This window comes from Streptomyces lusitanus (assembly GCF_042647945.1).
GTDB classification, from domain to species: Bacteria; Actinomycetota; Actinomycetes; order Streptomycetales; family Streptomycetaceae; genus Streptomyces; species Streptomyces pseudogriseolus.
Genome location: NZ_JBHRWL010000033.1, coordinates 133908 through 190948, shown reverse-complemented (window position 1 = coordinate 190948; position 57041 = coordinate 133908). Strand labels below are relative to the sequence as shown.

General features: G+C 72.8%; 45 protein-coding genes (1 of these 45 only partly in view). 27 read left to right on the top strand and 18 right to left on the bottom strand.

Going from position 1 to position 57041, the window contains the following annotated elements; genetic code table 11:
- Positions 1-472, top strand: the 3' portion of a protein-coding gene (locus tag ACFOSY_RS32730) for a bacterial proteasome activator family protein (protein WP_394314021.1). The gene continues 68 nt to the left of window position 1, outside the view; 472 of the gene's 540 nt are visible here — the last part of the coding sequence; its start codon lies beyond the left edge, outside the window; the stop codon is at positions 470-472.
- A gap of 82 nt (positions 473-554) precedes the next feature.
- Here the strand turns inward: ACFOSY_RS32730 and ACFOSY_RS32725 are convergent, their stop codons facing one another.
- Entirely contained in the window at positions 555-2201 is a 1647-nt protein-coding gene (locus ACFOSY_RS32725; RefSeq protein ID WP_394314018.1) for a protein kinase domain-containing protein, read from the bottom strand.
- Positions 2202-2569: 368 nt separating this feature from the next.
- Here ACFOSY_RS32725 and ACFOSY_RS32720 point away from each other — a divergent pair, with 368 nt between their 5' ends.
- The 4 genes from ACFOSY_RS32720 to ACFOSY_RS32705 all read left to right on the top strand — a co-directional run bounded on the left by ACFOSY_RS32720 (position 2570) and on the right by ACFOSY_RS32705 (position 8257).
- Positions 2570-4159 carry a protein kinase domain-containing protein gene (locus ACFOSY_RS32720; RefSeq protein WP_394314015.1) on the top strand — a complete coding sequence of 530 codons (1590 nt, stop codon included), beginning with the start codon at positions 2570-2572 and terminating at the stop codon, positions 4157-4159.
- 433 nt (positions 4160-4592) lie between these two features.
- Complete coding sequence (gene pdhA, locus ACFOSY_RS32715; protein WP_394314013.1) at positions 4593-5798, top strand: pyruvate dehydrogenase (acetyl-transferring) E1 component subunit alpha; 1206 nt, start codon at positions 4593-4595, stop codon at positions 5796-5798.
- 1 nt (position 5799) lies between these two features.
- Positions 5800-6777 (top strand): alpha-ketoacid dehydrogenase subunit beta, encoded by a 978-nt coding sequence (locus ACFOSY_RS32710; RefSeq protein WP_394314011.1) that lies wholly within the window; start codon positions 5800-5802, stop codon positions 6775-6777.
- Positions 6778-6796: 19 nt separating this feature from the next.
- The gene (locus ACFOSY_RS32705; protein ID WP_394314487.1) at positions 6797-8257 is read left to right on the top strand and encodes a dihydrolipoamide acetyltransferase family protein; all 1461 of its coding nucleotides are present in this window, start codon (positions 6797-6799) and stop codon (positions 8255-8257) included.
- A 113-nt stretch (positions 8258-8370) separates the two neighbouring features.
- On the opposite strand, the gene ACFOSY_RS32700 is transcribed toward ACFOSY_RS32705, so the two are convergent.
- Complete coding sequence (locus ACFOSY_RS32700; protein WP_394314009.1) at positions 8371-9273, bottom strand: D-alanyl-D-alanine carboxypeptidase family protein; 903 nt, start codon at positions 9271-9273, stop codon at positions 8371-8373.
- 205 nt (positions 9274-9478) lie between these two features.
- On the opposite strand from ACFOSY_RS32700, the gene ACFOSY_RS32695 reads away from it, so the two are divergent.
- Positions 9479-10129 (top strand): GntR family transcriptional regulator, encoded by a 651-nt coding sequence (locus tag ACFOSY_RS32695; protein WP_225653156.1) that lies wholly within the window; start codon positions 9479-9481, stop codon positions 10127-10129.
- A complete protein-coding gene (locus ACFOSY_RS32690; RefSeq protein WP_394314006.1) occupies positions 10126-11439 on the top strand; it encodes an MFS transporter in 1314 nt (437 codons plus the stop codon). Before ACFOSY_RS32695 ends, ACFOSY_RS32690 begins: the two co-directional genes overlap by 4 nt.
- Positions 11440-11658: 219 nt before the next feature.
- Here the strand turns inward: ACFOSY_RS32690 and ACFOSY_RS32685 are convergent, their stop codons facing one another.
- Positions 11659-12483, bottom strand: coding sequence for a maleylpyruvate isomerase family mycothiol-dependent enzyme (locus tag ACFOSY_RS32685; protein WP_394314003.1), 825 nt, complete (start codon positions 12481-12483; stop codon positions 11659-11661).
- A gap of 219 nt (positions 12484-12702) precedes the next feature.
- Here ACFOSY_RS32685 and ACFOSY_RS32680 point away from each other — a divergent pair, with 219 nt between their 5' ends.
- Entirely contained in the window at positions 12703-13497 is a 795-nt protein-coding gene (locus tag ACFOSY_RS32680; RefSeq protein WP_394314001.1) for a carbon-nitrogen family hydrolase, read from the top strand.
- Positions 13498-13525: 28 nt separating this feature from the next.
- Here ACFOSY_RS32680 and ACFOSY_RS32675 read toward each other — a convergent pair whose 3' ends face one another.
- A complete protein-coding gene (locus ACFOSY_RS32675; RefSeq protein ID WP_394313998.1) occupies positions 13526-14020 on the bottom strand; it encodes an LURP-one-related/scramblase family protein in 495 nt (164 codons plus the stop codon).
- Between the two features lie 128 nt (positions 14021-14148).
- On the opposite strand from ACFOSY_RS32675, the gene ACFOSY_RS32670 reads away from it, so the two are divergent.
- On the top strand, positions 14149-16029 hold the full coding sequence (locus ACFOSY_RS32670) for an NHL domain-containing thioredoxin family protein (protein WP_394313996.1): 1881 nt from the start codon (positions 14149-14151) through the stop codon (positions 16027-16029).
- Here ACFOSY_RS32670 and ACFOSY_RS32665 read toward each other — a convergent pair.
- The 3 genes from ACFOSY_RS32665 to ACFOSY_RS32655 all read right to left on the bottom strand — a co-directional run bounded on the left by ACFOSY_RS32665 (position 16005) and on the right by ACFOSY_RS32655 (position 19681).
- Positions 16005-16262 (bottom strand): DUF6458 family protein, encoded by a 258-nt coding sequence (locus tag ACFOSY_RS32665; RefSeq protein ID WP_006134925.1) that lies wholly within the window; start codon positions 16260-16262, stop codon positions 16005-16007. The two genes, ACFOSY_RS32670 and ACFOSY_RS32665, sit on opposite strands and share 25 nt — an antisense overlap.
- A 142-nt stretch (positions 16263-16404) precedes the next feature.
- Positions 16405-17703, bottom strand: coding sequence for a M18 family aminopeptidase (locus tag ACFOSY_RS32660; RefSeq protein WP_394313993.1), 1299 nt, complete (start codon positions 17701-17703; stop codon positions 16405-16407).
- A 151-nt stretch (positions 17704-17854) separates the two neighbouring features.
- The gene (locus ACFOSY_RS32655) at positions 17855-19681 is read right to left on the bottom strand and encodes an acyl-CoA dehydrogenase (protein ID WP_394313991.1); all 1827 of its coding nucleotides are present in this window, start codon (positions 19679-19681) and stop codon (positions 17855-17857) included.
- Positions 19682-19844: 163 nt separating this feature from the next.
- Between ACFOSY_RS32655 and ACFOSY_RS32650 the strand changes: the two genes are divergently transcribed.
- Entirely contained in the window at positions 19845-20312 is a 468-nt protein-coding gene (locus ACFOSY_RS32650; RefSeq protein WP_006134929.1) for an SseB family protein, read from the top strand.
- 114 nt (positions 20313-20426) lie between these two features.
- Complete coding sequence (locus ACFOSY_RS32645) at positions 20427-21407, top strand: pirin family protein (RefSeq protein ID WP_225657402.1); 981 nt, start codon at positions 20427-20429, stop codon at positions 21405-21407.
- A 533-nt stretch (positions 21408-21940) separates the two neighbouring features.
- Here ACFOSY_RS32645 and ACFOSY_RS32640 read toward each other — a convergent pair.
- Entirely contained in the window at positions 21941-24094 is a 2154-nt protein-coding gene (locus ACFOSY_RS32640; protein ID WP_394313987.1) for an ATP-binding SpoIIE family protein phosphatase, read from the bottom strand.
- A 189-nt stretch (positions 24095-24283) separates the two neighbouring features.
- On the opposite strand from ACFOSY_RS32640, the gene aspS reads away from it, so the two are divergent.
- Positions 24284-26047, top strand: coding sequence for an aspartate--tRNA ligase (aspS, locus tag ACFOSY_RS32635; protein ID WP_394313986.1), 1764 nt, complete (start codon positions 24284-24286; stop codon positions 26045-26047).
- A gap of 73 nt (positions 26048-26120) precedes the next feature.
- On the opposite strand, the gene ACFOSY_RS32630 is transcribed toward aspS, so the two are convergent.
- A complete protein-coding gene (locus tag ACFOSY_RS32630; RefSeq protein WP_394313984.1) occupies positions 26121-26654 on the bottom strand; it encodes a hypothetical protein in 534 nt (177 codons plus the stop codon).
- A 111-nt stretch (positions 26655-26765) separates the two neighbouring features.
- Positions 26766-27023 (bottom strand): hypothetical protein, encoded by a 258-nt coding sequence (locus ACFOSY_RS32625; RefSeq protein WP_394313982.1) that lies wholly within the window; start codon positions 27021-27023, stop codon positions 26766-26768.
- Positions 27024-27407: 384 nt separating this feature from the next.
- Here ACFOSY_RS32625 and ACFOSY_RS32620 point away from each other — a divergent pair, with 384 nt between their 5' ends.
- On the top strand, positions 27408-29462 hold the full coding sequence (locus tag ACFOSY_RS32620; protein WP_394314484.1) for an NACHT domain-containing protein: 2055 nt from the start codon (positions 27408-27410) through the stop codon (positions 29460-29462).
- Positions 29463-29903: 441 nt separating this feature from the next.
- Here ACFOSY_RS32620 and ACFOSY_RS32615 read toward each other — a convergent pair whose 3' ends face one another.
- The 3 genes from ACFOSY_RS32615 to ACFOSY_RS32605 all read right to left on the bottom strand — a co-directional run bounded on the left by ACFOSY_RS32615 (position 29904) and on the right by ACFOSY_RS32605 (position 33664).
- Positions 29904-30269 carry a PH domain-containing protein gene (locus ACFOSY_RS32615; RefSeq protein WP_006134933.1) on the bottom strand — a complete coding sequence of 122 codons (366 nt, stop codon included), beginning with the start codon at positions 30267-30269 and terminating at the stop codon, positions 29904-29906.
- Positions 30270-30390: 121 nt separating this feature from the next.
- On the bottom strand, positions 30391-32007 hold the full coding sequence (metG, locus tag ACFOSY_RS32610) for a methionine--tRNA ligase (protein ID WP_394313978.1): 1617 nt from the start codon (positions 32005-32007) through the stop codon (positions 30391-30393).
- Between the two features lie 100 nt (positions 32008-32107).
- A complete protein-coding gene (locus ACFOSY_RS32605) occupies positions 32108-33664 on the bottom strand; it encodes a VWA domain-containing protein (RefSeq protein ID WP_394313976.1) in 1557 nt (518 codons plus the stop codon).
- 273 nt (positions 33665-33937) lie between these two features.
- On the opposite strand from ACFOSY_RS32605, the gene ACFOSY_RS32600 reads away from it, so the two are divergent.
- Positions 33938-36028: a PhoX family protein gene (locus tag ACFOSY_RS32600; RefSeq protein ID WP_394313974.1), complete on the top strand. Its 2091-nt coding sequence runs from the start codon at positions 33938-33940 to the stop codon at positions 36026-36028.
- A gap of 45 nt (positions 36029-36073) precedes the next feature.
- Here ACFOSY_RS32600 and ACFOSY_RS32595 read toward each other — a convergent pair whose 3' ends face one another.
- The gene (locus ACFOSY_RS32595; RefSeq protein WP_006134937.1) at positions 36074-36997 is read right to left on the bottom strand and encodes a LysR family transcriptional regulator; all 924 of its coding nucleotides are present in this window, start codon (positions 36995-36997) and stop codon (positions 36074-36076) included.
- Between the two features lie 246 nt (positions 36998-37243).
- On the opposite strand from ACFOSY_RS32595, the gene snpA reads away from it, so the two are divergent.
- Positions 37244-37924 carry a snapalysin gene (gene snpA / locus ACFOSY_RS32590; RefSeq protein WP_394313972.1) on the top strand — a complete coding sequence of 227 codons (681 nt, stop codon included), beginning with the start codon at positions 37244-37246 and terminating at the stop codon, positions 37922-37924.
- Between the two features lie 63 nt (positions 37925-37987).
- On the opposite strand, the gene ACFOSY_RS32585 is transcribed toward snpA, so the two are convergent.
- Both ACFOSY_RS32585 and ACFOSY_RS32580 read right to left on the bottom strand, forming a co-directional pair.
- The gene (locus ACFOSY_RS32585) at positions 37988-38923 is read right to left on the bottom strand and encodes a hypothetical protein (protein WP_394313970.1); all 936 of its coding nucleotides are present in this window, start codon (positions 38921-38923) and stop codon (positions 37988-37990) included.
- Positions 38924-39635: 712 nt separating this feature from the next.
- Positions 39636-40076, bottom strand: coding sequence for a hypothetical protein (locus ACFOSY_RS32580; protein ID WP_394313968.1), 441 nt, complete (start codon positions 40074-40076; stop codon positions 39636-39638).
- 132 nt (positions 40077-40208) lie between these two features.
- On the opposite strand from ACFOSY_RS32580, the gene ACFOSY_RS32575 reads away from it, so the two are divergent.
- From ACFOSY_RS32575 to ACFOSY_RS32555, 5 genes are all read left to right on the top strand, one after another.
- The gene (locus ACFOSY_RS32575) at positions 40209-41420 is read left to right on the top strand and encodes a PP2C family protein-serine/threonine phosphatase (protein WP_394313966.1); all 1212 of its coding nucleotides are present in this window, start codon (positions 40209-40211) and stop codon (positions 41418-41420) included.
- 64 nt (positions 41421-41484) lie between these two features.
- The gene (locus tag ACFOSY_RS32570; protein ID WP_394313964.1) at positions 41485-42624 is read left to right on the top strand and encodes a hypothetical protein; all 1140 of its coding nucleotides are present in this window, start codon (positions 41485-41487) and stop codon (positions 42622-42624) included.
- Between the two features lie 9 nt (positions 42625-42633).
- Positions 42634-42996 (top strand): hypothetical protein, encoded by a 363-nt coding sequence (locus tag ACFOSY_RS32565; protein WP_394313962.1) that lies wholly within the window; start codon positions 42634-42636, stop codon positions 42994-42996.
- A 4-nt stretch (positions 42997-43000) separates the two neighbouring features.
- Positions 43001-45628 (top strand): vWA domain-containing protein, encoded by a 2628-nt coding sequence (locus ACFOSY_RS32560; RefSeq protein ID WP_394313960.1) that lies wholly within the window; start codon positions 43001-43003, stop codon positions 45626-45628.
- Complete coding sequence (locus tag ACFOSY_RS32555) at positions 45628-47007, top strand: extracellular solute-binding protein (protein ID WP_394313957.1); 1380 nt, start codon at positions 45628-45630, stop codon at positions 47005-47007. The genes ACFOSY_RS32560 and ACFOSY_RS32555 overlap by 1 nt, the downstream gene beginning before the upstream one ends.
- A 23-nt stretch (positions 47008-47030) precedes the next feature.
- Here the strand turns inward: ACFOSY_RS32555 and ACFOSY_RS32550 are convergent, their stop codons facing one another.
- On the bottom strand, positions 47031-47204 hold the full coding sequence (locus ACFOSY_RS32550; RefSeq protein ID WP_394313955.1) for a hypothetical protein: 174 nt from the start codon (positions 47202-47204) through the stop codon (positions 47031-47033).
- Between the two features lie 97 nt (positions 47205-47301).
- Between ACFOSY_RS32550 and ACFOSY_RS32545 the strand changes: the two genes are divergently transcribed.
- The 3 genes from ACFOSY_RS32545 (at position 47302) to ACFOSY_RS32535 (ending at position 50645) form a co-directional block, all read left to right on the top strand.
- A complete protein-coding gene (locus ACFOSY_RS32545) occupies positions 47302-48645 on the top strand; it encodes a tetratricopeptide repeat protein (RefSeq protein ID WP_394313952.1) in 1344 nt (447 codons plus the stop codon).
- 945 nt (positions 48646-49590) lie between these two features.
- Positions 49591-50319 (top strand): GAF and ANTAR domain-containing protein, encoded by a 729-nt coding sequence (locus tag ACFOSY_RS32540; protein ID WP_394313950.1) that lies wholly within the window; start codon positions 49591-49593, stop codon positions 50317-50319.
- 50 nt (positions 50320-50369) lie between these two features.
- Positions 50370-50645, top strand: a complete 276-nt coding sequence (locus ACFOSY_RS32535; protein WP_394313948.1) for a hypothetical protein — start codon at positions 50370-50372, stop codon at positions 50643-50645.
- Positions 50646-50666: 21 nt separating this feature from the next.
- Here the strand turns inward: ACFOSY_RS32535 and ACFOSY_RS32530 are convergent, their stop codons facing one another.
- Entirely contained in the window at positions 50667-51491 is an 825-nt protein-coding gene (locus ACFOSY_RS32530; RefSeq protein ID WP_394313947.1) for a hypothetical protein, read from the bottom strand.
- 321 nt (positions 51492-51812) lie between these two features.
- Here ACFOSY_RS32530 and thrS point away from each other — a divergent pair, with 321 nt between their 5' ends.
- From thrS to ACFOSY_RS32510, 4 genes are all read left to right on the top strand, one after another.
- Entirely contained in the window at positions 51813-53033 is a 1221-nt protein-coding gene (gene thrS, locus ACFOSY_RS32525) for a threonine--tRNA ligase (protein WP_394313945.1), read from the top strand.
- A gap of 37 nt (positions 53034-53070) precedes the next feature.
- On the top strand, positions 53071-54054 hold the full coding sequence (locus tag ACFOSY_RS32520; RefSeq protein ID WP_394313943.1) for a nucleoside hydrolase: 984 nt from the start codon (positions 53071-53073) through the stop codon (positions 54052-54054).
- 147 nt (positions 54055-54201) lie between these two features.
- Positions 54202-55911, top strand: a complete 1710-nt coding sequence (locus tag ACFOSY_RS32515; protein ID WP_394313940.1) for a glycoside hydrolase family 13 protein — start codon at positions 54202-54204, stop codon at positions 55909-55911.
- A gap of 135 nt (positions 55912-56046) precedes the next feature.
- Positions 56047-56832, top strand: a complete 786-nt coding sequence (locus ACFOSY_RS32510) for a carboxypeptidase regulatory-like domain-containing protein (protein WP_394313937.1) — start codon at positions 56047-56049, stop codon at positions 56830-56832.
- The last annotated feature ends 209 nt before the right edge of the window (positions 56833-57041 follow it).

The window sequence follows — 57041 nt, the reverse complement described above, 5'->3', positions numbered from 1 at the left end:
GGCGCTCAGTGGCGGCAAGGGCGACGAGGACTCCCGTGAGATTCCGGTGACGGAGCAGGTGGAGCAGCCGGCGAAGGTCATGCGGATCGGCAGCATGATCAAGCAGCTGCTGGAGGAGGTGCGGGCCGCTCCTCTCGACGAGGCCAGCCGCAACCGCCTCAAGGAGATCCACGCCAGTTCGGTGAAGGAGCTCGAGGACGGCCTGGCGCCGGAGCTGGTCGAGGAGCTGGAGCGGCTCTCCCTGCCCTTCACGGACGAGGCCACCCCCAGCGACGCGGAGCTGCGTATCGCGCAGGCCCAGCTGGTGGGCTGGCTCGAGGGGCTGTTCCACGGGATCCAGACGACGCTCTTCGCGCAGCAGATGGCGGCGCGGGCCCAGCTGGAGCAGATGCGCCGCGCCCTGCCGCCCGGCGCCGCCGAGGGCCCCGAGGACTCCCAGACGGGTGGTCGCTCCGGCGGTCCCTACCTGTAAGAACAACAGACGGAAGGGGCCCGGCATCCGTGCCGGGCCCCTTCCCTGTGCGCGTTCCGGCCTGCCCCCGCCGGCGGAGCCGTCAGCTCGTCGGCGGGTTGCCCGTCGAGACCTTGAGGGTGATCTCCGGCATGTCCTCCGGGTCGACGTCGGTGCCGGCCGGCGGGAACTGCTCGCGGACCGAGCCCTCGCCGTACGTGTTCTCGTCCACCGTGACGACCTTGAGGCTGCCGCCCCAGCCGGCGGCCTGGAAGCACGCCTTCACCGAGGCGATGTGCTTGAACTTGAAGTCGGGGAGCCGGATCAGCTCGGGGTCGTTGTACGACTCCTGCGGCTCCTCGCACTCCTCCGGGTCGATCGTCTTGGACGTGTCCGGGCCGCGGTAGCCCTCCGGCTTCACCGAGGCGGACGCGGTGCCGCCGCCCGCCTTCGGGTCCTTGCCGTCGTCGTTGTTCAGCGCCAGCGCGGTGACCAGACCGCCGACCGCCAGCACGGCGACGATCACGGAGGTGACGATCACCGGGGTGTTCCGGCCGCGCCGCTGACCGCCGCCGGAGCCCTGCGGCGAGATCGCGTACGGCGGGGGCGTCGACGGCCCCTGCTGGGCGTACGGCGAGGGCGTCGGCGTCGGGTAGCCGCCCTGCTGCGGGTAGCCGTACGACGGGGCGGGCGTGGCGGGGGCCGGTGCCGGGGTGCCGTACGGGTTCGGCGGGGGCGTCGGCTGGTACGGCGTCTGGACGTGGGCGGCGGGCGTCGGGCCGGACTGGTCGACCGGCGGGAACACCGCGGAGCCGACGCCGGCGCCGCTGGGCGTCTGGCTGCCGGGCACGATGCTCGGCGGGGCCGCCTGGAAGGACTGCGCCACCCGCAGGCACTCCCCGCGCATGGACTCCGCGCTGGGGAAACGCTCGTTCGGGTTCTTCTTCAGGGCGCGGGTGATCAGCGCGTCCACGGCCGGCGGCAGCGAGCGGTTGATGGAGGAGGCGACCGGCGGCTCCTCCTGCACGTGCGCGTAGGCGATGGCCAGCGGCGAGTCCGCGTCGAACGGCAGCCTGCCGGTGACCAGCTGGAACAGCATGATGCCGACCGAGTACAGGTCGGAGCGCGCGTCGACGCCCCGGCCGAGCGCCTGCTCCGGGGAGAGGTACTGCGGGGTGCCGACGACCATGCCGGTCTGCGTCATCGACGTGACGCCGGACTGCATGGCGCGGGCGATGCCGAAGTCCATGACCTTGACCACGCCGCGCTTGGTCATCATCACGTTGCCCGGCTTGATGTCGCGGTGGACCAGCCCCATCTCGTGGCTGATCTCCAGCGCCGCCAGCACGTCCGCGGTGATCTTCAGCGCCTTGTCGGCGGGCATCGCGCCGTGCTGCCGTACGTCCTCGTCGAGCACGGAGCCGAGCGGGCGGCCCTCGACGTACTCCATGACGATGTACGGCGTCGTCATCCCGTCGACGTCGTCCTCGCCGGTGTCGAACACCGAGACGATGTTGGTGTGCGTGAGCTTCGCCACGGACTGCGCCTCGCGGCGGAAGCGCTCACGGAAGGCCTGCTCCCGGCCGAGTTCCGTGTGCAACGTCTTGATGGCGACCTGACGGTCCAGCACCGTGTCGTAGGCGAGATGCACCGACGCCATGCCACCCTGGCCGAGCAGGTCCCGCAGTTGGTAGCGTCCGCCCGCGAGCGCCCGCCCCGTGTGCCGGCCCTGTGCGCCGTCCTGGCTCATGTTCCGCGTCCCCCGTAGCCTCTCCGGCGTCCGGCGCCGCCGTCGGTGACTTGTCGTCGTGACTTGTCGTTGTCGTAGATCGAAAGTGCTATTCCCGGCCAAGTCTGCCCCAGGGCACCGACACGTCAAGCGCGGTGCCCGTTCCGTGACCGTACGCGAAAGAAGCGTCGCGGAAGCGTTACAGCGGTCGTACGGCCGGTACACGGAATTTGCACGACAGTACGGGGTGCGGGTTTGATGACCGGTCCGTCGCGTGCCCACTCCGGCAGCCCGACCCGGACCGGAGGCCCCGGCAAAGGCTGTAGCGTGGCCGACGGAGACCGTGACAACACCGCGCGCACCGCGGGCAGAAACGACGGCGAGGACTGATGGCACAGCAGCAGCGCGCTCAGGGCCCGTCCGACCCCGAGGCGACTGGCGGCGGCATCTCGGACGCGCCGGACAACTGGGGCAACGGCGGGCTGGTCGGCGACGGCCGGTACCGGCTCACGCACCGGCTCGGCCGGGGCGGCATGGCCGAGGTGTTCGCCGCGGAGGACGTACGCCTCGGGCGTACCGTCGCCGTGAAGCTGCTGCGCTCCGACCTGGCCGAGGACCCGGTGTCCAAGGCGCGCTTCACGCGCGAGGCCCAGTCCGTGGCCGGCCTCAACCATCACGCGATCGTCGCCGTGTACGACTCCGGCGAGGACATGATCGGCGGCCAGTCCGTGCCGTACATCGTGATGGAGCTGGTCGAGGGCCGCACCATCCGCGACCTGCTGATGAACGCGGAGGCGCCGGGCCCGGAGCAGGCGCTGATCATCGTCTCGGGCGTCCTGGAGGCCCTGGCCTACTCGCACCAGCACAACATCGTGCACCGCGACATCAAGCCGGCCAACGTCATCATCACCAACAACGGCGCCGTGAAGGTGATGGACTTCGGCATCGCCCGCGCCATGCACGGCGCGTCCACGACGATGACGCAGACCGGCATGGTCATGGGCACCCCGCAGTACCTCTCCCCGGAGCAGGCGCTCGGCAAGGCCGTCGACCACCGCTCCGACCTGTACGCCACCGGCTGCCTGATGTACGAACTGCTGGCGCTGCGCCCGCCGTTCACCGGCGAGACGCCGCTGTCGGTGGTCTACCAGCACGTCCAGGACATCCCCACGCCCCCCTCCGAGGCCTCGGACGCCTGCCCGCCCGAGCTGGACGGGATGGTGATGCGCTCCCTCGCCAAGGACCCGGACGACCGGTTCCAGACGGCCGAGGAGATGCGCGGCCTGGTCCAGTACGCGCTCCAGATGCTCTACGAGCAGGGCGGCCACACCGGCACCTGGAACACCGGCCCGGTCGACATGCACGAGGGTCCGCGTACGCCCGCGGCCGGGTACGCCGGCACCGCGGCCATGCCGCACCCGGAGCACTCCGGCACCACGGCCATCCCGCAGCCGATCCTGCCCCACGGGTACGGCGGCGGTGACGACGGCGGCTTCGAGGGCCACGGCAACCAGGGCAGCGGCCGGGGCAAGCTGTGGATCCTCGCGGTGCTCGCGGTGATCGCCGTCGCGGCGGGCGTCGCCCTCGCGCTGAACAACGGCGGCGGCGGGGGCGAGGGCGGCAAGACCGACACCTCGCCGTCCGTCACGCAGAGCACGAAGGAAGAGACGGCGAGCGAGTCGCCGAGCGACGAGGAGACCGAGGAGACGACGGACCCGGGCACCGAGCCGGGCTCCGGCTCCGGCGGCAACGGCGACTGGACCCCGTCGTACGAGCCGTCGTGGACGCCCACCGAGGAGGAGCCGGAGGAGCCGACCGGCGACCCGACGGGTGAACCGACCGACGGACAGACGACTCCCACGGACCCCGAGACCGAGGAGCCGCCGCCGAGCGACACGGCGCCGCCGCCCACGGGCGGCGGGACCGAGGGCAACGGTGGTGGCGGCAACGGCGACGACCCGCCGGACGGCGGGGAGTAACCAGCACCGGGACGGGGGTGCGAAGCGCGTGCTTCGCACCCCCGTCCCGTTTGTCCGGCCCAGGACCACTGGGCCGGACCCGGCACCCTGTGACTTCCCCGGCGGCACCCCGTGCCGCCGGGGAAGTCTGCTCTTCCCGTGCCCGCCCCGGCCGGGATAACGTGCCGTTGCTCCGGCCTCCTGCAAGGCTGTGACCAGCGCGCCTTCCGGGCCTTCCCCGATTTACTTGGATATCCAAGCAAAATCGCAGGTCAGAGGGGGTTTCACAGAAATGTGGAGCACTGGGTAACGTGCGTTGTGCAGGGCGCTCGCCGGGGCACCTGTCACGCCTGTTCCCGGCCGAGTGGCACCCACCCCGTGCCCGGTGGTCGAAACAGGTGAGCCGCACTGGCCTACCGGCAACCCCGGGGGCCGGACCGACGGAGGAGCACACGTGACCGTGGAGAGCACTGCCGCGCGCACACCGCGACGCAGCGCCGGAAACAAGGCCGGCACCACCGGCACCAAGCGCACCACCAGCACCACCAAGAAGGCCGCCGGCGCAGGCAAGAGCGCCGAGCCCGCCCTCGTCCAGCTGCTGACGCCCGAGGGCAAGCGCGTCAAGAACGCCGAGTTCGACAAGTACGTCGCCGACATCACGGCCGAGGACCTGCGCGGGCTGTACCGCGACATGGTGCTCACCCGTCGCTTCGACGCCGAGGCCACCGCGCTCCAGCGCCAGGGCGAGCTGGGCCTGTGGGCCTCGCTGCTCGGGCAGGAGGCGGCGCAGATCGGCTCCGGCCGGGCGCTGCGCGACGACGACTACGTCTTCCCCACCTACCGCGAGCACGGCGTCGCCTGGTGCCGCGGGGTGGATCCGACGAACCTGCTCGGCATGTTCCGCGGCGTCAACAACGGCGGCTGGGACCCGAACAGCAACAACTTCCACCTGTACACGATCGTCATCGGCTCCCAGACGCTGCACGCCACGGGCTACGCGATGGGCATCACCAAGGACGGCGCCGACAGCGCGGTCATCGCGTACTTCGGCGACGGCGCCTCCAGCCAGGGCGACGTGGCCGAGGCCTTCACCTTCTCCGCGGTCTACAACGCGCCCGTGGTGTTCTTCTGCCAGAACAACCAGTGGGCGATCTCCGAGCCGACCGAGAAGCAGTCCCGCGTGCCGCTGTACCAGCGCGCGCAGGGCTTCGGCTTCCCGGGCGTGCGCGTGGACGGCAACGACGTGCTGGCGAACCTGGCCGTCACCAAGTGGGCCCTGGAGCGGGCCCGCGCCGGCGAGGGGCCCACGCTGGTCGAGGCGTTCACGTACCGCATGGGCGCGCACACCACCTCCGACGACCCGACCCGCTACCGCGGCGACGAGGAGCGCCTGGCCTGGGAGGCCAAGGACCCGATCCTGCGCCTGCGCCGCCATCTCGAGGCCGCAAACCACGCGGACGAGGGATTCTTCGCGGAACTGGAGACCGAGTCCGAGGCGTTGGGCAAACGGGTGCGCGAAGCGGTCCGTGCCATGCCGGACCCGGACCACTTCGCCATCTTCGAGAACGTGTACGCGGACGGCCACGCGCTGGTGGACGAGGAGCGGGCGCAGTTCGCCGCCTACCAGGACTCGTTCGCGGACGAAGACGGGGGTAAGTGACATGGCTGAGAAGATGGCTCTGGCCAAGGCGATCAACGAGTCGCTGCGGCGTGCCCTGGACGCGGACCCGAAGGTCGTCGTCATGGGCGAGGACGTCGGCAAGCTCGGCGGCGTGTTCCGGGTGACGGACGGCCTGCAGAAGGACTTCGGCGAGAGCCGCGTCATCGACACCCCGCTCGCCGAGTCGGGCATCGTCGGCACGGCGATCGGCCTGGCCCTGCGCGGCTACCGCCCGGTGGTGGAGATCCAGTTCGACGGCTTCGTCTTCCCGGCGTACGACCAGATCGTCACGCAGCTCGCGAAGATGCACGCCCGCGCGCTGGGCAAGGTCAAGATGCCCGTCGTCGTGCGCATCCCCTACGGCGGCGGCATCGGCGCGGTGGAGCACCACTCCGAGTCCCCCGAGGCGCTGTTCGCGCACGTGGCCGGTCTGAAGATCGTGTCGCCGTCGAACGCCTCCGACGCGTACTGGATGATGCAGCAGGCCGTCCAGAGCGACGACCCGGTGATCTTCTTCGAGCCGAAGCGGCGCTACTGGGACAAGGGCGAGGTCGACACCGAGGCGATCCCCGGCCCGCTGCACAAGGCGCGCGTGGTGCGCGAGGGCACGGACCTGACCCTCGCCGCGTACGGCCCGATGGTGAAACTCTGCCAGGAGGTCGCGGACGCGGCCGCCGAGGAGGGGCGCAACCTGGAGGTCCTCGACCTGCGCTCGGTCTCCCCGATCGACTTCGACGCGATCCAGGCGTCGGTGGAGAAGACCCGCCGTCTGGTCGTCGTCCACGAGGCGCCGGTGTTCTTCGGCTCCGGCGCGGAGATCGCCGCCCGGATCACGGAGCGCAGCTTCTACCACCTGGAGGCCCCGGTGCTGCGGGTGGGCGGCTACCACGCCCCGTACCCGCCGGCCCGTCTGGAGGAGTCCTACCTCCCGGACCTGGACCGGGTGCTCGATGCCGTCGACCGCTCGCTGGCGTACTGAGGAGAGGGTCGTGACGACGATGACGAACGCGTCCGTACGCGAGTTCAAGATGCCGGACGTGGGCGAGGGCCTCACCGAGGCCGAGATCCTCAAGTGGTACGTCCAGCCCGGTGACACCGTCACCGACGGGCAGGTGGTCTGCGAGGTGGAGACGGCGAAGGCCGCCGTCGAGCTGCCCATCCCCTACGACGGCGTGGTCCGTGCCCTGCACTTCCCCGAGGGCACCACGGTCGACGTGGGCACGTCCATCATCGCGGTGGAGGTGGCGGGCGGCGCGGCCCCGGCGCAGGAGGAGGCCCCCGCGGCCCCCGCCCCCGCCGCGGAGCCGGAGCGGCCCGCCGAGCAGCCGGCGGCCCGTCAGCCGGTGCTGGTCGGCTACGGCGTCGCCACGTCCTCCACGCGCCGCCGCCCGCGCAAGCAGGCGCAGGACCCGGCGGCACAGCAGGCCGCCTCCGCGGTCCAGTCCGAGCTGAACGGCCACGGGGCGGCTCCGGCGGCTCCCCCGGCTCCGGCGGCCCCCGTGGCACCGGCCGCCCCCGCTTCCTCCGCGGCTCCCGCGCAGCGTCCGCTGGCGAAGCCGCCGGTGCGCAAGCTGGCCAAGGACCTGGGCGTCGACCTGGCGACGATCACCCCGACCGGCCCGGACGGCGTCATCACCCGCGACGACGTCCACGCGGCCGTCGCCGCGGCCCAGGCCCCGCAGCAGGCGGCTCCCGCGGCCCAGCCGGCCGCACCGGCCGCCCCCGCCCCGTCGGCGGCCCCGGCGTCGTACGACTCCGTGCGCGAGACGCGCATCCCGGTCAAGGGCGTCCGCAAGGCCACGGCGGCGGCGATGGTCGGCTCGGCGTTCACCGCGCCGCACGTCACGGAGTTCGTGACGGTCGACGTGACCCGGACGATGAAGCTGGTCGAGGAGCTCAAGCAGGACAAGGAGTTCGCGGGCCTGCGCGTGAACCCCCTGCTGCTGATCGCGAAGGCGCTGCTGGTCGCGATCCGGCGGAACCCCGACATCAACGCCTCCTGGGACGAGGCGGCGCAGGAGATCGTGGTCAAGCACTATGTGAACCTGGGCATCGCGGCGGCCACCCCGCGCGGCCTGATCGTGCCGAACATCAAGGACGCCCACGCCAAGACGCTGCCCGAACTGGCCGCGTCCCTGGGTGAACTGGTGTCCACGGCCCGGGAGGGCAGGACCTCCCCGTCCGCCATGCAGGGCGGCACGGTCACGATCACCAACGTCGGCGTCTTCGGCGTCGACACGGGCACGCCCATCCTCAACCCGGGCGAGTCCGCGATCCTCGCGGTCGGCGCGATCAAGCTCCAGCCGTGGGTCCACAAGGGCAAGGTGAAGCCCCGTCAGGTCACCACCCTGGCGCTGTCCTTCGACCACCGCCTGGTCGACGGCGAGCTCGGCTCCAAGGTCCTCGCCGACGTGGCGGCGGTCCTGGAACAGCCGAAGCGGCTGATCACCTGGGCCTGACGGCCGGCAGGACGGCACGAGAGCACGACAGGAGGGGCGCCGCACACCGGGTGTGCGGCGCCCCTCCGCGCGTCCGGGGGACCCCGGGGGACCCCCCGGGAGATCCGGGCGGATCAGATCTTGCTGAACGCGTAGTTCATGAGGGCCTTCGCGTCCTTCTCGCGCTGGGCCGCGGAGGAGGAGGCGAGGACGGTGCCGACGACCGTCCTGCCGTTCCGGGTCGCGGCGAAGACCAGGCAGTACTTGGCCGTCGGGCCCGAGCCGGTCTTCACGCCGAGGGTGCCGCTGTAGCTGTTCAGCAGGGTGTTGGTGTTGACCCACGGCGCCATCGTGCGGGTGCCGCCCGTCTTCGTCTTCGTCTTCGCCGTGTACTTCTTCGTCTTCACGATCGCGCGGAACGTGGCGTTCTTCATCGCGCTGCTGGCGATCTTCGTCAGGTCGCGCGGCGTGGACCAGTTGCTGCCGTTGCCGATGCCGTCGAACGAGTCGAAGTGGGTGTTCTTCAGGCCCAGCTTCTTCGCGTCGGCGTTCATCTTGCCGATGAACGACTTCACGCGGGCCGAGCGGGTGGAGCCGGTGCCGAACTTGTCGGCCAGCGCGTACGCGGCGTCGCAGCCGGACGGCAGCATCAGCCCGTACAGCAGCTGGCGGACGGTGACCTTGTCGCCGACGATCAGCCGCGCGGACGAGGCGTTCTTCGACACGATGTAGTCGCTGTACGCCTTCTGGATCGTGACCGTGGAGTTCAGGTTCAGGTTCTTCTGGGCGAGCACGACCTTCGCGGTCATGATCTTGGTGGTGGAGCCGGTGGCGCGGCGGGTGTCCCCGAGCTTCGTGTAGAGGGTCCGGCCGTTCGCGTTGTTGATCACGAAGCCGCCCTTGGCGACGACGGACGGAACGGGGGCGGCGGCCTGCGCCGGCGCCGCGTAGAGGGCTCCGGAGGCCAGCACGGCGCCGGTGGTGACGACGACGCCGGCGGCTCTGCGGAAGCGGATGCCCTGAATGCCGATATTCAAGTCAGATACCCCGATTTGCCTGAATGGCCGTTCTGTTCGGCCTGTTGAGGAACGGTCGCGCGGCGGACATGGCCGCACGTGTCTGACGCCTGCGCCGAAGAGATGGTTGTACGGGAGAAGGGCGCATTTTCCCGGCGCGCGCCGTTCCGCATCGTGGACGCGCCCCTCCATGCGTACGTGTTGTATCTATGCTGTCCGCATGAGTGTGTCCGCCGCCGTGAAACGTCCCCCCGCCGCCGAGCGCGTCTACGCCCACGTCAAGCAGGGCGTGCTGGAGCGCACGTACGAGGGCGGGACGCTGCTCACGGAGGGAGAGCTGGCCGAGGCCGTGGGGGTCTCCCGCACGCCCGTGCGCGAGGCCCTGCTGCGGCTGGAGGCCGAGGGGCTGATCAAGCTCTACCCGAAGAAGGGCGCGCTCGTGCTGCCGGTCTCCGCGCAGGAGATCGCCGACGTCGTGGAGACGCGGCTGCTCGTGGAGGAGCACGCCGCGCGCAAGGCCGTGCCCGCGCCCCCCGGTCTCCTCGCGCGCCTGGAGGAGCTGCTCGCGCGCCAGAAGGAGGAGGCGGCCGCCGGCGACTTCGCCGCGGCCTCCGTCACCGACCGGTGCTTCCACGCGGAGATCGTCCGCAGCGGCGGCAACGAGATCCTCTCCCGCCTCTACGACCAGCTGCGGGACCGTCAGCTGCGCATGGGGCAGGCCGTGATGCACTCCCACCCCGACCGCGTCAACAAGACCCTCACCGAGCACGAGGAGATCCTGCGGGCGCTGCGCTCCGGTGACGCCGACGCGGCCGTGGACGCCGTCCACCGGCACGTCGGCTGGTTCTCCCACCTGGCCCGGGGAGAGGTGCGATGAGCGGCGCCACCACGCGCGGCGCCGGCACGCTGCCCGGCGATCCCCCCGGGGGACGGCGCGCGCTCGCCGTCTGGGGGATCGGCGTCTCCGTCTACTTCGTCGCCGTCATCTTCCGTACGTCCCTGGGCGTGGCCGGTCTCGACGCGGCCGACCGGTTCGACGTGGGCGCGTCCGCGCTGTCCACGTTCTCCATCCTCCAGCTGCTGGTCTACGCGGGCATGCAGATACCCGTCGGCCTGCTGGTGGACCGGCTCGGCACCAAGAAGGTGCTGAGCCTGGGCGCGGTGCTGTTCACCCTCGGACAGCTCGGCTTCGCCCTCTCCCCGTCGTACGGCATGGCGCTCGCCTCGCGCGCGCTGCTCGGCTGCGGCGACGCGATGACCTTCATCAGCGTGCTGCGGCTGGGCACGCGGTGGTTCCCGGCGCGGCGCGGGCCGCTGGTCGGGCAGATGGCCGGACTGATCGGCATGGCGGGCAACCTCGTCTCCACGCTGGTGCTGGCCAGGCTGCTGCACGGCATCGGCTGGACGGCGGCGTTCGCGGGCAGCTCGCTCGCGGGTGTCGTGGTCCTCGTCCTGGTCCTGCTGTTCCTGAAGGACCACCCCGAGGGCCACGAGCCCCGGCCGGTCTCCCACCAGGGCGCCGCGTACGTCCGCCGGCAGATCTCCGCGTCCTGGCGCGAGCCGGGGACCCGGCTGGGGCTGTGGGTGCACTTCACGACGCAGTTCCCGGCGATGGTGTTCCTGCTGCTGTGGGGCATGCCGTTCCTGGTGGAGGCGCAGGGGCTGTCCCGCGCGGTGGCCGGCGAGCTGCTCACCCTGGTGGTGCTCGCCAACATGGCCGTCGGCCTCGTCTACGGCCAGATCGTCGCCCGGCACCACGCGGCGCGGCTGCCGCTGGCGCTCGGCACGGTCGGCGCGACGGCTCTGCTGTGGGCCGTGACGCTGGCCTGGCCGGGGGACAGGGCGCCGATGTGGCTGCTGGTCGTGCTGTGCGCGGTGCTGGGGGCGTGCGGTCCGGCGTCGATGATCGGCTTCGACTTCGCCCGCCCCGCCAACCCGCCCGAACGGCAGGGCACGGCCTCCGGGATCACCAACATGGGCGGGTTCGTCGCCTCCATGACGACGCTCTTCGCGATCGGGGTGCTGCTGGACGCCACGGGGGACGACTACACGGTCGCGTTCTCGGCGGTGTTCGTCCTCCAGGCCCTGGGGCTCACGCAGATCCTCCGCCTTCGCAGGCAGGCCGCACGCCGGGAGCGGGAGCGGCTGGTCGCCAGCAGGGTGGAGACGGTGCACGTCCCCGCGTAGCGGCTCCCGGTCCGGACCGGGAGCCGCCCGTGCGGAGGGGACGTCCGTCCGTGCGGTGACGGGTGTCGTGGGGGTGCCGCCCGCGCCCACCCGTGCCGCCCTTGGCGGCGCGTATGCCCGCGGGCTGTGGATGTCCGTCGTACCGGGTCCGCCGACTCCGTGCCGCCCGTGCGGCCTGTAGGCCTGCGGGCTGCGGGGGGGCGCTCGCCCCCCGGGGGGTTACGGCGTGACCGCGAAGTGGCGGAGGATTGCCGCGGCCAGGTCCTGGTCGCCCTCCGTCTTGACGCGGTCCGTGACCGACTCGACCGTCACGCGGCCGCAGGCCAGGCGGACGTACGTTTCCCAGTCGAGGGTGAGGGCGGCGGCCGGGCCGAGGGCCGGGGCGGTTTCGAGGGTGCCGCGGCCCTGGATGTCGACGCGGACCGTGCGCAGGAACTCCACCGGGCCGTGCACGTCGACGACCACCGCGGAGCTGCGCGGCGCCTGCGCCAGGTCGGCGACGACCCGCGGCAGTTCGTCGAGCAGGACGTCGCGGGCGACGTGGGCGCCGGGGGAGTCCAGGTTGCCGGGGCGGCCGAGGGCGGTGCGCAGGTCCTGCTCGTGCGCCCACACGTCGAACGCGTGCCGGCGCATCGACTCCTCCAGCGTCAGCTCCGTGCCCAGCGGTCCGCGCACCTTGGTGCCGGGGTCGCGGGACTCGTTCCGCAGCTGCCGGTTGCGCCGGATGATCATCAGCTCCAGCTCGGAGGTCATCTCCGGCGCCGTGTGGTGGCGGCGCACGTCGACCTGCATCTCCATGTACCGCTGGTGGTCGTTGGTGACGTGGAACAGGTCGCGCGGCAGCGTGTGGATGGGCCGGGGGTCGCCGTACATCTCCGAGTCGAGGCCGATGACGTGCGAGACCACGTCACGGACCGACCAGCCCGGGCAGGGCGTGCGCCGGTTCCAGTCGGCCTCCGGCAGCGGCTGCACCAGCTCGGATATCGCCTCGATGGAGTGGGACCAGGCGTCGGCGTAGGGCTGGAGGGCGGGATGCAGACTCACGGAACGGGACCCCTCGGCGGTCGGTACACGGGCAGGTTGTGGCGGCGGTGCCAGTGGGCGATGGCTGCACTGCGCGGGTGTCTCGGGTCTCCCCCGGCTCTCGGCTTCGCTCGAACCGGCGGGACCCCCAAGTTACGCTGCTGACAGGCACCCCGGCAGTGCTTTCGTGTGACGATCGTAGGCCCGTGGACGCGGGTCGAATGCCAGGACGGTGGTAGTGTGCGCGCTTCCTTGCTGCAAGTCGCCGTGAACGAGGACGAACCGGTCGAATCGCGTCGGCGCCGGGTGGCCGCGCTGGTACGCGATCAGGCCGGGGCGGATCTCGTCGTCCTCCCCGAGCTGTGGACCACGGGCGCCTTCGCCTACGAGGCGTTCGGCGCCGAGGCGGAGCCGCTGGAGGGACCGACGCACGAGGCGATGGCCAAGGCGGCGAGCGAGGCGGGCGTGTGGCTGCACGCGGGGTCCGTCCCGGAACGGGACACCGACGGCACCCTCTACAACACCTCCCTGGTCTTCTCCCCCTCGGGCGAACTCGCCGCGTCCTACCGGAAGATCCACCGCTTCGGCTTCGACAAGGGCGAGGCCGTGCTGATGGGGGCGGGCGAGGACCTGGTGACGGTCCGTCTGCCGGACACCGTCGTGGGCGTGGCGACCTGCTACGACCTGCGCTTCCCCGAGCTGTTCCGCGGCCTGGTCGACGCCGGCGCGGAGACCTTCGTCGTCCCGGCCGGCTGGCCCGAGCGGCGCCGCGCGCACTGGACGCTGCTGGCGCGGGCGCGCGCGGTGGAGAACCAGGCGTTCGTCCTCGCCTGCGGAACGGCCGGGACGCACGCGGGAGTTCCGCAGGCGGGCCACTCGGTCGTGGTGGACCCGTGGGGCGAGGTCCTCGCCGAGGCGGGGCCCGGCGAGGAGGTCCTGACGGTCGACTTCGACCCGGCGACGGTGGCGGGCACCCGGGACCGCTTCCCGGCCCTCAAGGACCGCGTCCTGGGCCTGGACCGCCCCCGTCGCTGACCTCGGCCGGCCCCGTTCCCGGTCGGGGCTACTCCTCCCGCTCCTTCTCCGCCAGGTGGATCACGCACACCGCCACCGCGATCAGCAGCGCCGGGTCGGCGTCGTCGCGGACGACGTCGACGCCGTAGGTGTCGTGCAGGGTGAGCAGACGGCGGGAGATCACGGCGAGAAGTTCGCCGTCGTACTCGACGGCGAACTCCCGGTCGAGGATCCGCCCGCTGACGTCCAGTTCGGTGCTGCCGTCCGCGAGCGACACCCGGTAGTGGTTGCGCAGCAGCGACAGCCGCTTGCGCCGCACCGTCGCCAGCGGCTCCCCGCCCCGCTCGATCACCATGGTGTCCCGCAGCGCGAGCATCTTCTTGTGGATGTCGACGAGCACGCGCCCCTCGACGTCCTTCAGCTCGAAGGTGTCCCGCAGCCGCATCGCCTTGCCGTCGACGAGGAAGACCTTGCGGCCGCGCTCGTCCTCGATCCAGTAGTCGTCCCCGATGCCGAGGATCCGGTCCCGTACGAGAAATCTCATGGGCCGAGGGGTTCCCCGCCCCGCCCCGTCCGACGCCGCCACTAGGCCGACGGGCGGAGTCCGCCCCCGCCCGCGCCCGCGCCCCCGCACGGCGCCCGCACGGCGTCCGCCGGTGGCACGCTGGACGCATGGATGACGCCCCCTCCGCTCCCCCCGTCCGCCGCTCCGCCCGCGTACGCGCCCCCGAGCTCGCGGGCAAGGGCGGCTGGCTGAACACGGGCGGCTCCGCGTACACCCTCGCCGGCCTGCGCGGACGCGTCGTGCTGCTCGACTTCTGGACGTTCGCCTGCGTGAACTGCCTGCACGTCGTCGACGAGCTGCGTGAGCTGGAGGAGCGGCACCGGGACACGCTCGTGGTGATCGGCGTGCACTCGCCGAAGTTCCCGCACGAGTCGGAGCACGCCGCGGTGGCGGACGCCGTGGAGCGGTACGCGGTCGCGCATCCCGTGCTTGACGACCCGGAGCTGACCACGTGGACGCAGTACGCGGTGCGGGCGTGGCCGACGCTGGTGGTCGTCGACCCGGAGGGGTACGTCGTGGCGACGTACTCAGGCGAGGGGCACGTGCCCGAGATCGAGCGGCTGGTGACCGAGCTGGAGGCCGAGCACGCGGCGAAGGGCACCCTGCGGCGCGGCGACCTCCCGTACACGCCGCCGGAGCCGGAGCCGACCGTGCTGCGCTTCCCCGGCAAGGTGCTGCGCCTGCCGTCGTCGGGGACGTTCCTGGTCACGGACACCACCCGGCACCAGGTGGTGGAGCTGGCCCAGGACGGGGAGACGGTCCTCAGGCGGTACGGCAGCGGCGGGCGCGGCCTGGAGGACGGCCCGCCCGGCCGGGCCCGCTTCCAGGAGCCGCAGGGTCTCGCCCTGCTCCCGGACGGGTCCGTGGTCGTCGCCGACACCGTCAACCATGCCCTGAGGCGGCTCGACCCCGAGTCGGGCGAGGTCACCACGCTCGCCGGCACCGGCTCCCCCTGGCGCCCCGGGGACGCGACGGACGGCCCGGCCCGCGAGGTGAACCTCTCCTCCCCCTGGGACGTCACCGTCTGGCAGGGCACGCTGTGGATCGCCATGGCCGGCATCCACCAGCTGTGGTCCTACGACCCCGCCGCCGGCACCGTCGCCCGCGAGGCCGGGACGGGCGGGGAGCAACTGGTCGACGGGCCCGCGAAGGAGGCCCTGTTCGCGCAGCCGTCGGGGCTCGCCGTGACGGCGGAGGGGCTGTGGGTGGCCGACTCCGAGAGCTCCGCCCTGCGCCGGCTGGGACCGGACGGGACGGTGCGCACGGCCGTCGGTGCGGGACTGTTCGCCTTCGGGTACCGGGACGGCCCCGCGGACGGGGCGCTGTTCCAGCACCCGCTCGGGGTGACCGCGCTGCCCGACGGCTCGCTCGCGGTCAGCGACACCTACAACCACGCCCTGCGCCGCTACGACCCGGCCACCGGCGAGGTGACCACCCTGGCCACCGATCTGCGCGAGCCGAGCGGCGCCGTGGTCGTCGGTGAGGACGTCGTGGTGGTGGAGTCGGCGCGGCACCGGCTGACCCGGCTGCGGCTCCCCGCGGAGGTGCTCAGGCGCCCGCACGCGGACACGGAGCGGTCCGTCACCGAGGTCGCCGTCGGCCCCGTGCGCCTGGACGTGGTTTTCACGCCCCCGCCCGGCCAGAAGCTCGACACACGGGACGGCCCCGCGACGCGCCTGCTGGTGTCCGCCTCACCGCCCGCGCTGCTGCGCAGTGGAGAGGGCGCGGGGAGTGATCTCTCCCGCGCCCTCGAGACGGACCCCGCCGTGGGGCAGGGGGTGCTGCATGTCGTGGCGACGGCGGCCGCGTGCGACGCCGACCCGGAGGTGCTCCATCCGGCCTGCCATGTGCACCGCCGTGAGTGGCGGCTGCCCGTGCGCCCCGTCGTGGGAGGCACGGACCGGTTGACCCTGGAGCTGTCCGGAGCGGACGGCGCGGACGGCGCCGGACCGGCGGCGCCCGGTCAGGCGCCGTACCCGTCGCTGTAGCCGTCGCGGGTGTGGTGGTGCGGACGGGCCGGGTCCTCGACCACCGGGGTGGCAGGGGGAACCACGACCCGGCGGCGCCGGGCGATGCTGCTGAAGGTCGCCACGCCGATCAGTCCGACGATCATGAAGATGACGCCGACCAGGTCAAGGTTGACACCCTGCATGTCCCAGTCGGTCGCGAACGTGAGGATTGCTCCCACGGCGATGAGGATGATGCATCCGCCGAGACCCATGAGTGTCGCCTCCCTGTCCGGAGTTTCCGGGTCCGGAGTTTCCGGTGCGACCCGGGTACCCGGGAGGGCGGCTCCCATGCGCCGGGGCGCGCAGGGGAGTTGACCGCCACTCAGGGCATGACCGGCGGGGAGGGCGCCCGAACTAGCCCTCCAGGAAGGCCGTCAGCGCGTTCGCCAGCAGGTACGGGTCCATGGCGCCGCACAGTTCGCGGACGCTGTGCATCGACAGGATCGCCACGCCGATGTCCACCGTGCGGATGCCGTGCCGGGCCGCGGTGATCGGGCCGATCGTGGTGCCGCACGGCATCGCGTTGTTGGAGACGAACGTCTGGAAGGGCACCCCGGCCTTCTCGCAGGCCGCCGCGAACACCGCGCGCCCCGAACCGTCCGTGGCGTACCGGTTGTTGACGTTGACCTTGAGGAGGGGGCCGCCGTCGACGCGCGGGTGGTGCGTCGGGTCGTGCCGCTCGGCGTAGTTGGGGTGCACGGCGTGCCCGGTGTCGGAGGACAGGCAGACGGTGCCGGCGAGGGCACGCGCCCGGTCCTCCAGGGAACCGCCGCGGGCGTGCACCGAGCGCTCCAGGACGCTGCCGAGCAGCGGCCCGTCCGCGCCGGTGTCGGACTGCGAGCCGTTCTCCTCGTGGTCGAAGGCGGCGAGCACCGGGATGTACGACAGCCCTGAGCCGTGTCCGGCCACGGCGGCGAGCGCGGCCGTGCCGGCGTGCACGGACAGCAGGTTGTCCATGCGCGGGCCCGCCACCAGCTCGCGGTCGCGGCCCAGGTAGGCGGGCGGCTCGACGGGGTGCACCATCAGGTCCCAGCCGGTGACCGAGCCGTCCGGCAGCCCCGCGGTCTCCTCCAGGAAGGCGATCAGGTCGCCGTCGCGCACGTCCTCGCCCAGGCCCCACACCGGCTGCATGTGCCGCTGCTTGTCGAGCTTGAGGCCGTCGGAGTTCACCGCGCGGTCCAGGTGGATGGCGAGCTGCGGGACGCGCAGCAGCGGCCGGTCGACGTCGACCAGGCAGGTCGTGCCGTCCCGCAGGGACAGCCGCCCGGCCAGGCCCAGGTCGCGGTCGAGCCAGGAGTTGAGGAGCGGCCCGCCGTAGATCTCCACGGCCACCTGGCGCCAGCCGTGCGCCCCGCTGTCGGGGCGCGGCTTGACCCGCAGGGTGGGGGAGTCGGTGTGGGCGCCGACGATCCGGAAGGGCGTGTGCGCCTCGGCCCCCTCGGGGACGTACCAGGCGATGATCGCGCCGCCGCGCAGCACGTACTTGCCGCCTGCCGTGCCGTCCCAGGCGTCCGTCTCCGCGACCTGCCTGAAGCCCGCCTTCTCCAGCCGCTCGGCGGCGTTCGCCACGGCGTGGTACGGCGTGGGGCTCGCCGCGAGGAAGGACATCAGGTCGTCGGTGTGGCCGCGGTCGAAGCGGGGGGGTTCGCTCATGGGTTCACCTTAACGAGCGCGAGGGCCCGCTTCCCTGTGCGGGAGCGGGCCCTCGCGGGGGTCCGGCCGGGTCTTCCACGGGTCCCTTACCGGTCCCGTACGACTCTCGTACGGGTCTGTACGGGGAGGTCCCGTAAGGGCCCGGAAGCGGCTAGAACGCCGCCTCGTCCAGTTCCATCAGGTCCAGCTCGACGCCCTCGGCGACCTTGCGGGCCAGGGTGACGCCCGGCAGGACGTTGGCCGCGAAGAACTTCGCCGCCGCGATCTTGCCGGTGTAGAACGCCTTGTCCTTGGCGGAGGCCGTCGGGAGCTTCTCGGCGGCGATCGCGGCGTGCTTGAGCAGCAGGTAGCCGACGACGACGTCACCGGAGGCCATCAGCAGGCGGGTGGTGTTGAGGCCCACCTTGTAGATGTTCTTGACGTCCTTCTCGGTGGCCGCGAGGTCGGTGAGCATCAGGCCGACGATGGCCTCCAGCTCGACGGCGGCCTTGGCCAGGTGCTCGCGGGCGCCCGCCAGTTCCTCGCCGCCCTCGCCGATCGCGAGGAACTTCTTGATGTCCTCGGCGAGCGAGTTCAGCGCGGCGCCCTGGTTGCGGACGATCTTCCGGAAGAAGAAGTCCTGGCCCTGGATGGCGGTGGTGCCCTCGTACAGGGTGTCGATCTTGGAGTCCCGGATGTACTGCTCGATCGGGTACTCCTGGAGGAAGCCGGAGCCGCCGAAGGTCTGGAGCGACTGGGCGAGCTGCTCGTAGGCCTTCTCGGAGCCGTAGCCCTTGACGATCGGCAGGAGCAGGTCGTTCATCGCGTGCTCGGTGGAGGCGTCCTCGCCGTTCGCCTCCTTCAGCTGGATGGCGTCCTGGACGGAGGCGGTGTACATCACCAGGGCGCGCATGCCCTCCGCGTACGCCTTCTGCGTCATCAGCGAGCGGCGCACGTCGGGGTGGTGGGTGATGGTGACCTTGGGGGCGGTCTTGTCCATGAAGTTCGCCAGGTCGGGGCCCTGGACGCGCTCCTTGGCGTACTCCAGGGCGTTGAGGTAGCCCGTGGAGAGGGTGGAGATCGCCTTCGTGCCGACCATCATGCGGGCGAACTCGATGATGCGGAACATCTGGCGGATGCCGTCGTGCTTGTCGCCGATCAGCCAGCCCTTGGCGGGGTGCTTGTCGCCGAACGTCATCTCGCACGTGTTGGAGGCCTTCAGGCCCATCTTGTGCTCGACGTTCGTGGCGTAGACGCCGTTGCGCTCGCCCAGCTCGCCGGTCTCGAAGTCGAAGAGGTACTTCGGGACGAGGAAGAGGGACAGGCCCTTGGTGCCGGGTCCGGCGCCCTCGGGGCGGGCGAGCACGTAGTGGAGGATGTTCTCCGACATGTCGTGCTCACCGGAGGTGATGAAGCGCTTCACGCCCTCGATGTGCCAGGAGCCGTCCTCCTGCTGCACGGCCTTGGTGCGGCCGGCGCCGACGTCCGAGCCGGCGTCCGGCTCGGTGAGCACCATCGTGGAGCCCCACTGCTTCTCGGTGGCGATCTTCGCGATGTGCTTCTGGACCTCGTTGCCCTCCTCGAAGAGGATGCCCGCGAAGGCGGGGCCCGAGGAGTACATCCACACGGCCGGGTTGGCGCCCAGGATCAGCTCGGCGTAGGCCCAGATGAGGGAGCGGGGCGCGGTGGTGCCGCCGATCTCCTCGGGCAGGCCGAGCCGCCAGTACTCGGAGTCCATGAAGGCCTGGTAGCTCTTCCGGAAGGACGCCGGGACGGGCGCGGTGTTGGTCTCCGGGTCGAAGACCGGCGGGTTGCGGTCGGCGTCGGCGAAGGACTCCGCGAGCTCGTTCTCGGAGAGGCGGGCCAGCTCCTCCAGGATGCTCTTCGCGGTGTCGACGTCCATCTCCTCGAACGGGCCCGTGCCGTACAGCTTGTCGCGCCCGAGTACCTCGAAGAGGTTGAACTCGATGTCGCGGAGATTCGACTTGTAGTGCCCCATGGCGACGGCTCCGTTAGAGAGGGATCGGCGAGGGACTGATTCCTCGCAACTGATTCACGTACCGACAAGTAGCTACGATGATGCTACCCGTCGGTAATAAGAAGCAACCCCGATCCGGACATCTGTGACCCAGCCCTCGCGCGGGGTCAGTAGTCTGTGCGCCATGTACGGCTACGACCAGAGTGCGGGGACCCAGCAGGGTTACGTGCCGCCGCAGCAGCAGATGCCGGGCGGGTACGGGCAGCAGCAGGCGCCGGCGTATCCCGAACCGTCCGCGCCCTCGCTCGCCGACGCCGTGCGCGCGTTCACCACGGGCCAGATGGCGGCGGAGGACTTCCAGCAGATCTTCGCGACGTCCAAGGTCTACTGCCCGCGCGGTGACAACCCCGGCTTCCTCGCCCTGCACAACACCCAGCAGCCCGTGATCCCGATGTTCACCTCGCTCAAGGAGCTGCGGCGCTACGCGGGCAAGGAGTCGAAGTACTTCGTGATCACCGGCGCAGAGGTGATCGACCTGCTGCCCACGGGCTACGGCTTCGTGCTGGACATGGAGGGCGAGCACCGGATGGTGTTCGACGCCAAGGCCGTGGAGCAGATGGTCGAGTTCGCGATGCGCCGCATGTATGGCTGACGGCCCGCCCCGCGACCGCACGGAGCCCGGAGGGAATTCCCTCCGGGCTTTGTCGGTTCCAGGTGGCAGGAAGTTCAACGCTCAACTAAAGTGGGCGTACCCGAGGAGGTACCGATGCCTGCAGTGACCGTCGAGAACCCGTTGACGCTGCCCCGTGTGACCGCTCCCGCCGATGCCGTCGCGCGCCCCGTGCTCGCCGTCACGACCGCTCCCAGCGGTTTCGAGGGTGAGGGCTTCCCGGTGCGCCGGGCGTTCGCGGGGATCAACTACCGCCATCTCGACCCGTTCATCATGATGGACCAGATGGGTGAGGTGGAGTACGCGCCGGGCGAGCCCAAGGGCACCCCGTGGCACCCCCACCGCGGCTTCGAGACCGTCACCTACATCATCGACGGGATCTTCGACCACCAGGACTCCAACGGCGGTGGCGGCACCATCACCAACGGCGACACCCAGTGGATGACGGCCGGCGCCGGCCTGCTGCACATCGAGGCGCCGCCGGAGCACCTGGTGATGTCCGGGGGGCTCTTCCACGGCCTCCAGCTGTGGGTGAACCTTCCCGCCAAGGACAAGATGATGGCGCCCCGCTACCAGGACATCCGCAGCGGCAGCGTCCAGCTGCTCACCTCCCCCGACGGCGGCGCGCTGCTCCGCGTCATCGCCGGCGAGCTGGACGGCCACGAGGGTCCCGGCATCACCCACACCCCGATCACGATGATCCATGCCACGCTCGCCCCGGGCGCGGAGATCACCCTGCCCTGGCGGGAGGACTTCAACGGCCTGGCGTACGTCATGGCCGGACGCGGCGCGGTGGGCGCCGAGCGGCGTCCGGTCCACCTCGGCCAGACCGCGGTGTTCGGCGCCGGCGGCTCGCTGACCGTCCGCGCGGACGAGAAGCAGGACTCCCACACGCCGGACCTGGAGGTCGTCCTGCTCGGCGGCCGGCCCATCCGTGAGCCGATGGCGCACTACGGGCCGTTCGTGATGAACACGAAGGACGAGCTGATGCAGGCGTTCGAGGACTTCCAGAAGGGCCGCCTCGGCACGGTTCCCGCCGTCCACGGCATGACGGAGGAGGGCCCTCAGGAGGCCTGAGCCCTCGTCACCGCGGGAGCCCCGTCCGGCCTGGACGGGGCTCCCGGTGTGTCCGGCCTCGGACGGGCTTCTCGGTGTGTCCAGCCCGGGACGGGCTTCTCGGGGTGCCGGCCCTGGACGGGGCTCCGGTGCGTCCGGCGTCGGATGGGCGCCCCGGGGTGTCCAGCCCTGGACGGGCTCCGGGGGTCCGGCTCGGATGGGATGGGCTTCCCGGGTGTCCGGCCTCGGATGGGGCTCCCCGGTGCGTCGGGCGTCGGACGGGCTCCCAGGGGTGTCCAGCCTGGACGGACCTCCCCGGTGTCCGGCGTCGGATGGGGTTCCCGGGGTGTCCAGCCCTGGACGGGCTTCTCGGGGTGCCGGCCCTGGACGGGGTTCCGGTGCGTCCGGCGTCGGATGGGCTCCCGGGGTGTCCAGCCCGGGACGGGCCCCCGGAGTGTCCGGCCTCGGACAGGCTCCCCGGGGTGTCCTGGCCCCGGACGGGGCTCCCCGGTGCGTCCGGTCCGGGCGGGGCACCCGGCGTATGACGGCCCCGGTCAGCCGGGGCCGTCCCCGTTCTTCTGCTCGTAGAGCTCGAACCAGATGCTCTTGCCGCGGCCGCGGGGGTCGACGCCCCAGGCGTGGGCGAGGAGCTGGACCAGGACCAGTCCACGGCCCGACGACGCCAGCTCGCCCGGCCGGCGCAGGTGCGGCAGGTCGTCCCCGGCGTCGGTGACCTCGACGCGGATCCGGCGGCCGTCGGCGCCGTCGGTGACCTCGGTGACCTCGGCGAGCAGCAGGGCGTCGGTCTCCGTGTGCACGAGGACGTTGGTGAGTATCTCCGACAGCAGCAACACCGCGGAGTCCACCTGGTCCGGCGAGGACCAGTCGTGCAGCAGTTCGCGGAGCTGGTGCCGGGCCACGGCGACCCGCTCGGGCTCGGCCTGTGCCACCGTCAGCATGGTGCGGCGCACCGGGGGCCGCTCCGTGTCCTCCGCGCCGCAGCCGCAGCCCTCGCCCTCCCGGGACAGCAGCAGGACGGCGATGTCGTCCTCGCGGCGGTCGGCCAGCGGGCCGGTGGTGTGGTGGGAGGACGGGCCGTGCACCGCCTGGACCAGGGCGTCGGCCAGCTCCTCCTGGGTGCCCTTGTGCTCCTCGAGGATGGTGCGCAGGCGCTGCCAGCCGGAGTCCAGGTCGTGACCGCCGGTCTCGATCAGCCCGTCCGTGCAGAGCATCATGGTCTCGCCGGACTCCAGGACGATCCGCGTGGTGGGGTAGTCGGCGTCCGGGTCGATGCCCAGCGGCAGTCCGCCTGCCGTGGGCCGGGTCAGCACCGTCGCGTCGGCCATGCGGATCACCGGCTCCGGGTGTCCGGCGCGGGCGACCTCGAGGACGCCGGTCGCGGGGTCGACCTCCGCGTACAGACAGGTCGCGAAGCGCAGGTCGGAGAGGTCCGTCTCGCCGATGCCGTGCAGGAAGCGGGAGGCGCGGGAGAGCACGGCGTCGGGCCGGTGGCCCTCGGAGGCGTAGGCGCGCAGGGCTATGCGCAGCTGGCCCATCAGCCCGGCCGCCCGTACGTCATGGCCCTGGACGTCGCCGATGACCAGCGCGAACCGCCCTCCGCCGGACTTCGCGGAGGTGCCCCCGGGCAGCGGGATGATGTCGTACCAGTCGCCGCCGACCTGGAGGCCGCCGCCGGTGGGGACGTAGCGCGCGGCGACGCTCATGCCCGGGATGCCGGGGCCGAGCTTCGGCATCATCGAGCGCTGGAGTCCGTCGGTCAGCGCCCGCTCGCTCTCCGCCGTGCCGGCGCGGCTCAGCGCCTGGGCCAGCATCCGGGCCACCGTGGTCAGCACCGAGCGCTCGTCGGGCGTGAACGCGACCGGGTAGGCGAACGCCGCCAGCCAGGCGCCCATCGTGCGGCCGGACGCGGTCAGCGGGAGGAACGCCCAGGACTGACGCCCGAAGCGCTGGGCGAGCGGCCAGGTGAGGGGGTAGCGGGCCTTGTACTGCTCGGGGGAGGAGAGATAGACGGCCCGGCCGGTGCGCACGACCTCGGCGGCCGGGTAGTCCGTGTCCAGCGGCATGTAGAACGGGTTGTCCGCGCCGGGCTCGTGCCCGTGGTGGCCGATGATCGTGAGCTGGTCGCCCTCCACGCCGAACACCGCGAGCCCGTCCGGTGAGAAGCCGGGCATCGACAGGTTGGCCGCGACCCGCAGCACCTCCTGCGTCGACCGCGCCTCCGCCAGCGCACGCCCCGCGTCCAGCAGGAACGCCTCCCGCGAGCGGCGCCAGTCGCCGGTGACCGCGCTGCGCCCGGCGGGCGTCCCTGGTGTCGGCTCGGTGACCTCCTGGAGGAAGCCGGTCAGGACGTACGCCTTGCGTGAGCGGTCGTACGAGGGCTTGGAGCGGCTGCGCACGACCCGGACGACGCGGTTCTGGTCGTCCATGATCCGGATCCGGACCTCGGCGAGGGTGCCCTCGGCGACGGCGAGCTGGACCACTCCGGTGATCTCGTTCCAGTCGACGGGATTCAGTCGGGCGCGGACCTGTGCCTCGGTAAGGGTGGCCTGCTCGCCGGGCAGCCCGAGCAGCCGGGCCGCCACGGCGTCGACCGTGACCAGCCCCGTGGCGGTGTCCCAGTGCCACAAACCGGTGTCGAGGGCGGCGAGGACGTCCCCGACGGAGGGCAAGGGCTCACCAGTGCGCATTGCTCCACTTTATGAAGATGGTGTCGAAAAGTTCCACTGAAGGTGGATGCCGTGGATGCCTGCCCGGTGGGCGGTGCGGACGCCTGCCCGAGAGGTATAGGCGGAGCGGCGATCTTGGACCGGCCGGTAGGCTTGGGGGAGTTTCACGTGAAACAACGACCCCGATCCGCGAAGGCTGGATGAACGACGATGCATCGGTACAGGTCCCACACCTGCGGCGAGCTCCGCGCCTCTGACGTCGGCACCGACGTCCGGCTGAGTGGCTGGCTGCACAATCGGCGCGACCTGGGCGGCATCCTCTTCATCGATCTGCGCGATCACTACGGCATTACGCAGCTCGTGGCGCGCCCCGGCACCGAGGCGTACGAGGCGCTCGACAAGCTCTCCAAGGAGACCGTGGTCCGCGTCGACGGCACGGTCGTCTCGCGCGGTGCGGAGAACGTGAACCCCGACCTGCCGACCGGTGAGGTCGAGGTCGAGGTCGGCGCGGTCGAGGTGCTCGGCGCAGCCGCCCCGCTCCCCTTCACCATCAACGCCGAGGACGGCGTCAACGAGGAGCGGCGCCTGGAGTACCGCTTCCTCGACCTGCGCCGCGAGCGCATGCACCGCAACATCATGCTGCGCACGCAGGTCATCTCGGCGATCCGCCAGAAGATGACCGCGCTGGGCTTCAACGAGATGACCACGCCGATCCTGTCCGCGACCTCCCCCGAGGGCGCGCGCGACTTCGTGGTCCCCTCCCGCCTGAACCCGGGCAAGTTCTACGCCCTCCCCCAGGCCCCGCAGCAGTTCAAGCAGCTGCTGATGATCTCGGGCTTCGACCGCTACTTCCAGATCGCGCCCTGCTTCCGCGACGAGGACGCCCGCGCCGACCGTTCGCCGGGTGAGTTCTACCAGCTCGACGTCGAGATGAGCTTCGTCGAGCAGGAGGACGTCTTCCAGCCGATCGAGAAGCTGATGACCGAGCTGTTCGAGGAGTTCGGCAACGGCCGTCATGTGACGTCTCCGTTCCCGCGGATCCCGTTCCGCGAGGCGATGCTCAAGTACGGCTCGGACAAGCCGGACCTGCGCGCCCAGCTGGAGCTCGTCGACATCACCGACATCTTCGAGGGCTCGGAGTTCAAGGCGTTCGCCGGCAAGCACGTGCGCGCGCTGCCGGTGCCGGACGTCTCCGGCCAGCCCCGCAAGTTCTTCGACCAGCTCGGCGACTACGCGGTCTCGCAGGGCGCGAAGGGCCTGGCGTGGGTGCGCGTCGGCGAGGACGGCTCGCTGACCGGCCCGATCGCGAAGTTCCTCACGGAGGAGAACGTCGCCGAGCTGACCAAGCGGCTCGCCCTGGCCCCTGGCCACGCGGTGTTCTTCGGCGCGGGCGAGTTCGACGAGGTTTCGAAGATCATGGGCGCGGTGCGGGTCGAGGCCGCCAAGCGCGCCGGCCACTTCGAGGAGAACGTCTTCCGCTTCTGCTGGATCGTCGACTTCCCGATGTACGAGAAGGACGAGGAGACCGGCGCGATCGACTTCTCGCACAACCCCTTCTCCATGCCGCAGGGCGGTCTGGAGGCCCTGGAGACCCAGGACCCGCTGGACATCCTCGGCTGGCAGTACGACATCGTCTGCAACGGCGTCGAGCTGTCCTCCGGCGCGATCCGGAACCACGAGCCGGAGATCATGCTCAAGGCGTTCGAGATCGCGGGCTACGACCGGGAGACGGTCGAGGACAAGTTCGCGGGCATGCTCCGCGCCTTCCGCTTCGGCGCCCCGCCGCACGGCGGCATCGCCCCCGGCGTCGACCGCATCGTCATGCTCCTGGCCGACGAGCCGAACATCCGCGAGACCATCGCCTTCCCGCTCAACGGCAACGCCCAGGACCTGATGATGGGCGCGCCGACGGAGCTGGAGGAGGCCCGCCTGAAGGAGCTGCACCTCTCGGTGCGGAAGCCTCAGCCGAAGTAGTCGCGGCGTGGCGTCGATGGGCCCGGAACCTGCTCGGTTCCGGGCCCATCGCCTTGCAGTGCCATGGGCGGGCCTAGGAACCCGGGCTTCCCTCGACGAAGAGATCCTCGGCACGCTCCACGGTCCCGGACCGGTCGAGCCAGTCGTGGAGCCGGTCGAGGTCGGTGCAGGTGGTGATGCGTTCACGGACGCCGTCGGAGATCGCGAGCCCGCGCACTTCCAGAACCCGGAGGATGCCCTTGGCCTCGCCTCTGGCTTCGCCCTCGGCCTTGCCTTCGAGGTACTTCTCCTCGAACAGCGTCCTGTGCCCAGGGAAGTGGGTGATGACGTTCTGCATCAGCTTTCTCCAGTTCTCCTTGCTCGGAGTGTCCTCCAGGCCGACTTCCACCACCTCGAACCAGTAGTTCGTGGCGCTCGGCGCGAACGACGCCAGTCCGCGAGCCACCGTTTCCAGTATGGCGGCGGCCCTGGGACTCTCGCTGTGCACGATGGCCGAGAGCGCCGCCAGGGCCGGCCGCCGGGCCACCTCCGTCTCGTCGGTGACCTCCGGGACGGTCTGTGGGCCCAGGACGAACGGGCGGGTGACCTGGGTCGTCCAGGGGTCCACGGTGCATTCGAAGGGACCCGCCGCCCAGGCCGCCGTCGATCGGTCGCGGCAGACCACGACCAGCAGGACGGGCAGGTCGTACTTCGCGTGCAGGTACGCGATGTAGTACGCTCAGTTCTTCGCCTTGTCCGGGTCCTTCTTCGTCTGGGCCTCCACCGCCAGGACGAAGTGTTCCCCCATCTCGGGTTCGAACCTGAGCACCGTGTCCGCGCGACGCTCGACCGGACGGATTTCGGTGGCGTCAGGTGAGAGCTCGCGGAAGTCCGGCTTCGAGGGCGGGGGCAGCCCCAGCGCCTCGAAGACCGGGGCGAGGGCCTCCGGATGCTCCTGGAAGAGCCGGTGGGAGGCCTCATGTGTTGCGGTGACCATGCGGAGAAGATGCCTGGTCGGCGGGCCGGGAGGCGGGGCAATCCGCGATGATCATTCGTTCGGGTGGTGAAGGAACGTTGTCCCGGGGCGCGGCTGAAGTAACCCGCGGTGAGGGCTCAGGGATTGAGCGTGCCGTTTCCTGCTGCCCGAGGTCTCGTTGGGCCGATCGGATGAACCGACGGCTCGACGGCAAGAGGTGGGTGTGCGGAACGCATGGTTGTCGGGAGTTGTTGATGCGTGCTCGACGATGCGACTTGACGATTGCGAATCGGTGGCCAACGAGAGCCTCGAATTCGGGGTGAGGTGCGCCAAACCGATGGGTGCGGCACTGCGTGAGGTTCCCGCATCGTGACTGGGCACACGCGACGAACCGGCTTGATCTACGTGGGCCTGGTGCTGGCAGGGATGTGCGGCACACTGTGGGCGGGCCACACACGCCGGTCAGGAGTGGCGGAGTCACTGGGAACCCTCCTGCCCGCACTTGCCGGACTGTACCTGGCCTGGGAGGGCTTTCGCGCGGACCGCGTCGAGGCACGACAGGACCAAGGACTGGCCGAGGTGGCCGACCAGTTGGCGGTGACGGTACGCGAACAGTGGGATGAGGAGGCGCGGATCCGACGCCTCAACGATCCGTATCCCCTGTCGGTGTGCTGGGCGCCGGCGGACCCGCAACTGACCGAGGACTGGCGGCGGCTGCGTGCCCTGGGGCTTGACTGGTCAGGTGGAACGTCGGGGGAGCTGGAGGGGTGGGCGGCGGAACCCTCCGACCTCGCGGGGGCCGGTACGGAGATCGCCGACGTCCTGCTGCGTAGAACCCCTACCCGCCGTCTGGTCGTCCTGGGAGGCGCAGGCTCGGGGAAGACCATGCTCTTGGTGCGTCTTCTGCTGGCCGTGGCTGACCAGCGGGCCCCAGGCGGCGCGGTCCCCGTATTGCTCCCGCTGGCCTCCTGGAATCCATCGGCACAGAACCTGCACGCATGGCTGGCCGAAAGACTGGCTCAGGACTACGTCGGCCTGCGGGCCCCGGCCCCAGCGTACGTAGGCAGTATGAATCGGGCACGGGCGCTGCTTGAGCACCGATTGATCTTGCCGATCCTGGACGGGTTGGATGAACTCCCGCCCACCGCCCGCGCCGTGGCGCTCGACGAAATCAGCCGTGCCCTCCCCCCTGGCCAATCCGTGGTCGTCTCCAGCCGTGTCGCCGAGTACCAGCAGGCCCAGTCCCCTGCGGGAGGGGTCCCGGTCAAGCTGGCCGGAGCCGCGGGTATCGAGCTGCTGCCCCTGACGGCCGGTGAGACGGCTGCCTATCTGACCAGGGACGCCGGAGGAGAACACACGAGTTCGGCCGCCCGCTGGGAGCGGGTGCTCGTACGGCTCGGCTCCGACGCTCCGGTCGCACGGGCACTACGCACCCCACTGATGGTGTTCCTGGCGCGTACCGTCTACAACCCGCGTCCGGGTGAGACCGCGACACACCTCCCTGACCCGGCTGAGCTGTGTGATGAGGACCGGCTGCCCACCCAATCGGCCGTCGAGCGGCATTTGCTTGACGCGTTCATCCCAGCGGCGTACCGGGGCCGCCCGGGCAACGCCTGTCGGTGGAGTGCGCAGCGCGCCGAACACGCGTTGGCCTTTCTGGCGCGGCATCTCCAGCACACTCTTGACGGGACCCCTGATCTGGCCTGGTGGCAGCTGCACAAGGCCATACACCGACGCGTCCACCAGAGCCTGCTTGCCACAGTCGCCGCGTCGGCTGTCGGCCTCAGCACCCTGGACGAGGGCCCGGGGACAGGCGTCGGATTCGCTCTGACGGCGGGAGTTCTGGGCTGGCACACCGGAGGCAAGCCCAGGTGGCTCCCTGCTGTCGCCTTCCGATGGTCGTGGGCGGGCTTCACTCTGGGCTTGCTGTGGGCGGTCGGCTTTGGCGTGATCCTCGCTCTGTCGGTCCGCGCCGCCCCCGAATTCTGGTTGCTCACGGGTCTGTTACTCGGTCCGGTGACCGGCGCCTGTCTCGGGCACGGCGTGGTCACCCTGGCCGGCCGGGAAGCCCGGTCTCCTGATCTCGCATGCACCGGCGGACCGGCGACACTTGCCCGCCGCGACCGCCGTGTCTTTTGGCGAGTCACCCTTGAGTTCGCGTTCGGCTACGGGCTCGTCCTGGCAGTCGTACTGCCCGATCTGTGCAATGGCGCCGCCGTCGAAGCCTTCAGGATCTCCGTCCTTGTCCTCATCCCGGTCTTCGGCATGTGCGGTGCCTTCGCCTACGCATCGTGGGGGCACTACATGCTGGCCCGCTGCTATCTCACCCTGCGCCACCGGCTCCCTCGGAACCTCCTGGCCTTCCTGGCCGACGCCCACCAGCGCGGAGTTCTACGGCAGGCGGGGGCGGTCTATCAGTTCCGTCATATCGACCTCCAGCATCACCTTGCGCAACGTTGAGGCCGACCGGTGGGGCTGGGAGGGGCGGAGCGGAGGCCAGGGCGGGAGTTGGGTGGTCAGGCGGTGGGCGAGGAGGGCGGCCGGGCGGATCAGAGGTTCGTCCGGCAGGTTCGCGGTCAGGGCCTCGCGTCCCCAGTGGGTGGTGCATGGGAAGCGCAGGTCTGACCGGGGCGCGGGCAGTCAGGTTCCGGAGGAGCGCGGTGCCGGGACGGTGAGTTGAGCCCGGACCGTCATGCGGGGCGGCAGCCCGTGAGTCACGCCCCAGCGGGCTGCCAGGGCTGCCACCAGGGACATCCCCCGGCCGCTCTCCGCCGCCGGCTCCGGGACGTGGAGTTGCGGGCGCCGGTCACCCACCGGGACGCCCGCCCCCGGCCGGCACTCACGCCGGCCGCGTGGGCGGACTTCGTGGCGTACGCGTCCGGGAGCTGGCCTCCGGCCGGGCTACCGGGCGACGAACTGCGTGAGGATGGCCTGCACCTCGTAGATGTCGACGCCCTTGGTGAACGTCTTCTGGAGCGGGGTCGGGGAGCCCGAGAGCCAGATCTTCAGTTCGGCGTCGAGGTCGAACGTGCCGGCGGTCTCCACGGCGAAGTGGGTGATGCTGCGGTACGGGATCGAGTGGTACTCGACCTTCTTGCCGGTGATGCCCTGCTTGTCGACCAGGATCAGACGCCGGTCGGTGAACAGTATGGTGTCGCGGATCAGCAGGAACGCCGCGTGCACCTGCTCGCCGTGGCCGAGCAGCCGGGCGTAGTCCTGCTGGGCCTGGACCGGGTCGACGGTGTGCGCGTTGCCGAAGAGCGCCATGGATGAAACCCCCACGTGAGTGGCGGTGACCGCATGTCGACCGCCTTCACATGATCTTCGCAAAGGCAGGGGCCCGGGAGAAGATGCCTCCTTCTCCCGGGCCCCTGCTGTAGCGAGCGTGTTACGCGGTCGGCTTCTCCTCGAGACGCGGGAACAGGACCGCGCCCTTGGTGACCGTCGAGCCGGCGGGCAGCAGGCCCCAGGCGCCGGCCTCCTGGACCCTCTGGTCCGCGAGGGCGCCGAGGGACGGCTCCGCGCCGAGCGACTCCCAGAGCTTCTGGGAGGTCTCCGGCATGATCGGGTTCAGCAGGACCGCCACCGCGCGCAGGGACTCCGCGGCCGTGTAGAGGATCGTCGCCAGGCGGGCCTTGCCCTCGGGCGAGTCGTCCTTGGCGACCTTCCAGGGCTCCTGCTCCGTGATGTAGCCGTTGACCTGCTTCACGAAGTCGAAGACCGCCAGGATGCCGCCCTGGAAGTCCAGCTCCTCGCCGATCTTCCGGTCGGCCTCCGCGACCGCCTTCGCCAGGCCGTCGTGGACCGCCCGCTCCGCGTCGCCGTCGGCCGTCGCGGCCGGCAGCTCGCCGCCGAAGTACTTGCCGACCATCGCCGCCACGCGGGAGGCGAGGTTGCCGTAGTCGTTGGCCAGCTCGCTGGTGTAGCGGGCGGAGAAGTCCTCCCAGGAGAAGCTGCCGTCCTGGCCGAAGGCGATCGCGCGCAGGAAGTACCAGCGGTACGCGTCCACGCCGAAGTGCGACGTCAGGTCCTGCGGCTTGATGCCGGTCAGGTTGGACTTGCTCATCTTCTCGCCGCCGACCATCAGCCAGCCGTTCGCGGCGACCTTGCCGGGGAGCGGGAGGCCCTGCGCCATCAGCATGGCCGGCCAGATGATCGCGTGGAAGCGGAGGATGTCCTTGCCCACCAGGTGCACGTCGGCGGGGAACGTCGACTCGAACTTCTCCGGGTTCTCGTTGTAGCCGACCGCCGTGGCGTAGTTCAGCAGGGCGTCGACCCACACGTAGATCACGTGCTTGTCGTCCCACGGGACCTTGACGCCCCAGTCGAACGTCGAGCGGGAGATGGAGAGGTCCTGGAGGCCCTGGCGGACGAAGTTCACGACCTCGTTGCGCGCGGACTCGGGCTGGATGAAGCCCGGGTTGGCCTCGTAGTGCGCGAGGAGCTTCTCGCTGTACTCGCTGAGCTTGAAGAAGTAGTTCTCCTCGCTGAGGATCTCCACCGGCTTCTTGTGGATGGAGCACAGCTTCTGGCCCGCGTACTCGCCCTCGCCGTCGAGCAGCTCGCCCGGGAGCTTGTACTCCTCGCAGCCCACGCAGTACGGGCCCTCGTAGCCGCCCTTGTAGATCTCGCCCTTGTCGTACAGGTCCTGCACGAACTCCTGGACGCGGTCGGTGTGCCGCTTCTGCGTGGTGCGGATGAAGTCGTCGTTCGCGATGTCGAGGTGCTCCCACAGGGGCTGCCAGGCCTCCGTGACGAGCTTGTCGGCCCAGGCCTGCGGGGTGACCCCGTTCGCCTCGGCCGTGCGCATGATCTTCTGACCGTGCTCGTCCGTGCCGGTGAGGTACCACACCTTCTCGCCGCGCTGGCGGTGCCAGCGGGTGAGCACGTCGCCTGCGACGGTCGTGTAGGCGTGGCCCAGGTGAGGAGCGTCGTTGACGTAGTAGATGGGGGTCGTGACGTAGAACGCCTTCGCCCCCTGCTTCTCTGATCCAGTGGCCGCCATGGTCGAAATCCTACTGGTCCTGGGGAGATCGACTCACACGCGTTTCGGGGGGTGGACGGGGGTTCCGTCCACCCCCCGGGGGTGTGGGGGGAGGGCTTTCCTACGGGCGCCAGGACGCCAGGACGCCCTCGTACAGCTCCGTGTCCGTGAGCTCGCGGGGGGTGGGGCCCGCGTGGAAGAAGGAGGTGTTCTCCGTCTTCAGCTTGCGGAGGTAGTCGAACGCCTTGTTGTCGTGCTCACCGAAGGCGACGAACGAGAAGAACACGTTGGGGTGGCTCTTCGCGGCGTCCGTGAGGGCCTTGGTGGCCGGGGTCTTGGCGTCCGGGGCGCCGTCCGTCTGGAAGATCACCAGGGCGGGGGTGCCGGCGGGCTCCTTCGCGTGCTGGGTGAGGACGGCTTCTACGGCGGCGTGGTAGCTGGTACGGCCCATGCGGCCGAGCCCTGCGTGCAGGTCGTCGATCTTGTCCTCGTGGTCGGTGAGGGTCAGCTCGCCGGTGCCGTCCAGCTCGGTGGAGAAGAAGGTGACGTGGACGGTGGCCTCGGGGTCGAGGTGCGCGGCGAGGGCGAGGGTTTGCTCGCCCAGGGCCTGGGCGGAGCCGTCCTTGTAGTACGGGCGCATGGAGGCGGAGCGGTCGAGGACGAGGTGGATCTTGGCGCGGGTGCCGGTGAGGTTGTTGTTCGCCAGGACGGTGGCGGCGGCGTTGTAGGCGGTGGTGAGGGTCGCCGGGATCGGGGTGGGGTCGGCCTTGGTCTCGGCCGGGGTTCCGGGCTCGTCCGCACCGTCCGTGCGGGGCGCCTCCGGCGTGGGTTCCGGGTTCGGTGCCTGAGCCTCGGGCTCCGGTTCCGGCGCCGCCTCCGGCTCCGGTTCGGCCTCGGCTTCGCCTTCGGCCGGGGATTCGTTCCCACCCGCACCACCCGTGCGGGTTTCGTTGTCGGGTGCGGGTGGCCCCTGTGGGGCCTCATCGCCGTCGGCGGCCGCGGGCTCCGGTTCCGATTCCGGTTCCGCCTTCGCCTCAGCCTCGGGCTCCTCGGCCGCGGGCTCTGCCTCGGGCTCCTCGGGGATCTCCGCCGGCTGCGGCTCCGGGGCGGCCTCGGCCTCGGCAAGGGTCTCCTCCGGCTCCGGCTCCGGCTGCGGGGCGGGCTCGGGCTTCGCCTCGGGCGCAGCGTCGGCCTTGGGCTGTGCCTCGGACTCCTCGGCCTTGGGCTCTGCCTCGGGCTCGGGTGCCGCCTCGGCCTCGGCAGGGGTCTCCGCCGGCTCCGGGGCGGCCTCGGGCTCGGCCTCGGCCTTCGCCTCGGGCGTGGGGTCCGCCTCCGGCTCCGGGGTGGGCTCCGGCTTCGCCTCGGTGGGCGGCTGCGGCTCCGTCTCGGCCTTGGGCTCCGGCTCAGGCGTCGGGGCAGGCGCCGGCTCCGGTTCCGCCGTCGGTGTCGGAGTCTGCTCCGTGGACGGGCGGGGGACCGCCACCTTGTCGAATGCCGACCTCACCAGGTCGTGTTCATCGCTTTCGCGGGGTTCCGGGACCGTCGGGGACGGCGGAGCCGTAGGTGCCGCCTCGGGCGGAGTGGGCGTTTCGGTGGTCGGCGCCGCACCCTCCGCTTCGGCGGACCTCGCTTTCCGTGACCGGCCGAACGCGTTCCGCAGGAGAGTGAGAATGCCCATGTGCGCAACCCTTCGCGTGAGTTGGTGCCCGTCGAACCCTGGCCAGGACGGACACGTAAGGTTAGCGGCCCTTGGGGGCGATCTTGGGCAGGGTGGGGGTTGGGGGATCGTATCTGTCAAGGGCGCGATCCGGACGGTGTGGGGCCGTCCTTCCGCTCCGGCGTGCGCCCTTGATGCCGTCCCGGGTTCACCCGTCGTTCACTCCCGCGCCCGGTCGCCGCACCCGTGTGCTCCTACGGTCGCGCTGACACCACGGGCCCAAGGAGTGAAAACGTGCGAAAGCTGCTGCCGTTGATCGGAACGCCGTCCGGTTCGCACCCCGGCGGACGGTCCGCCATGACCTGTCGTTTCCGGTGTGGTGACGCCTGCTTCCACGAGGTGCCCAACACCAGCGACAACGAGTACGTCGGTGACATCGTCGCCGGTGCCCTCAGCCGCCGTTCGATGATGCGCGCCGCCGCCGTCGTGACCGTCGCAGCGGCCGGCGCCGGTGCGGTCGGCGTCGTCGGCGCGCCCGAGGCGCAGGCCGCGCCGGGCGGCAAGGGCCACGGACACGGGCACGGGCACGAGCACGACAAACCCAAGGGCGCTCGCGGGCTGCGGTTCACGCCCGTCGCGCCGAACACCGACGACGCCGTGACCGTGCCCGAGGGCTACCGGCAGAACGTCGTCATCCGCTGGGGCGAGCCGATCCTGCGCGGCGCGCCCGCCTTCGACGGGGACAGGCAGAGCGCCAAGGCGCAGGCCGGACAGTTCGGCTACAACTGCGACTTCCTCTCCCTGCTGCCGCTCAAGGGCGAGCACGGACGGCAACTGCTCGTCGCCAACCACGAGTACACCGACGAGATCCTCATGTTCCGGGACTACGACCCCGAGAACCCCACCCGTGAGCAGGTGGAGATCGCCTGGGCCGCCCACGGCCTCGCGGTCGTCGCCGTCGAGGAGGACCGGCGCAGCGGCAAGCTGACCGCCGTCAACCGGCACCACCTCAACCGGCGGCTGACCGCCACCTCCGAGTTCCGGCTCACCGGCCCCGTCGCCGGCTCCGACCTGGTGAAGACCTCCGCCGACCCGCGCGGCACCAAGGTGCTCGGCACCCTCAACAACTGCTCCGGCGGCACCACCCCGTGGGGCACCACGCTGCACGGCGAGGAGAACTTCAACCAGTACTTCGGCAACGGCTCCAGCGCCACCGACAAGCGGTACGGCATCGGCACCGGCGCGACCGAGCGCAAGTGGGAGCGGTTCGACAAGCGGTTCGACCTCGCCCAGGAGCCCAACGAGGTGCACCGCTTCGGCTACGTCGTCGAACTCGACCCGTACGACCCGGACTCCACGCCCCGCAAGCACACCGCGCTCGGCCGCTTCAAGCACGAGGCGGCGACCGTGCGGCTGACGCACGACGGGCGGCCGGTCGTCTACTCCGGCGACGACGAGCGGTTCGACTACTTCTACAAGTTCGTCAGCAGCAAGAAGATGCGGCACGGCAACAGCCGCTCCGCCCGCGAGCACAACCTCTCGCTGCTCGACGAGGGCACGCTGTACGTCGCCAAGCTCACCGGTGACTCGCCCGGCATCGAGATCGACGGCACCGGCAAGCTGCCCAAGGACGGCGAGTTCGACGGCAGCGGTCAGTGGATCCCGCTGGCCACCGCGACCGCGCACGGCGCCGTCTCGCACGTCGAGGGCATGACCGCCGAGGAGGTCTTCGTCTTCACGCGTCTCGCCGGTGACAAGGTCGGCGCCACGAAGATGGACCGGCCCGAGGACATCGAGCCCAACCCCGTCACCGGCAAGGTGTACGTCGCGCTCACCAACAACTCCAACCGCGGCGTCGGCTCCAACCCGAAGGCGGACGAGGCCAACCCGCGCCACGCCAACAAGCACGGCCACGTGCTGGAGCTGACCGAGCGCTGGAACCGGCCGGAGAGCACCCGCTTCGCCTGGTCGCTGTTCCTGGTCGCGGGCGACCCGGAGGACCCGGCGACGTACTTCGCCGGCTTCCCGAAGGACTCCGTCAGCCCGATCTCCTGCCCGGACAACGTCGCCTTCGACGCCCACGGAAACCTGTGGATCTCCACCGACGGCAGCGCCCTCGGCTCGCACGACGGTCTGTTCGGCGTGGCCACGCGCGGTGACCGGCGCGGTGAGCTGAAGCAGTTCCTCACCGTGCCCAACGGCGCCGAGACCTGTGGTCCCGTCGTCCAGGACCGGCGGGTGCTGGTCGCCGTGCAGCACCCGGGCGAGGTGGACGGGGCGACCGTGGACCAGCCGGCCAGCGCCTGGCCCGACGGTCCCGGCACGTACGTCCGCCCGGCGGTCGTCGCGGTGTGGCGCGCGGACGGGCGGGACATCGGCGTCTGACGCAGTACGACGCCGTAAGAAGGAGGAGGGGTGGTGCCGGGCGGTTCATGCCCCCGGCACCAGCTCCTCCAGCCACTCCCGGTACGCCGGGGCCTGCCGGGCCACCTCCTGGTACGCGTCCGCCAGGTGCGGGTACACGCCCTCCAGCTCGGTGTCCGTACGCGCCGCCAGCAGCAGCCGTACGCCCAGCGGGTCGCCGGCGATGCGGCGGACGGCCGTGTCGGGGCGGGAGGGGGAGGTCGGCTGGCAGACGGTGACGACCTCGCCGATCGCGACCAGGGACGCGGCCGTGTGGTAGTCGCCGTGCAGCACGGGCGGGTCGATGCCCGCCTCGCGCAGCATCCGCCGTACCGCGTCCCACTCGCCGTCGACCGCCGGGTCGATCATCCAGCGGTCGTGGGCCAGGTCGGCGAGGTCGACGACCGGGCGGGCGGCGGCCGGGTGATCGGCGGGCAGGGACACGAACTGCGGCTCGCGGGCGATGAGGACGCGGGTGCGCAAGGCCTCCGGGACGCGCAGCGGGCAGCCCTCCACCTCGTGCACGAACGCGACGTCGAGGTGTCCGTCGGCGACCATGCGCAGCAGGGCGTTGGCGGAGACGTCCATGTGCAGGGTGGGTTCCTGCCAGTGCCGGCGCAGACGGCGCAGCCAGCCCGCCAGCGCCCTGCTCGCGGTGGACCCGATGCGCAGCTGACGGCCGCCGACGGCGGCGGCGCGGGCCTCGGTCACCAGGGAGCGCAGCTCGGTGACCAGCGGGCGGGCGCGGCTGAGCACCAGCCGGCCCAGCGGGGTGGGACGGCAGCCCGTGCGCGCGCGGACGAACAGGGCGCCGCCCAGCTCCTGTTCGATGCGCCGCAGCTGCGTGCTCAACGAGGGCTGGGCCACGCCGAGCTGGCGCGCGGCCCGGTGCAGACTGCCCGTGTCGGCGATCGCGCACAGCGCCCTGAGGTGCCGGACCTCAAGCTCCATGTCCTGGGAGGGTAAGCGGGAAGTTCAGGTTTCACCAGACACCCAAATCCCGCCTGTGCAGGCGTAGTCGGGCGTCTGCGACACCGGGACGGGGAGGTGTGCGGCACATGGCCGGGCGGCGTGCGGCACATGTCCGGACCGCGGCGATAGCCCGGTCCTATCACCGGTTGCCATCATCACAGCCGCCGCGCGGGCGCGGACACTCACCGGTGACACGTGACTCACCCCCCACCGAAGGAGTCATCGATGCGCCTGCGCATGCCCCTGTCCGTGCTGTCCGCGGCCGGTCTGAGCCTGACCGCGCTCGGTCTGGGCGCCGCCCCGGCCGGCGCCGCCGAGGCCCCCCTCGCGCCCGCCGACTCGTACGCCGCGTACGCCGGTTCGTCCGAGGAGGCCGCGGCCAACCGCGCGTTCTTCGAGGCCGTGCTGAAGTCCGTCGCCGAGAAGCGGGCCGCCGACCCCACCGGCGCCGCCGCCGTCACCGTCGTCTACAACGCCTCCCAGGCGCCGACGTTCGCCAGTCAGATAGCCCAGAGCGCCCAGATCTGGAACAGCTCGGTCTCCAACGTGAGACTCCAGGCGGGCACCTCGGGCGCCGACTTCTCGTACTACGAGGGCAACGACTCGCGCGGGTCGTACGCGTCCACCGACGGCCACGGCAGCGGGTACATCTTCCTGGACTACGCCCAGAACCAGACCTACAACTCGACGCGGGTCACCGCGCACGAGACCGGTCACGTGCTGGGTCTGCCGGACCACTACTCCGGTCCGTGCAGCGAGCTGATGTCCGGCGGCGGCCCCGGCCCGTCCTGCACCAACGCCTACCCGAACGCGACCGAGCGGTCGCGGGTGAACCAGCTGTGGGCGAACGGCTTCGCCGCCGCACTCGACAAGGCGGAGAAGGCGCTGGAGAAGTCCGGGCGCTGAGTCGTCCGTGTTCCGTCCGGTGCGGGCCGTTCCCCTTTTGCGGGGGCGGCCCGCATCGCCGTTTCAGGTGCGGGTGCGCGTGCGGGTGCGGGTCCGGGCGGGGGTGGTGGTGGAGTAGGTGATCGGGGCGGGCCCGGGGCGCCTGCGGCGGAGGACGGGCCGGCCGGTCAGCCATACGGTGAGGGCCACCGTCGCGCCCACGGCGAGGAGCACCCAGGACGCCGTGTGCAGGGTGGCCGTGAGGGCGTCGTAGACCGCGGCGGCCGCCGGGCGGTGCACGGTGTCCGGGAGGTCGGCCAGGGTCAGCCGGCGGCCGAGGACCACCGCCAGGGCGAGCAGGGCGCCGCCCAGCGCGACGCCCAGTCCGGCCGCGGTGAGGGTGCGGCGGCGGGACGCGGCGACCGTGACGCCGGTGACGGCGAGGGCGACGGCGGTGAGGGGCAGCAGGAGGGCGGCGGCGTCCAGCAGCCGGTAGCCCCGGCGCAGTCCGGCCACCTCCTCGGCCGGGACCACGGGCAGGGCGGTGTGCTCGACGGGGATGTGGTGCGCGTAGGGCATGTGGTCGGCCTCGAGCCGCTGCTTCACCTGGGCGGTGACGGGCGCGAGGTCGACGGTGACGGGTCCGGTGGAAGGCGCGTCGGTGTCGCGGAGGGCGTGCAGCACCGCGTCGTGGACGGTGCGGTTGCCCGCCTCCCACGCCGTGCGGAAGGCGTCCGTACGGGTGAACGACTCGAGGGCGTCGCGGACGAACGGGCCGACGGCACTCCCGCCCTCGGTGCGTGCCTCCAGCTCGCGTACGACCTCGTCGCCGACGGCGTCCGCGACGGCCTCTTGTACGGCGGGGTCACCGGCGAGCGGGGCGACGGTACGGACGTACCGGCCGGTGTCGGCGAGGTCGTACGCGGCCCATCCGGCGAGTACGGCGAGTGGCACGAGCAGGCACGCGAGGGCTACACACGCCGCCGCGACACTGTCCCGAGTCCCGCTCCACGAACCCACCTCTCCAGGCAACCCGGCCGCCCCGACGGCCGCGACCGGTGCACCCCCGAACGGGGCGCGGCCCGCACCCGGCGTGCGACAGTCCCTGGCATCCCGGTGGCCGTACGGAGGTGCGGCGCGGGCCCGCTGGGGGGTGCCGCCTGCGCCCACCCTCCCCCACTCTCGGCTTCGCTCGAGCGGGAGGTACCCCCATCGCCCCTAGCGGCACGACTGCCCGCAGGCGGCGGGGGCAGCGCCCCTTCAGGGGCGCGGGGAACTGCGCGATCGGCCCCGCGCGGCCTGCACCCGGCGTGCGACAGTGCCCGGCATCCCGGTGGGCGCACGGAGGTGTGGCGCGGGCCCGCTGGAGGGTGCCGCCTGCGCCCACCCGTGCCGCCCCTAGCGGCACGACTGCCCGCAGGCGGCAGGCGCCTCAGGGGCGCGGGGAACTGCGCGGCCAGCCACCGTGCGGCCCGCACCCGGCGTGCGACAGTGCCCGGCATCCCGGTGGCCGTACGGAGGTGCGGCGCGGGCCCGCTCGAGGGTGCCGCCTGCGCCCACCCGTGCCGCCCCTAGCGGCACGACTGCCCGCAGGCGGCAGGCGCCCCCAGCCACCGTGCGGCCCGCACCCGGCGTACAAGAGTCCCCGGCGCCGCGTAGGCCGACACCGGGGGGCGGGTGGCCCCACCCGCCCCCGCCTGCACGCGCCCGTGCCGGAAAGAGAGCCCCCGCCTCACTCCAGGCGGTGACCCTCCGCGTCTTCCTTCGTGTAGTACCGGTAGAACATGATCAAAAACGTGCCCGCCATCACGCCCACCCCCAGCGCCACCGAGCGGTAGATGCTGCCGTTGGACTGGCTGAAGAGGAAGCCCGCCGCGCAGCCGGCGAAGGCGGCCCAGGACAGGGCGTGGACCTCGCGGCGGAGTTTGGGGGCCACGGTGAGCAGGGTGATGAGGACCGCGGCGAAGACGAGCGCGGTGAGGAAGCCGAAGAGCAGGTTCCAGCCGGTGACGGGGCCGCCGTAGCGGCGGTTCGCCGCGGCCCAGTAGCCGTAGACGAGCGCGGCGAGGACGGGCAGGACGACCCGGGCCACGCGATGGGTGCGGGCGTCGAAGACGTCGATGGTGCGGCCCTGTTCGATCATGCCCCGGGACCGGGGCGCCGCATGCGCCATGGGAGCACTCCTTCCTGCCGTCCCCCGCCCCTCCAGAGCACACCTGCCGCGCCCGGGCGGCAACTCGATCGCACGGGTGGCGCCCGCGCGGGAGGGGATGCGACCGTCACGGGTGCGTGTTTCGCTGGGGCCGTGAGTCCGGCCACCACAGGACACGCCCTGCCCGAGCCGCACGCGACGGCCGGCCTGGGCGACGTCGTGGAGCGGCAGAAACTGCTGCGCGTACGGGGCCGCAGCGTCGCCTGGGTGCCGCCGCTGGTGCTGCTGGCCGCGATCGCGGTGGCCGACTACAACACCACCGGCGAGTTCCGGATCATCTCCTGGATCGTGCTGGTGCCGGGCATCGCGGCCGCGCTGTGCGGGGTGTGGGGCACGGCGGTGTTCGCGGTGCTGTGCATGGCCTCCTACACCCTGGTCGACAACGCCTGGCCGCACCAGTTCCAGGCGGGCCTGCCCGACTTCATCCTGGTCGCCCTCGGCGGCGTCCTCGCCACGCTGGCGTGCGCGGTGCGGGTGCGCGGCGAGCGGCGGACGCTGCACATGCGGGACGTGACGGACACGGTGCGGCGCACCGTGCTGCGGCCGCTGCCGCCCGGCTGGGGCGGCCTGGAGCACGCGGGCGTCTATCTCACCGCCGACGCCCAGGCCCGGGTCGGCGGCGACTTCTACGACATCCAGCCAGGACCGCACGGCACCCGCGTCCTCGTCGGGGACGTGCAGGGCAAGGGGCTGGGCGCGGTGGAGACGGCGGCGGTGCTGCTCGGCACGTTCCGCGAGGCGGGCTACCACGAGGCGGACCTGGGGGTGGTCGCCGACCGGCTGGAGTCGCGGATGGTGCGGCACCGCGCGTACACGACCGCCCTCGGCCGCGCGGACGGCGACCGGTTCGCCACGGCCGTGCTGCTCGCCTTCCCCGCGGACGAGGACGACGTCGTCGACGCCGTCGTCCTCGGTCACGAACCCCCGCTGGCCGTCGGCCCGTCGGGGGTGCGGCGGCTGCCGGTGGCCGGGGGGCTGCCGCTCGGCTACCGCGAGCTGGCGCCCGGTCGTCCCCCGGTGCGCCGGGTGCGTGTGGACGCCGACGAGACGCTGCTGGTGGTGACGGACGGGGTGACGGAGGCCCGGGACCGGGAGGGCCGCTTCTTCAAGGTGGTGGAAGCGGTGCGGGAGGCCGTGGCCGCCGACCCGCGGCTGATGGCCCCCGGCCTGCTGGTGCCGGCCGTACGGGACCGGACGCTGCGGCACTGCCACGGGCGTCTGGCGGACGACACCACCGTGTTCGCGGTGCGGCGCGGCCGGGGCGCGGGGGTCGAACGCCGCGAAGGGGGACGTTCACCGCTGTGACGCCCCCGTTTGCGACCGCAGCGGTTACGGTGCTGCCGTAGGTGATCGACAGGGGGAGGGGACCATGCCCGGGACCGTGCTGCTGCTGGCGGCGTCGCCGCTGGGCCGGGGACGGCTGGTGGACGCGGCGTCCGTGCTCCCGGTGCTCGCGGCGGTGCCCCCGTCGGTGCTGTCCGGCGCGGACACCGCGAACGTCGTGGAGCTGGCCGACCCGCTGGAGCCGCAGGCGGTGCTGACCCGGCTGCGCGCGGCGGCCGCGGCGCCCGGCCCGCTGACCGTGTACGTGGCGGGGGAGCTGCGGCTGGACCGCAGGCAGCGGCTGCCGCACCTGGCGCTGGCCCGCACCACCCCGGCGACCGTGCGGTACACGGCGCTGCCCTGGCACTGGTTCCGGGACGAGCTGCGGCTGCGCCCGGCGGGCGCGACGACGCTGTTCCTCGATCTGCGTGCCGACGCGGACACCTGGCAGGCGCTGTGCGCGCCGCCCGCGCCGGGCCGGCCGTTCCCGCTGGACTGCGGGCGGGACGCCGCCGTTTACGGTCGCATCGCACCCCCGCCGGCCCGGCGCGGGGTGGCGGCGCCCGCGTACATGAAGGCGCTGGCGACGCTGCTGCGCAGCGGGCGGCGGCCGGCGGAGGAGGAGCTGCACCAGCGGGCGCTGGCCCGGATCGCGCCGGAGGGCGCGGGCACCGACCTGGTGCTGGAGCAGCGCGGGCCGCTGCCGGGCGACCCGCACGCGGCGGTCACGGCGGCCGTGCGCGCGGGGCGGCACGCGGAGGCGGACGCGCTGGCGGCGCGGCTGGAGCAGGCGGCGGGGTTTGCGCACGGCCCGGTGTCCGAGGAGGCGCTGCACTGGACCGAGGTCCGCGCCGACCTGGCGATGCTGGCGGGCGACGCGGCGCGCAGCTGCCGTGCGTGGATGGCGCTGGCGGGCGTCCGGCTGGCGGCCGGGCAGCCGGCCGACGCGCCCGCCGTGGAGTCGGCGGTGGACCGCGCCCACCACCAGTGGGGCCGGATCGACGACCCGGTGCGGGTGCGTGAACTGGGCCTGGAGCTGGTGGGGTTGCGGAGCCGGGTGCCGGGGCGCCGGGAGGGGGCCGTGGAGCATGTGCGGCGCCGGCTGCGGGAGGTGCAGGGGCGCGGCGGGATGCCGGCCGGGCACCTGCGCACAGACCCTCCCCAGGGCGCAACGGCGATGCCATGATGGTGAGTTATGGCTGAGGGGGACGGAGTGGCCGACCAGGACATCTGCATACGGCTCGAAGGGAACGCGACGGAGGGCGACGTCACCGCCCTGCGCAACTGGCTGGAGCGGGAGAAGCCGCTGGAGGACCTGCTGCGGTACGGGCGGGTGCGGATCCGCGAACGGCCCGCCACCGATCACGACGGCGCCCCGATGGGGACGAGTCAGGAGATCGTCATCGCCGTCACGTCGGCGGGCGCCACCGTGGTGTTCCAGGAGCTGCTGGAGCAGGTCAGACGGGGTGTGAGGGCCTGGCGGGACAATCGTCGCGAGGTCGAGAACGGCGAACCGCCCGAGGGCCGAGTCGAACCGGTGAACCGCCACGACGGGTAGGCCGGTGCAGCCTCAGGACGCGGGGGAGCCGATGGACCGGGCGCTGCTGATCGGCGTGTCCGACTACCTCCACACGAAGCCGCCGCACGGGGTGCCCGGCGAGCTGCCGGCCGTCGGGAACAACGTGGGCGTGCTGCGCGAGGCGCTGGTGCGCGGGCGGGTGTTCGCCGACGAGGACATCGTCCCGCTTCAGTCGCCGGATCTCGCCGAGGCGGGACGGGAGCTGCAACGGGTCGCCCGTGAGGCGCGGGGGCTGCTGCTGGTGTACTTCGCCGGGCACGGGGCGATCCCCAGCGGCGGCGACGAGCTGTACCTCCAGATGCGTGACGCCGAGGTGTTCGCCGGGGAGCACACGGTGTTCTCCGGCGCCGTGAAGTTCGGCGACCTGATGGGGACGGTGCTGGCCACGAGCCGGGCGGACCGGATCGTGGTGATCCTCGACTGCTGCTTCGCGGGCAACGCGGCCCGGGTGTGGGAGCACTTCGAGGACAAGCGGCGGGTCGTGCTGCTGATGAGCGTGCAGGCCAACCACCGTATCGACGCGGGCGATCCGCGGACGCCCACGCCGTTCACGGAGAATCTGGCGGAGCTGCTCGGCGAGGCGGACGGCACGACCGTCTCCCGGCTCGCGGCCCGGCTGCGGCGGCGCATGGCCGAGCAGCGCCGCCGCACCCTGCGCAACGAACCCTGGGAGCCGCAGCTGCGCGCCGACGCGGGCGTCGACGTGCGGCTGGGCGGGGGCGACGGTGCGGGCGGGGAGCCGGCCGACGGGTCGCGGGCGCCGGTCGCCGGTCCTGACCTCCCGCCGGTGCCGCCGGTGCCGGTGCCGCCCGTCCGGCCGTGGGGCGTGCCGGCGCGCAGGCTGCGCGGCTGGGGGCGCGGCCTGCGCCGCCGGCTGCGGACGTGGTGGCGCGCGGGCGATCCCGCGGGGTCGTCGCGCCGCCTGCTGTTCCGGCTCGCGCTGCCGGTGCTGCTCGCCCTCGGCATGCTGGGCGTGGGCCTGTACGGGCCGCTGGGCCTGACCGGCGGGGACGACACCCGCTGCGCCCCGCCGCTCGAACTGCGCGTGCTGACCGACCCGGACCTGGAGGAGACCGTCCGCACGGCCGCCGGCGCCTATCTCACCTCCGACGCGAACACCACCGAGGCGGGCTGCCGGCACACCGGCATCACCGTCTACAGCGCCGGTTCCTCCGACGTGGTCGACGCGCTGCGGCGGCACACGGACACCTGGAAGGAGCCCGGCGTCGACGAGGCCAACCCGCAGCGCGACATCGGCCCGCAGCCCGACGTGTGGATCCCCGGCTCCCGCGCCGAGGTCGACCGGGTGCTGGAGCGGCAGGACACGGACGCGGTCGCGGAGCTGGAGCCGGAGGAGGCGCCCCTCGCCTACTCCCCCGTCGTGCTGGCCGTGCCCGAGCGCCTCGCCCCCCGGCCGCCGGACGACCTCACCGGGCTGACCCTGACCACGATGATCGACGCGCTGGCCGCGCGCGCCGAGGACGCGGCCGTGCGCCGCCCCGACCCCGAGTTCACCGACTCCGGGCTGCTCGCCACCGTCGGCCTGTACGGCGACACGGGCGCCGTCGCCCGCGGGGAGCGCATGGTCCGGCAGCCGGGGCCGCCCTCCCCCACCGCCGGCGACCTGCTGTGCAGCCTGCCCGCCGACGACGTTGTGGACGACCGCACCGCCGCCCTCGTACCGGAGTTCCTGCTCATCAGCGGCGTCGAGTGCGAGGACACCGTCCGCGCCCCGCGCGTCGCCCAGTACCCCGCCGACGTGCCCGGCACGGACCCGGTGTTCGTGCGGGTGCGCTGGGACGGCGGCGACGCCGACGCCACGGCCCGGGACGCGGCGGTGGCGTCCTTCCGTGACTGGCTGGCCGGGGACGGGGGCCGCGAGGTGTTCGGCCGGTACGGCTTCCGCGACCCCCGCACCCAGGAGCTGATCGATTCCGGCCCCAAGCCCGACGGGGTGAAGTACGCGCCCAGCCCGCTCGACGCGTCGGCCGGGCGGAACGAGATGGAGCAGGCCCTGAGCGCCTACCAGGCGTACGGCGGGCCCGGCCGGGTGCTGTTCCTGCTGGACAGCTCCGGTTCCATGGCCGGCCTGTGGCAGGGGCCGAGCGGCGGCCCCGGCCTGCTGCGGCAGACGCTGGGCGGGCTGGGCAGCGCGGACGAGTACGGCGTCTGGGCGGTCGCCGACACCGGCGACGGCCCGTACGAGACGCTGCTGGGGTTCGGCGCGCACCGGCGGGAGGACGCCGAGGAGGCGCTCGACGAGCGGGCGCGGGTGCGTGACGTCTCCGCCGACCCGCACGCGGCGCTGCTCGCGGCGTTCGACGAGATGGAGCGCCGGAAGGACGACGGGAGGCCCCAGCTGATCGTGCACATCACCGACGGCCGGCACGGCGAGCATCTGAGCGGCGGACGGCTGACGGACGTGCTGGACCGGGCCGAGGCGAGCGGGGTGCCGGTGACCGTCGCCGTCCTGGGCGCCGGAGGCTGCGACGAGGGCCGGCCGGACCGCCGGATCGCCGACGTGAGCGGCGGGCGCTGTCTGGACGCGGGGGACGACGTGGGCGCCGCCCTGCACGACGAGATCGCCCGCATCGGAACGGGGGACGACTGATGTCGCGACGGCTCACCGCGCTGCTCGCGCTGCTGCTGCTCGCCGCCTGCACGGGCGGCGGCGGGGACGGGACGGCCACGCCGGCCGAGGAGGAGAAGCCCGGCACGATCGTCGTGGCCAGCGGCCGGGACGTCACCGGCAGCAACGGCGTACGGCAGCGGCTCATCGACGCCTGGAACCGGCAGCAGAGGGAGAAGTCGCAGGACGCGGACGACCCGGACTACTACCAGGCGCGGCTGGTGGAGCTGCCGGGCAGCGCCGACGAGCAGCGCAGCCAGCTGCTGGGCGCCCTCCAGTCCGGCAGCGCCCGGTACGACGTGGTGAACCTGGACGTGACGTGGGTGCCGGAGTTCGCGGAGGCCGGGCTGGTGCGGGCGCTGCCGGACGACCTCGTGGACGCGGACGTCATCGATCCGGTCGCCCGGACCGCCCGGTGGGACGGGAAGGTCTACGCGGTGCCGTTCAACAGCGACGTGGGCCTGCTGTACTACCGGCGCGATCTCCTGCGGAAGGCCGGGATGGAACCGCCCTACGTACCGCAGGACTTCACCTGGGGCCGGCTGCGCGGGTACATCACCACCCTGGACGACAACCTCGACGACCGTGACTTCGTCAACGGCTGGACCACCCAGCTCGACGCGTACGAGGGCCGCACCGTCAACGCGATGGAGGCGTTCGCCACGGCGGTGCCCGGCCTCACGCTGGTGGACGAGGACGGCCGCTACACGGGCGACGTGGAGGAGCTGCGGCGGGGCGTGGCGGAACTCGACCGCCGTGTCGACCCGGCGTACATCTCCCCGGACGCGAAGAAGGGGGACGAGACGGGGTCGACGAGCGAGTTCACCAAGGGGGGTACGGCCTTCCTGCGCGCCTGGCCCTCCGCCTACCCCACGCTGTACCGGGTGTTCGGGGACCGGCTCGGGGTGGCGCCGCTGCCCGGGAAGGCGGTGCTCGGCGGGCAGAACCTGGCGGTGACGACGACGTCGGAGCGGGCGCGGAAGGCGACCGAGCTGATCCGGTTCCTCACCGGGCGGCAGAGCGAACGCTGCCTGCTGGAGGCCGGGTTCGCGGCGACCCGTGACTCGGCCTACGACCGTCCGGCGCGGTGCCCCGCGGAGATCTCCGCCGCGCCCGTGCCGTCCCCGACGGGGGAGGCCGACGAGGTGCCGCGCCGGGAAGGGGGCCGTCCCGGGTTCTCCGACGCGATGCTGAAGCAGGCGCTGGAGCGGGCCGTGCACCGGCCGAGGACGCCGCTGTACGGCGCGTTCACCCAGACCGTCATCACCCAGCTCGAACCGCTCGTCGAAGGCGGCTCGGCCGACCCGGACGAGGTGGCGCGACGGCTGGACGAGGCGCTGCGCGGGGCCTTGCGCGGATGAGGGCTCTCGACGGCGACGGGCGCCTACCGCTCGGCCGCCTCCACCTCGACCGGTGCGGTGGTGGTCCCGCGGTCGGCGTCCGGGTCCGCGGCCTTGGCCGGGCCCGCGTTCGCCGCCAGGACCAGCGCCGCGACCGCGGCGAGAGCCGCGATGAAGCCTCGGGCGTAACGCTCGGTGGGGCGGGTGCGTTGCAGCACGGCGACCTCGCAACAGCGACGGGTTAAGCGGGTTTAATTCGCGGTTTAACCTAGGGGCTGTCCGACGCGAACGGCAAGGGGCACTGGGGGAGTTGGCATGGGGGAGCGGGACGAGCCGGGCACCATCGGGCGGCGGGTGCAGCGGCTGCGCGTGGCACGCGGGCTGACACAGAAACAGCTGGCGGAGCCGGTGTACACCCCCGCCTACGTCTCCACCCTGGAGGCCGGCCGGGTGCGCCCCTCCGACGAGGCGCTGCGGCATCTCGCGGAGCGGCTCGGAGTCGAGTTCGACGAACTGGCGACCGGGCGTTCCGCGCGCCGGGTGACCGAACTGCGGCTGGGGCTGACCGAGGCACAGCGCGCCCTCGCCGTGGGGGAGGCGGAGTCGGCGGTGGAGCAGTACACGGCGCTGCTGGCGGAGGCGGAGGCGCAGGAACTGCCGGAGGAGCAGGCCGCCGCGCTGCTCGGCCTCGGGGAGTGCGCCCTGGACACGGGCGAACTCGTCGACGGACGGCGCTACTTCGAGGAGGCGGAGGCGCGGCTCGCGGACGCGCCGCTGCCCGCGCGGGTGCCGGCGCTGCGCGGCCGGGCCGTCGCGCACTACCTCGCGGGGGAACTGCGGTACGCGGTGTACCTGCTGGAGAGCACGATCGACGAGCTGAACCGGGGCGGCCTGCACGACCCGGACGCGCTGCTCCTGCTGTACGCCAGCGTCATCGGGCCGTACATGGACATGGGCGCGCACGCGCGGGCCGCGCAGGCCGCGGAGTTCGCGCTGGCGCTGGCCCCGCAGTCCGGCGACCCGGCGCTGGTGGCCCGGATGCACCGGTCGGTGGCCCGCACCCTGCTCGCCGAGGGCCGCCTCGCGGAGGCGGACGCCTCCCTGGCCAAGGCGGCCGAGCTGTACCGGGGACTGCAACTGCGCACCGAGCTGGCCAACTGCCACTGGATGCGCGGGTACGTGTACGCGCAGAACGGCGAACTGGAGCGGGCCGAGGCGGAGATGCGGGAGGCGCTGCACATGTTGTCCGCGACCCGCGCGACGCTGTACAGCAGCCAGCTGACCGTCGAACTGGCCGACGTCCTGCACCGGCGCGGGCGGTCCGAGGAGGCCGCGGAGCTGCTTCGGGACGTGCTGGGCGGACTCTCGCCCGAGCGGGGCGCGGTGCACGCGGCGGCCGCGCACCGGCTGCTCGGCATCATCGCCGAGGACGCCCGGGACACGGAGCAGGCGGAGGAGCACTACGTGCGCGCGCTCAGCCTCCTGGAACGCGCGGGCGCGGCCGGCGACCTCGCCGACCTCTGCCGCCTCCTCGGCGACCTCCTCCGCCGCACGGGCCGCGTGGAAGCGGCCCTGGACGCCTACCGCACAGGCCTGGGCCACCGCACGGCCCCGGGCACGACGACCCTGGGTCCTGCGCCGGCGCAGCCTCCGGTGTAACGGCGGGCGGGCAAGGCGCCCCTGCCCCTCGGGCGCGCCCCGCAGTCGGGCCCGGTCGGCCGGACCTGTCCGTGGGACGGGAAGAGCCCTCCGGTTACCGGCCACCGTGACAGCGCAAGGACGGGACCGGTCCCGGCGATGCCGGCCGGCAGTCGGCCGGGTGCCGCCGGGTTGGCTGGGCCGCCCCCGTCAGCGGACCGGACGGAGCCGTTCCGGCTCATCGACGGGCCCCGTGACCCGAGCAGCCGAGTGGCGCCTGCGGCGCTTTCGGCGGCCGGCGGGGTGTCGCCCGGCCGGGGTGCTGCTCGGGGAGACAGGGCCTGCGCCCGGGAGGGGCGCGCGGCCTCGGTGGCGCAGGACGGTCGTCGGGGAGCCTGGCGTGTGGGGCGCGGAGGCTCGCTCCGGAGTCCGCCACCCGTGGCACTGGCCTGCGGTGGAGGCGCTGCCCCGCGCACTGGCCTGCGGCGGAGGCGCTGCCCCGCGCACTGGCCTGCGGCGGAGGCGCTGCCCCGCGCACTGGCCTGCGGTGGAGGCGCTGCCCCGCGCACTGGCCTGCGGTGGAGGCGCTGCCCCGCGCACTGGCCTGCGGCGGAGGCGCTGCCCCGCGCACTGGCCTGCGGTGGAGGCGCTGCCCCGCACCCCGCTCGCGTACGGGCCGGCATGCGGCCGGCTTCCTGCGGCGATGCCGCCCGGACGTACCCCGCCTGTGCGGGCCGATGCGCACGGCGAGGTGCGCCCGCGCGCCGGTCCGTCCGGGCAGGACGCCCACGTCAGCGCGTTCCGCGAAGAGGGCCCCGTCCGGGCGGCCACCGCCGCGCCACCCCTCCGGGCGGCACGCCCGCGTCCGCATGCCCAGCGAAGCGGGCCCCGGCCCGGCGGTGGCCGTCGGTTTCGGGGGTCCCCGCTCGGGTAGTCGGATCGCGTTTCGGCTGGTGAGGGGATGTGGTGGGCGTGCCCGGGGACGACCCGGGGGGCGGTGAGTACGAGCGGGCGGTCGGGGTCATCGCGGCGGGGCTGCGGGGCGCCGGGCCCGCGGAGGCGCCCGGGCGGTTGTGCGCGGTGGCCGTGGAGCTGCTGCCCGTGGACGGCGCCTCCGTGTCGCTGCGCGGTGACAGCATGCCCCTCCAGCTCGCCGCGTCCGGGGCCGGCGCGGCGCGGCTGGCGCAGCTCCAGGCCACCCTCGGTGACGGCCCCTGCCACCACGTGCTGCGCACCGGCGCGCCCGTCCTCGCCCGCGACCTGGCGGACGGCGCGTGCGCCGACCGCTGGCCCGTGTTCGCGCAGCAGGCGCTGGGCTCCGGCGTGCGCGCCGTGTACGCGCTCCCCCTCGGCTCCGCCGCCGTCTGCGTCGGCACCCTCGACCTCTACAGCGCCTCCCCCGGCGGGCTCGACGCGCATCAGCTGCACGTGGCCCTGCTGGTCGCCGGCGTGATGACCGTCGCGCTCACCGACCTGCCGTACGACGCGCGGGACGCCGGCGAGGGCTGGCTCAGCGGGCTGGCCGCCGACCACGACCGGGTGCACCAGGCGGTCGGCATGATCATGGCCCAGCTCGGCGTGGGCGCCGACGAGGCCTTGGCCCGGCTGCGCGGCGACGCCTTCGCGCACGACCGCACCGTGCTGGAGGCCGCCCTCGACGTCGTCGCCCGCCGACGCCGGTTCGACACGCCGTGACCGATGACGCCCGGTGACCAACTCCCCTCCACCGCCTACGCTTTGCGGTCATGGACATAGCCATCCTCTTCCTCACCTGCGTCGTCGTTCTCGGCGTGGCCTCGATCCAGACCGCCCTGTCCCGCTCCGAGCGCCGGGTCGCCCGCGTGGAGCGCAAGCTCGACCAGGTGATGCGCCACCTCGGGCTGGAGGAGGAGGTGCCGCGGCGGGACGAGATCCTCGCCCTGGTGCGGGACGGCAAGCAGGTGCAGGCGATCAAGCTGTACCGCGAGGCCACCGGCGCGGGCCTGGTCGAGGCCAAGCAGGCCGTCGACGCCATGAGCTGACCCCCGTCGGACGCGGGGCGTTCAGACCCGCAGCCGTCCCTCCCGCGCGACCTCCTCGAGCCGGTCCGCGCCGAGCTGGGCCATCGCCTGGGTGACCTCGGCCCGCACCTCGCCGAACCCGCCGTTGGTCAGCACGATCGCGTCCTCGCCGACGAGGATCGCCGCGAGGTCCACGGTGAGCCGGGCCGGCTCGGCGTCCGGCGCCCCGCCGGTCAGCGTCACCCGCACCGCGGCGCGGGCGTCCCCGGCGGTGTCCGGCAGCGGCAGCTCCGTCACCTCGACGTCCTGCGTGCCGGACCGCGCGGTCGCCGCCCGGAACCTCCCGCACTCCTCCGGCAGCGTGCCCAGCCAGGTCAGCGCCCGCTCCACGTCCTGAGGCCGGTGCGCGCCGATCTGCTCGCGCAGCTGGGTGCCCTCGGCGGTGTCGTCCAGGGTGACCGAGACGCGCGGCCCGGCGGGGACGCCGAACGGCTCCTCCGTGTAGAGGACCTCCAGCAACCGCCGGCAGTCCCCGTCGTCCGCGGTCGCCTTCAGCGTGCCGTCCCGCCACAGCGCGGGCCCCTGGGCGGCGGCCCACGGCGGGCCCAGGTCCCCCTCGGTGATCAGCGCGGCCCTCAGCTGTTCGTCGTTCAGCACGGGCGTGGACCGTCCGGTCACCGCGGAGGGCGACGCCGTCGCCGTCACCGACGGGGACGCCGACGTCGCGGCGGGTGGCTCGGACACCCCCTGGGGCAGCGCGCGCGGCACGTCCCGGTCGTAGGCCACGCACGCCGCCGTGATGAGCAGGACGGTGACCGACAGGCCGGAGGCGAGGAGGGTGCGGGCGCGGGGCGCGGCACGGGTCATCGGGATGCCTCCTGGGCCGAGTGCACGGGCGGTGGTGGCGGACGTGCTCCTACGGCACCACCGGGACAGGCCCCCCACCAGCGCGGCGAGCCGTCCGGGTGAGCACCGCGCACGCCTCCCGCCGGCGCCGCGGAAAACCGCGTGCGCCCGCCGCCCGCCCGTTGCTACCGTCCGCCGCATGCAGCGCGCCCACGTGTCCCGCACGACGACGCCGGAGACAGTCCCGGCGCGCTGACAGCTGACCACTGACGAAGCCCCGGGGCGAGTGCCCCGGGGCTTCGCCGCGCGTGGTGCTCGCCTCCCGACCCCGAGGAGGGCGCCGTGCACGACCACCGACGCCTCGGCCGTGAACTCGGCCTGTTCGACACCGACCCGCTGATGGGCGCGGGCCTGCCCTACTGGCTCCCCGACGGCGCCGTCGTACGGCACACCCTGGAGGAGTACGTCCGTGAGGCGGAACGCGCGGCCGGATACCGGCACGTGTACTCGCCCGTGCTCGGCAAACGCGAGCTGTACGAGCTCTCCGGGCACTGGGACCACTACCGCGACGACATGTACCCGCCGATGGAGCTGGGCGGGGAGCAGATGCTGCTGCGCCCCAGCCTGTGCCCGCACCACGCCCTGATCTTCCGCTCCCGCGCCCGCAGCCACCGCGAACTGCCGCTGCGGATGGCCGAACTGGGCGGCATGTACCGCGCGGAGCGGTCCGGTGTGCTCGGCGGACTGACCCGGGTGCGGGCCATCCAGCTCAACGACGCGCACATCTTCTGCACCCCGGACCAGGCCGTCGAGGAGGCGGCAGGAGCCCTCGCGCTGATCTCCCGCGCCTACGCCGACCTCGGCATCCGCGCGTCCCGCCACCGGCTGTCGCTGCCGGGCGGCGGCGGGAAGTACGTCGCCGGCCCGGCCCTGTGGCGGCGGGCCACCGCCCTGCTGCGCGAGGTGCTGGACGCGTCCGGCGTGGCCTACGAGGCCGTCGAGGGCGAGGCGGCCTTCTACGGCCCGAAGATCGACGTGCAGATCACCGACCCGGCGGGCCGCGAGTCCACCCTGTCCACCGTGCAGATCGACTTCCACCAGCCGGAGCGCTTCGGGCTCCACCACATCGGCCCGGACGGCGCCCGGCACCGGCCGGTCATGGTGCACCGCAGCGTCATCGGCAGCGTGGAGCGGGCCGTCGCCCATCTGCTGGAGGAGCACGGCGGCGCCTTCCCCCCGTGGCTCGCCCCGGTGCAGCTGGTGGTCCTGCCCGTGGGCGCGGACCAGGAGGAACGCGCCCACGCCGTCGTACGGGAAGCGGTCGCACTCGGGCTGCGGGCCGAGGTGAGCGGCCCGGCCGAGGGCAGTCTCGGCGCCCGGATCCGCCGGGCCCGGCTGGTGCCGTACCAGGCGGTGCTCGGCGCGCGGGAGGCCGACGACGGCCTGCTCGCGGTGCGGCTGCGGGACGGGCGGCGGCCCGGCGTGCTGCCGGTGGCGGAATTCCTGCGACGCGTCGGGCAGCGGGTGCGCGCACGCGGGACCGCGCTCTGGGACCCCGCGTAAGGTCGACGGGCAGACCCGCGTCGAGAAGGAGTCCGTCGTGAGCAACGGCCGGCCGGTCCCGGTGATCGTCGACTGCGACACCGGCGTCGACGACGCCCTGGCCCTGCTGTTCGCCGTACGCCACCCCGCGCTCGACCTGCGGGCCGTCACCTGCGTCGCCGGGAACACGGACGTGGACGGCGTCGTACGCAACACCCTGACCGTGCTGGAGCGGGCGGGCGCGGGCGACGTGCCGGTGGCGCGGGGCGCCGCCCGCCCGCTGATCGAGGCGCCCCGCTCCGCACGCCACGTCCACGGCCACGACGGCATGGGCGACCTCGGCCTGCCCGCCCCGCGCCGCACCCCGGTGGACGTGGACGCAGTGACGCTGCTGCGCCGCGAGATCCTCGCCTCGCCCCGCCCGGTCACCCTGGTGCCCACCGCGCCGCTCACCAACATCGCCCTGCTGCTGCGGACCCACCCCGAGGTCACCCGCAACATCGAGCGGATCGTGTTCATGGGCGGCGCGGCGGGCGCCGGGAACGCCACCCCGGTGGCCGAGTTCAACGTCTGGCACGACCCGGAGGCCGCCGCGATCACGCTCACCGCGGGCGTGCCGATCACCATGTACGGGCTGGACGTGTTCAACCGGGTCGTCGTCCCCGGCGACGACGTGCGGCGGCTGCGCGCGAGCGCGGAACCGGGCGCCCGGCTGGCCGGCGACCTGCTCGCCCACCGCCCCGCCCACCCGGGCAGCCGCCCCGACGACCCCGCCGAGGACTCCGGCGGCCTCGGCGACGCGGGCGCGCTGTGCGCGGTCGCCGACCCGGACGGGCTGACCACCCACCGCCTCCCGGTCGAGGTGTCCCTGGCGCCCGGCCCGGCGCGCGGCCAGACGATCGTCGACCGCCGTCCCCGCATCGGGGAGTCGGAGCTGCACGAGGGCACCCGCGAGCAGCCCCTGGTGGACGTCGGCCTGGACGTGGACGTGGAGCGCTACGTGAAGCTCTACCTCACGACGGTCGAACGCTTCACGCCCTGATCGGACGCCGGTTCGAGACGGGTGCGCCGGGCGGACGTGCGGTCCGCCACACCCGGGGGGAATGGCACCCCGTTACCGGTGCGTTCGCTTTTACGGTGTTCTGGTCAGTTTCTCCGCCGGTACCCGCACACCCAGAGGAGACCCCGCGTGACCGACCGCCCCACCGCGCCCGACCCCCGGCCGCCGCACCCCGCCCCCGACGCCACGCCCGACCTCTCCTCCCGCGACCCCGACTGGTGGCGGCAGGCCGTCGTCTACCAGATCTACCCCCGCAGCTTCGCCGACGCCGACGGCGACGGCCTGGGCGACCTGCGCGGCATCACGCGCCGCCTGACGCATCTGTCCGCCCTGGGCGTCGACGCCCTGTGGCTCAGCCCGTTCTACCCGTCCGAGCTGGCCGACGGCGGCTACGACGTCGCCGACCCGCGCGACGTCGACCCGCGCCTGGGCACCCTCGACGACTTCGACGCGCTGGTCCGCGAGGCGCACCGGCTCGGCCTCAAGGTGATCGTCGACATCGTCCCCAACCACACCTCCCACCAGCATGTCTGGTTCCAGGAGGCGCTGCGCGCCGGACCCGGCTCCCCGGCCCGCGACCGCTACGTCTTCCGCGACGGCCGCGGCGACAGCGGCGAGCTGCCGCCCACCGACTGGCAGTCCGTGTTCGGCGGCAGCGCGTGGCAGCGGGTGCCGGACGGGCAGTGGTACCTGCACCTGTTCGCCGCCGAGCAGCCCGACCTGAACTGGGACCACCCGGACGTCCGCGAGGACTTCCGCACCACCCTGCGCTTCTGGTCCGACCGGGGCGTGGACGGCTTCCGCGTCGACGTGGCGCACGCCCTCACCAAGGACCTCGAGGAGCCGCTGCGCGACCTCGGCGACCACGCGGCCGGCGGCGAGGCGGCCCTCGCCGACTTCGCGCCCGGCACGCATCCCTTCTACGACCGCGACGAGGTGCACGAGATCTACCGCGACTGGCGGAAGATCTTCGACACGTACACCCCGCCGCGCACGGCCGTCGCCGAGGCCTGGGTGCCCGGCGCGCGGCGCGCCCTGTACGCCCGCCCGGACGAGCTGGGCCAGGCCTTCAACTTCGAGTACCTCGAAGCGGCGTGGGACGCGGACGAGCTGCGCCAGGTCATCACCGACTCGCTCGCGACCGCGCAGGCGGCCGGCGCGTCGGCGACCTGGGTGCTGTCCAACCACGACGTGGTCCGGCACGCCTCCCGGCTCATGCTGCCGCCCGGCACGGACACCAACGCCTGGCTGCTGTCCGGCGGCAACGCCCCCGCCGTCGACGCGGAGGCGGGACTGCGGCGGGCCCGCGCCGCCACCCTGCTGATGCTGGCGCTGCCCGGCTCGGCGTACGTCTACCAGGGTGAGGAACTCGGCCTCCCCGAGGTCGCCGACCTGCCCACGGAGGTCCTCCAGGACCCCATCTGGGAGCAGACGGGCCGCGTCCGCAAGGGCCGCGACGGCTGCCGCGTCCCCCTGCCGTGGAGCACGACCGGCCCGTCGTACGGCTTCGGCGCGAGCGGCGCGTGGCTGCCGCAGCCGCCGTCCTTCGCCGCGTACGCGGTGGAGGCGCAGGACGGGGTCGAGGGCTCCACCCTGGAGCTGTACCGCACGGCCCTGCGGCTGCGCCGCAAGCTGATCGACGGCGAGACGCTGAGGTGGGCGGAGGACACCCCCGAGGGGGTCCTCCAGTTCGACCGCGGCGACGGCTGGCGCTGCGTGACGAACCTGTCCGCCGAGCCGGTGCCTCTTCCGGCGGGCGCGGGCGAGGCGGTCCTCACCAGCGCGCCGCTGGAGGACGGGCATCTGCCCCCGGACACGACGGTCTGGCTGACGCGCTGAGCGTCTCCGACGCGGGCGGGGGGTGAGGGGCCACCCGTACGGCGGGCATGGGCGGGCGTCCGGTGAGGACGTCCCGCAGAGTCGGTCGCAGGTGTGTCCGATGTCCGTGCCGGCCGTACAGGGAGCCCGTCCACGATGAACAGGTCCAGCAAGACAGCGGCCGCCGTGCTGACGGCGGCCGGGATCCTCGCGGCCGGGTGGGTGCCCGCCGGCCCCGCGTCCGCCGTCGACGGGGCGGCCCCGCCGCCGGGCGAGCGGGTGCTCTGGGGCTCCGTGACGATCCCGCCCGGCCGGGACGGCATCGTCGAGGCGTCAGGGCTGTCGTCCCCGGACGCCCTCGGGTTCGGCTCCAGCCTGACGCTGACCGCTCCGGCCGGCGCCGAGGTCACCGGCGTGCCGCTCACCGCCGCCGGCTACCGGGGCGAGGTCGCCGCCGACGGCCGTACCGCCGTCTACACGGCGGTGTCGGCGGAACGCCCGTGGCAGACCGGAAGCTTCCCCTTCGTGCTGGCGGTGCCCGCCGACGCGGAGCCGGGGACGCGGCTCGCCGGCTGCGTGCTGCGGCTCGCGGACGCGGAGGGCGTCGCGCGGGCGAGCGGGGGATGTCAGGTGACGGTGGGGCTGCCGTCGCCGGTGCTGTCCCGGCCCGAGCCGGGGGTGCCGCTGGGGTACCGGCCGGCCGCGGCGGGCAGGGCGTACCCGGGGGCGCAGGTGACGGTGTCCGACCAGGACGGGAACGAGGTGTGCACGGACACGGCGGGGTCGGACGGGTCCTGGAGCTGCGCCCCGGGCCGGGATCTTCCCGCCGGGGCGAACCGGCTCCAGGCCACGGCGAGTTTGAACGGCGTGTCCGCGTCGAGCGAGCAGATCCACATCACCGTGGGTTACCCCACTTCGGCCCCTGCGGTGCCGCCTCGCTGAGATTCCGCCCGTGTCACGGCCGCCGTCTCGGGGGCTCCGCCCCCGGACCCCCGTCGCGCAGTTCCCCGCGCCCCTAAAGGGTGATCAGCCCTCCGCGCCCCGACAGGTGCAGCGCCCCGAAAGGGGCGCGGGGAACTGCGCGAACGGCAGGACAGGGCGCGGCGCCCTGAATGCCCCCGTGTTCGGGGCGCCGTTGCGGGGGGGGGGGG

What these genes read in the sequence shown, in the direction of transcription:
- ACFOSY_RS32725 (WP_394314018.1), bottom strand. Translation starts at nt 2,201, where the DNA reads ATGAGCCAGGACGGCGCACAGGGCCGGCACACGGGGCGGGCGCTCGCG.
- ACFOSY_RS32720 (WP_394314015.1), top strand. Translation starts at nt 2,570, where the DNA reads ATGGCACAGCAGCAGCGCGCTCAGGGCCCGTCCGACCCCGAGGCGACT.
- ACFOSY_RS32710 (WP_394314011.1), top strand. Translation starts at nt 5,800, where the DNA reads ATGGCTGAGAAGATGGCTCTGGCCAAGGCGATCAACGAGTCGCTGCGG.
- ACFOSY_RS32705 (WP_394314487.1), top strand. Translation starts at nt 6,797, where the DNA reads ATGACGAACGCGTCCGTACGCGAGTTCAAGATGCCGGACGTGGGCGAG.
- ACFOSY_RS32690 (WP_394314006.1), top strand. Translation starts at nt 10,126, where the DNA reads ATGAGCGGCGCCACCACGCGCGGCGCCGGCACGCTGCCCGGCGATCCC.
- ACFOSY_RS32675 (WP_394313998.1), bottom strand. Translation starts at nt 14,020, where the DNA reads ATGAGATTTCTCGTACGGGACCGGATCCTCGGCATCGGGGACGACTAC.
- ACFOSY_RS32670 (WP_394313996.1), top strand. Translation starts at nt 14,149, where the DNA reads ATGGATGACGCCCCCTCCGCTCCCCCCGTCCGCCGCTCCGCCCGCGTA.
- ACFOSY_RS32665 (WP_006134925.1), bottom strand. Translation starts at nt 16,262, where the DNA reads ATGGGTCTCGGCGGATGCATCATCCTCATCGCCGTGGGAGCAATCCTC.
- ACFOSY_RS32660 (WP_394313993.1), bottom strand. Translation starts at nt 17,703, where the DNA reads ATGAGCGAACCCCCCCGCTTCGACCGCGGCCACACCGACGACCTGATG.
- ACFOSY_RS32655 (WP_394313991.1), bottom strand. Translation starts at nt 19,681, where the DNA reads ATGGGGCACTACAAGTCGAATCTCCGCGACATCGAGTTCAACCTCTTC.
- ACFOSY_RS32650 (WP_006134929.1), top strand. Translation starts at nt 19,845, where the DNA reads ATGTACGGCTACGACCAGAGTGCGGGGACCCAGCAGGGTTACGTGCCG.
- ACFOSY_RS32645 (WP_225657402.1), top strand. Translation starts at nt 20,427, where the DNA reads ATGCCTGCAGTGACCGTCGAGAACCCGTTGACGCTGCCCCGTGTGACC.
- ACFOSY_RS32640 (WP_394313987.1), bottom strand. Translation starts at nt 24,094, where the DNA reads ATGCGCACTGGTGAGCCCTTGCCCTCCGTCGGGGACGTCCTCGCCGCC.
- aspS (WP_394313986.1), top strand. Translation starts at nt 24,284, where the DNA reads ATGCATCGGTACAGGTCCCACACCTGCGGCGAGCTCCGCGCCTCTGAC.
- ACFOSY_RS32625 (WP_394313982.1), bottom strand. Translation starts at nt 27,023, where the DNA reads ATGGTCACCGCAACACATGAGGCCTCCCACCGGCTCTTCCAGGAGCAT.
- ACFOSY_RS32615 (WP_006134933.1), bottom strand. Translation starts at nt 30,269, where the DNA reads ATGGCGCTCTTCGGCAACGCGCACACCGTCGACCCGGTCCAGGCCCAG.
- metG (WP_394313978.1), bottom strand. Translation starts at nt 32,007, where the DNA reads ATGGCGGCCACTGGATCAGAGAAGCAGGGGGCGAAGGCGTTCTACGTC.
- ACFOSY_RS32605 (WP_394313976.1), bottom strand. Translation starts at nt 33,664, where the DNA reads ATGGGCATTCTCACTCTCCTGCGGAACGCGTTCGGCCGGTCACGGAAA.
- ACFOSY_RS32595 (WP_006134937.1), bottom strand. Translation starts at nt 36,997, where the DNA reads ATGGAGCTTGAGGTCCGGCACCTCAGGGCGCTGTGCGCGATCGCCGAC.
- snpA (WP_394313972.1), top strand. Translation starts at nt 37,244, where the DNA reads ATGCGCCTGCGCATGCCCCTGTCCGTGCTGTCCGCGGCCGGTCTGAGC.
- ACFOSY_RS32580 (WP_394313968.1), bottom strand. Translation starts at nt 40,076, where the DNA reads ATGGCGCATGCGGCGCCCCGGTCCCGGGGCATGATCGAACAGGGCCGC.
- ACFOSY_RS32570 (WP_394313964.1), top strand. Translation starts at nt 41,485, where the DNA reads ATGCCCGGGACCGTGCTGCTGCTGGCGGCGTCGCCGCTGGGCCGGGGA.
- ACFOSY_RS32565 (WP_394313962.1), top strand. Translation starts at nt 42,634, where the DNA reads ATGGCTGAGGGGGACGGAGTGGCCGACCAGGACATCTGCATACGGCTC.
- ACFOSY_RS32555 (WP_394313957.1), top strand. Translation starts at nt 45,628, where the DNA reads ATGTCGCGACGGCTCACCGCGCTGCTCGCGCTGCTGCTGCTCGCCGCC.
- ACFOSY_RS32545 (WP_394313952.1), top strand. Translation starts at nt 47,302, where the DNA reads ATGGGGGAGCGGGACGAGCCGGGCACCATCGGGCGGCGGGTGCAGCGG.
- ACFOSY_RS32535 (WP_394313948.1), top strand. Translation starts at nt 50,370, where the DNA reads ATGGACATAGCCATCCTCTTCCTCACCTGCGTCGTCGTTCTCGGCGTG.
- ACFOSY_RS32530 (WP_394313947.1), bottom strand. Translation starts at nt 51,491, where the DNA reads ATGACCCGTGCCGCGCCCCGCGCCCGCACCCTCCTCGCCTCCGGCCTG.
- ACFOSY_RS32510 (WP_394313937.1), top strand. Translation starts at nt 56,047, where the DNA reads ATGAACAGGTCCAGCAAGACAGCGGCCGCCGTGCTGACGGCGGCCGGG.